The sequence below is a fragment of the Methylobacterium oryzisoli genome (assembly GCF_046557895.1).
Taxonomy (GTDB): domain Bacteria; phylum Pseudomonadota; class Alphaproteobacteria; order Rhizobiales; family Beijerinckiaceae; genus Methylobacterium; species Methylobacterium oryzisoli.
Genome location: NZ_JBKIBX010000001.1, coordinates 58383 through 112251, shown reverse-complemented (window position 1 = coordinate 112251; position 53869 = coordinate 58383). Strand labels below are relative to the sequence as shown.

Genomic DNA, 53869 nt, shown 5'->3' with positions numbered 1-53869 from the left:
CCCTCCCGGGACCCTCACCCCTGCCCCTCTCCCGCACGGGAGAGGGGTTCCCCGCGCCATCGATTTTCCCCGGACAGCCATGCGCGTGCGGGGAGAGGAGACCCCGTGCCCTGCCGGCATACTGGGTGTTTCCGACCGGCTGGGCGGCCCGATCGGCTCAGGGCATCAGCGCGAGCGCGTCCGCGAAGAAGGCGGGACCGCCGAAATTGCCCGACTTGAGGGCGAGCCGCATGTCGCCCGCGACGGTGGCGAGCACCGGCACGCCGGGCGCGATCTCGGGGCCGACCCGGAAGGCCGTGAGGCGAAGCGCGTCCACCACCGCGCCCGAGGTCTCGCCGCCCGCCACGACCAGGCGGCGCACGCCGCGCGCGACCAAGCCCGCCGCGATGCCGGCGAGCGCCGCCTCGACGGCGTGGCCGGCCGCGTCGCGGCCGTGCCGGGCCTGGAGGGCCGCCACCGCCTCGGGACTCTGGCTCGACGCGATCAGCACCGGGCCGGCCCCGATCCGCTCCGCCGCCCAGGCCAGCGCCTCCTCGGCCTCCTGCGGCCCGGCGAGCAGCCGCTCGGGATCGAGGCGGCGCACCGGCATGACGGCCTCGGCCGCCGCCACCTGCCCGAGGGTCGCCTGCGAGCAGCTGCCGGCGAGGCAGGCCGCCGGCCCGCCGACCGGTTCGCCGAGCGCGGTGCCGGCCGATGCCGCCCGGACCCGGCCGCTCGCCACCAGCGCCTGCGCGAGGCCGAGCCCGAGGCCCGAGGCCCCGGTCGAGACCGGATCGCCCAGGATGACTTCTCCCAGCACCGCGAGGTCTGGATCGAACACCGCGTCGGCGATCGCCGCGCCCTTGCCCTCACTCGCCAGCGCGTCGAGGCGCGCCCGCACCGCCCGCGCGCCGCGTGCCACGGTGGCGAGGTCCACGAGCCCGACCCCGGCCCGGCTCTGGCGCGCCAGCACCCGCACGAGGTTCGAATCCCGCATCGGGTTGAGGGGATGGTCCTTGAGCGGGCTCTCGTGCAGCGGCACCGCGCCGACGAAGAGGTGGCCCTGGTAGACGGTACGTCCGGTCTCCGGGAAGGCCGGCGTCACGAGCGCGATCGCCGCACCCGCATCCGCCCGCAGAGCGTCGGTGACCGGGCCGATATTGCCCGCGTCGGTCGAATCGAAGGTCGAGCAGACCTTGAACATCACGTGGCCGGCGCCGCGGGCGCGCAGCCAGTTCTCCGCCTCGCGGGAGCGCGCCACCGCCTGCTCGGCCGGGATCGACCGGCTCTTGAGCGAGACCACCACGGCGTCGATGTCGGGCAGGTCCAGGCCCTCGCCCGGCACGCCGATGGTCTGGACCGTGCGCAGGCCCGCCTTGGTGAGGGTGTTCGCGAGGTCGGAGGCGCCGGTGTAGTCGTCGGCGATGCATCCGAGGGCCAGTCTCGTCGCGAGGGTCATGCGCGGCCTCCCTGCGCGGCCCGGTAGGGGGAGAACCAGCCGAGGCCCGCCGTCGTGCCGGCCCGGGGATTGTACTCGCAGCCGACGAAGCCGTCGTAGCCGAGCCGGTCGAGTTCGGCGAACAGGAAGGCGTCGTTCATCTCGCCGCTGCCGGGCTCGTGGCGCTCGGGCACGCTCGCGGTCTGGACGTGGCCGATGATCGGCATCAGCGCGCGCAGCCGCATGGTCACGTCCCCGTGCAGGATCTGGCAATGGTAGAGGTCGAACTGCAGCTTGAGGTTCGGCAGGGCCAGCTCCCGGATCAGCTCCGCGGCGTACCCGAAGTCGTTGAGGAAGTAGCCCGGCATGTTGCGGCCGTTGATCGGCTCCAGCACCACGTCGAGCCCCTCGCGGGCGAGGCGCTCCGCCGTCCAGGCGACGGCGCGGCGGAAGGCGTCGCGGGCGGCAGGATCGGCCCGGTCGGCCATGCCGGCCATCAGGTGCAGGCGCTTCACGCCGGTCGCGGCCGCGTAGGCGAGCCCCCGCTCGACGCCCGCCTTCAGCTCCTCGAAGCGGTCCGGCAGGGCCGCCATGCCGCGCTCGCCCGCCGCCCAGTCGCCGGGAGGCAGGTTGAACAGGGCCTGCGTCAGGCCGTGGCGGCGCAAGGCTTCGCCGATCGCCTCGGGCGGGTGCTCGTAGGGAAACAGGAACTCCACCGCCGTGAACCCGGCCTCCGCGGCGGCCGCGAAGCGGTCGAGGAAGGGGTGCTCGGTGAACATCAGCGTGAGGTTGGCGGCGAAGCGCGGCATGGTCTCCTCCCGGTGTCTCGTTCGGATGGCGCTCCCTACGGGAGCGGCGTGCCGGTCACCTGCGCGTAGAGGCGGGCCACGGAGGAATCGTCGTCCCGCCCCATCCCGGCCGCGGAGGCCATCAGGAACATCTGCAGCGCCGCGGCGGCCACCGGCACCGGGAAGGTCTGCGCCCGGGCCATGTCCTGCACGATGCCGAGGTCCTTCACGAAGATGTCGACGGCGCTGCGGGCCGCGTAATCGCCCGTGAGCACCCGCGTCATGCGGTTCTCGAACATCCACGAATTGCCGGCCGAGGCGGTGATCACCTCGTAGACGCGCTTGAGGTCGAGGCCCTGGCGGGCCGCGAAGGCCATCGCCTCGCTCGCCGCCGCGATGTGCACGCCCGCCAGCAGCTGGTTGATCATCTTGAAGGCGGCGCCCTGGCCGGGCGCGTCGCCGAGCTCGTAGAGGGTGGCCGCCATCGCGTCGAGGGCCGGCCGCGCCCGCGCGAAGGCCGCCTCGCTCCCGGAGGCCAGGATGGTGAGCGCCCCCTCGGCGGCGCGCTGCGCGCCCCCGCTGATCGGCGCGTCGAGATAATGGCGGCCCGTGCCCTCCAGGCGCGCGGCGAGGCGGCGGGCCACCGCCGGGTCCATGGTGGCGCAGGAGACGAACACCGCGCCCTCGGGCATGGCGGCGGCGACCCCGCCCTCGCCGAAGAGCACCGCCTCGGTCTGGGCGGCGTTCACCACCACGCAGACCACGATCGCGGCGCCGGCCGCGGCCTCGGCGGGGCTTGCCGCCCCCTGCCCGCCCTCGGCCGTGAAGCGCGCCACCCCGGCCGGATCGACGTCGTAGCCGACCACCGGCAGCCCGGCCCGGTGCAGCGACAGGGCCATGCCGCACCCCATCGAACCGAGGCCGATGACGGCGGCCCGAACGGACGTGTCGCTCGCGGCTGTGCTCACGGCTGCGCTCATGGCGGCGTCTCCCTCCCGAATGCCGCGCCGTCGTTGAGCGCGGCGCGGGAGCAATCTGACACGACGGCGGCCGATGACCAGCCATCCGAACCGGCAAGCCGGAACGCACCTGGGTAACAAGGATTGGCAGCGCTGCCAATCGGTTCGTCGGGCCGCGCGTTGAGCCTCGGCGGGAGTCATGACATCGTGCCGCCCGCCGTGGTGCCGGGGCGCTCAAGCCCCGGACGGCCGCCGGGGGGACGCATGGAGGATCACGAGGGGCGGCAGCGCCCCGCCGCGCCGCTGCCGGTTCGCGACGCCGTGCCCCGCCGGCCCGTGACCCTGGCGGACGTGGCCCGCGAGGCGCGGGTGGGCGAGAGCACGGTCTCGCGGGTGCTGCGCAGCCACGGCTCGTTCTCGGCCCGCACCCGCGCGCAGGTGGAGGCGGCGGTGGCGCGCCTCGGCTACGTGCCGAACCGCATCGCCGGCACGCTCGCCTCGACGGGCTCGCGCCTGATCGGCATCGTCATCCCGTCGCTCACGAACATCGTCTTCCCGGACCTGCTGCGCGGCGCCACCGCGGCCCTCGACGCCGAGGGCTTCCAGTCGGTCATCGCGGTCACCGACTACGACCAGGACCGGGAGGAGGCCCTGGTCGCCTCGCTGCTGAGCTGGCGCCCGGCCGGGCTGATCATCACCGGGCTGGAGCACAATCCCGGCACCGTGCGGCGGCTGATGGCGAGCGGCGTGCGCGTGGCCGAACTGCTCGACATCGACGGGCGGGGCCTCGACATCGTGGTCGGCTACTCCAACCGGGCCGCCGGGGAGGCGAGCGCCCGCCACCTGATCGGCCGCGGCTACCAGCGCATCGCCTATCTGGGCCACGACCTCACCCGGGACCGCCGGGCGGCCAAGCGCTACGACGGCTTTCGCGCGGCCCTGGCGGAGGCGGGCCTCGGGCTGGCGGGCGAGGAGCGCATCGCCGCCCCCTCCTCGGTGGAGGCCGGACGCACCGGGCTCGCGTCCCTGCTCGCGCGCACGCCCGAGGTCGACGCGGTCTATTTCTCCAACGACGACATGGCGCTCGGCGGCTACTTCCACTGCCTCGCCGCGGGCCTCGCCGTGCCGGACCGCCTCGCCCTGTTCGGCTACAACGGGCTCGACGTGGGCCGGCTGATGCCCCAGCCGCTTGCCACCATCCGCACCCCGCGCGTCGAGGCCGGCGCCACCGCGGCGCGGCTCCTCAGCGGCGACGCCCCCGCCACCGTGGTCGATCTCGGCTTCGAGCTGATCGCCGGGGCGACGGCGTGACGACCCGCCCTCACCAATGGTGCAGCACCACCGCGTCGGCGAGGCAGGCCGGGCGCTCCTGGCCGTCGATCTCGATCGTCACCGCGTAGGTGACGCGCAGGCCCCGCGGCGGCACCGGGACGGCGGCGGCGAGGCGCACGCGGCCGCGCAGGCGCGCGCCGACGATGACGGGGGCGGGAAACCGCACCCGGTCGAGCCCGTAATTGAGGCTCAGCCGCAGGCCTTCCAGCCGGCGCACCCCGGCGATGAAGCGGGGCACCAGCGAGAGCGTGAGGTAGCCGTGCGCCACCGTGGCGCCGTAGGGCGAGTCCCGCGCCGCCCGCTCGGGATCGACGTGGATCCACTGGTGGTCGCCGGTGGCCTCCGCGAAGCGGTCGATCATCGTCTGGTCGACGGTGATCCACTCGCCGACGCCGATCTCCTGTCCGAGCGCCGCGCCGAGCGCCTCGGGTCCGTCGAATGCCTGCATCCCGCTCCTCCCGGCGGGACCATACCGTCCCGCCCGCCCGAACGCGATGGGCGGCCGGGGCGGATCCGGGCCGTCGCCGGCGCGATCACCCTGGGGGGATGATACTCCGGGAGAGTGTTCTACTTTCCCGGTCGGCGCCGGACGCGAGACCGGCTCCGCCCTGGTCTCCCGGCTCCGGCGCGTCGCCGCCGGGTCGCCTCGCCCGCAAGGAGTTCGTGCGTTGGGACAGAGGAAGCTGCGGGTCGCGATCGCCGGCGTCGGGAACTGTGCCTCATCCTTCGTGCAGGGGCTGCACTACTACCGCGGGGCACTAGCCGGCGAGACGGTACCGGGCCTGATGAACGTGGTGCTCGGCGGCTATCACGTGGCGGATATCGCCGTGGTGGCGGCCTTCGACATCGCCGCTCCCAAGGTCGGGCGCGACCTCGCCGAGGCGATCGGGGCCGCCCCCAACAACACAGCGACCTTCGCCGAGGTGCCGCCGACCGGGGTCACGGTCCGGCGCGGGCCGACCCTCGACGGGCTCGGGCGCTACCTGCGCGACGTGGTGGCGGAATCGTCCGAGCCGGCCGTCGACGTCGCCGCCGCCCTGACGGATGCGCGGGCCGACGTCCTCGTCTCCTACCTGCCGGTGGGGTCGCAGGCGGCCACCGAGCACTATGCCGAGGCGGCGCTCGCGGCGGGCTGCGCCTTCGTGAACTGCATCCCGGTCTTCATCGCCTCCCACCCGGAGTGGCGGGCGCGCTTCGCGGCCCGGGGCCTGCCCTTGATCGGCGACGACATCAAGAGCCAGGTCGGCGCCACCATCGTGCACCGGGCGCTCGCCAACCTCTTCCGCGAGCGCGGGGTGCGGCTCGACCGCACCTACCAGCTCAACTTCGGCGGCAATGCCGACTTCCGCAACATGCTGGAGCGCGAGCGGCTGGAATCGAAAAAAATCTCCAAGACCCAGGCGGTCACCAGCCAGCTCGACGCCGCGCTGGCGCCCGGCGACATCCATGTCGGCCCGAGCGACTACGTGCCGTGGCTGAGCGACCGCAAATGGGCGCATATCCGGCTGGAGGGCACGGCCTTCGGGGGCGTGCCGCTCAACCTGGAGCTGAAGCTGGAGGTCTGGGACTCGCCGAACTCGGCCGGGATCGTCATCGACGCGGTGCGCTGCGCGGGGCTCGCCCGCGACCGCGGCCTCGGCGGCGCGCTGATCGGCCCGTCGAGCTGGTTCATGAAGTCGCCGCCGCAGCAATTCACCGACGAGGAGGCGCGGCTGCGCACGCTGCGCTTCGTCGCCGGGGAGGCGGAGGCGGTCTGACCCTGGACCATCGCGCCGGCCGCAGCCGCTACGCCCGTAGCCGCTACGGCCACCGGCCACGATCGCGTTTGCGCGATCAGTCGAGATCTCCACCTTTCGTGCCCTTGCCATAAGGTCGGCTCGGGGTATTCTGCCGCTCGGACACGACTGGTCGATCCGACCATCGTCCCACCAATCAACAAATGTCAACTTCGTCGGCTTGGCTCTCGATCAATATCGATTTGGGGAGCGGGTCATGTTGTTTCGCAAATGCGTGGCCGAGGCGATCGGCACCTTCTGGCTGACCTTCGCAGGCTGCGGCAGCGCGGTGATCGCGGCAGGCTTCCCGGAGGTGGGGATCGGGCTGCTCGGCGTCTCCTTCGCGTTCGGGCTGACCGTGCTGACGATGGCCTACGCCATCGGGCACGTCTCGGGCTGCCACCTCAACCCGGCGGTGACGGTGGGGCTCGCGGCGGGCGGGCGCTTCCCGTCGCGGGACATCGGCCCCTATATCGGGGCGCAGGTCGTGGGCGCGGTGGTGGCCGCCGCCCTCCTCTACGCCATCGCCAGCGGCTCGCCGTCCTTCGACCTCGCCAAGGGCTTCGCGGCCAACGGCTACGGGGAGCACTCGCCCGGCAAGTACACCCTGGTCTCGGGCTTCCTGGCCGAGATCGTGCTGACCATGATGTTCCTGTTCGTCATCATGGGGGCGACGCACGGGCGTGCTCCGGCGGGGTTCGCGCCGCTGGCCATCGGGCTGTGCCTGACGCTGATCCACCTCGTCGGCATCCCGATCACCAACACCTCGGTCAACCCGGCGCGCAGCACCGGCCCGGCCCTGTTCGTGGGCGGCTGGGCGCTGGCGCAGCTGTGGCTGTTCTGGGTCGCGCCGCTCATCGGCGGCGTGCTCGGCGGCGTGCTCTACCGCTGGCTCAGCGAAGAACCTTCCGCGCAGGTCACCGGCGTCGCCCCGACCGCCCGCGCCACCTAGAGCATTGTCCGACGAAGTGGATCCCGGTTCGTCGCAGACAATGCGGCAAAGCAAAGACTGAGAGCGGCGCCCATCGCAATGCGATCGGGCGCCGCTCTCGCGGGGGTCACTTCAGCCAGTAGACCGACAGGAAGACCAGTGCGGCGAGCCCGATGAAGGCCACGAAGCCCCACAGCGCCTTGTTCTGGCGGTGGTGGGCGTAGCTCGCGCGCCGGTCGCCGGCCGCGAAGCGGTCCTGCCCCTCCGTCTGGCGGGCGAGGTTGATCCGCTCGGGCGAGGGCGGCCGGCCGGCGGCCTCGTCGTCGGTGCCCAGCGGCGAGAGGCCGGGGTCGTAGACCTCGGCCTTGTCGCCCGTGCGCCCGCTGTCGATGTCGGCCTTGAGCTGCGCCGTGGTGGAGGCGCGGGATTGCGGCGGCGGGTCGATCGGCTCGATCGTGCGGGTGGGGGGAAGGTCGGCGTGCGACTCGGCCATGCTCCGCCTCCTGCGGGGTGATGCGAGGCGACAACCGTGCGGGGCCGGCCGCGTTCCGAGAATTGCCCTGCGCCGCGGCGCCCTGCCGGGCCTCCTGGTCCCGGGATCCCGTACCGGGCCATGACGGCCCGCTCCCGCCCCGACCTCGTGGTCGCGGGCCTCCGCGGCGTCGACGCGCTCGGCGACGTGGCGACGGCCCGGGCCGCGGACGGCTCGGCGCTGCCTCGGCAAGACCCTGCGGGCGCGCCGCGTCGCCGGGCAGACGCCCGCCCCGTTCCGCTTCCACGCGCGCGGCAACCTCGCGGGCGGCGCCTGAGCCGGGTCGCCCGGCGGGCCGGGTCTGCTACAAGGGCGGCCGAGGGGATCGGGCAAGGGGATCAGGGCAGAGGATCGCGGATGGACGAGGACGATCTGCGCCGCTGGGCGCACCGGGCGGCCGACTGGTCGGCGGATTACCTCGCGGGCGTCGGCGACCGGCCGGTGCGGGCACAGGTCGCCCCCGGCGAGATTTTTCGGCAGCTGCCGGCCGCGCCGCCCGAGACGGGCGAGCCGATGGAGGCGATCTTCGCCGACCTCGACCGCCTGATCCTGCCGGGCATGACGCATTGGCAGCACCCGCGCTTCTTCGCCTATTTCCCAGCCAATGCGAGCCCGCCCTCGCTGGTGGCCGAGTTCGTCACCGCGGCGATGGCGGCGCAGTGCATGCTCTGGCAGACCTCGCCGGCCGCCACCGAGCTGGAGAGCCGCGTCACCGACTGGCTGCGGGCGATGATCGGCCTGCCCGCGGGTTTCTCGGGGGTGATCCAGGATTCGGCCTCCGGCGCCACGCTCGCGGCGCTGCTCACCGCCCGCGAGCGGGCGCTCGGCCACGCGGGCAACCGCGAGGGCCTCGCCGGACAGGCGCCGGTGCGGGTCTACGCCTCGGCGCAGGTGCATTCCTCGGTCGACAAGGCGGTGCGGATCGCCGGGATCGGCGACGCCAACCTCGTGCGCATCCCCGTCATGGGCCCGCTCTTCGGCATGGATCCCGACGCGCTGGAGGCGGCGATCGTCGCCGACCGGGCGGCGGGCCTCCGGCCGGCCGCCATCGTGGCCTGCCTCGGCGGCACCAGCATCGGCGCCTGCGATCCGATCGACGCCGTGGCGCGGGTGGCCCGCCGCCACGATCTCTTCCTGCACGTGGACGCGGCCTGGGCCGGCAGCGCCATGATCTGCCCGGAGTTCCGCGACCTGATGCGGGGGGCCGAACAGGCGGACAGCCTCGTGTTCAACCCGCACAAGTGGCTGTTCACCCATTTCGACTGCTCGGCGCATTTCGTGCGCGACCCCGCCGCGCTCACCGACACGCTGGGCCTGCGCCCGCCCTTCCTGCGCACCCTCGGGCACGAGGGCGTGACCGATTACAGCGAGTGGTCGGTGCCCCTCGGGCGGCGCTTCCGCGCCCTCAAGCTGTGGTTCGTCATCCGCTCCTACGGCGTCGCGGCCCTGCAGGAGATGATCCGCCGCCACGTCGCCTGGGCGCGGGACCTTTCGGAGCGCGTGGCGGCCCATCCCGACTTCGAGCTCGTCACCGGGCCGATCCTGTCGCTCCTCACCTTCCGGTACGCGCCGGCGGGGGCGGGCGACCTCGACGCCCTCAACGAGCGGCTGCTGACGCGGATCAACGACGACGGCCGCACCTACCTGACCCAGACCCGCCACGACGGCCGCTTCGTCATCCGCTTCCAGATCGGCCAGACCGCGACGACGCGGGAGGACGTGCTGGCGGCGTGGCAGGCGGTGCAGGACATCGCCGCGGCGCTCCCGCGCGAGGCGGCGGGCGACGCCCGCTGAGGGTCATGCACCGAGGCGGGCCTCCGTTCGGTGCATGCTGCGGATGTCACTCGAGGATGTCCGCGGGCCGCCCGGGTCGCATGCCGCGTCAGCGGCATGCGACCCGGGAAGCGGGGTGCCTGTGAGGCGACGCGATCGGCCGGAACCGGATGGTGCTCAGCGATCCAGCACGGAGCGGTCGTTCTTGGCCACCAAGGTGCGGAAATAGGGCGTCAGGTCGTTCTCCGTCAGGCCGAAGGCCTGGGCGAACTGCATGATCAGCTGCTGCTCCTGCGGCTCGGCCTCGCCGTCCGCCATCGCGCTGTCGATCATGTTCAGGATGATGCAGAGGCGCTGCTCCGGCCGCAGGGTGGGCGCCGCGGCGGCCAGGAACTCGGGCGGGCGCGTGGCGCGGGCGTAGCGCAGAACCGCGTCCAGCTGCTGGCGCGTGGTGTTGCGGCCCAGCACCGACATGAGATGCCCGACTTCCTCGGGGTCCACCTCGCCATCGGACGCCATGCAGTAGATCAGCGACACCGCCAGACAGTTGCGCGGCGTCAGATCAAGGGATACTTGCGACTTGAACATGTTGAACATCATCGGGTCTCCCTGCGCGGAGCGTCGCGTGCTGTCCGACGCAGGTCGGCTTATAGGGGCGCGCTGTCGCTCTGTCGATTGACTCGCGGTCAGATCGGCGCGTGCATTTATTTTCATCTTTCGGGATGATTCGCCGACCGAATACGTAAAGGCCGGCCCCGATGGCCGATGCGCGCGTGTCCGCCCTCTCCCGGCGAGCCGGTCCCGTGCTGCCGGGCGCCGCAGAAAAACACCTTTCCGGTTTCTTCAATGCAAGACGCAAGAGCCGCCACGCCTTAACCGATGCCGTAGGAAAAGACTTAGACGTTAGAACGACTTTTCCGATCACGCTCGTCGCGCTACTTGGAGACTCTTCACACCCGTCGAAACAGTCCCAGGTTCCGCACGTATGACCGAGCCCAGCCGTAGCCACACCGAAATTCTCGATCTCACCGTCGGCATCGTCTCGGCCTTCGCCAGCCACAACACCCTGCAACCCGAGGACCTGACCAAGCTGATCAGCGACGTCTTCAGCGCCATGCGCGACGCCGGCCGTGAGAAGACCGCACGCGTACAGCCGGTCACCAAGGCGAGTGCATCCGAAATTCGCCGCTCGATCACCCGCGAGGCCCTCATCAGCTTCGAGGACGGCAAGCCCTGCAAGACCCTGCGCCGGCACCTGACCCAGAAGGGGCTGACGCCCGCCACCTACCGGGCCAAGTGGGGGCTCCCGCCCGACTACCCGATGACCTCGCCGGCCTATTCGGAGCAGCGCTCGCAGCTCGCCCGCAGCCTCGGCCTGGGCCAGCAGCGCCGCCGCCGCAAGCCGGATGGGGCTTCCGACGAGACCTGAGCCGGCGGCGGCGATCCGGGGCGATGCCCGGGATCACGCTCCGGGCGGTCGCGCCGTCGGCGCGTAGGCGGCGGGATCGATCCGGGCCGGGCGCCCCGGCAGGGCGAGGGCGGTCGTGCGGGGCGCCGTGCGGGCGATCACCCGGCCGCGGCGCACCACGTGCAGGCGGGCCGCGCGCAGCCGGATCGCCTCGATCGGGTCGCGCGCCTGCAGCACCACGAGGTCGCCGTGGGCGCCGACCCGCAGGCCGTACCCGGACAGGCCCATCACGGCGGCGGCCTCCGTGGTCACGGCCTCGAAGCAGGCCCGCATACCCGCCCGCCCGGTCATCTGCGCCACGTGCAGGCCCATATGCGCGACGTCGAGCATGTCGGCGGCGCCGAGGCTGTACCATGGGTCCATGCAGCAATCCTGCCCGAAGGCGACCGTGAGTCCGGCCGCCCGCAGCTCCGGCACCCGGGTGAGGCCGCGGCGCTTGGGGTAGGTGTCGTGCCGGCCCTGGAGCACGATGTTGATGAGCGGGTTGGACACCACCTGCAGCCGCGCCTCCGCCATCAGGGCGGTGAGCTTCGAGACGTAGTAATTGTCCATGGAGTGCATGGAGGTGAGGTGCGAGCCCGCCACCCGCCCCTGGAGCCCGAGCCGCACGGTCTCGGCGGCGAGTGTTTCGACGTGGCGCGAGAGCGGGTCATCGGTCTCGTCGCAATGCATGTCGACCCGCAGGCCCCGCGCGGCGGCGATCTCGCACAGGCGGCGCACCGACTCCGCGCCCTCCGGCATGGTGCGCTCGAAATGCGGGATGCCGCCCACTACCTCCACGCCGCGGTCGAGGGCCCGCTCCAGGTTCGCCGCGGCCGTGGGCGCGCGGAGATAGCCGTCCTGCGGGAAGGCGACGAGCTGCAGGTCGAGGTAGGGGGCGACCCGCGCCTTGACGTCGAGGAGCGCGTCCACGGCGAGCAGCCGGTCGTCGCAGACGTCGACGTGGCTGCGCACCGCGAGCAGGCCCTGCGCCACCGCGAGGTCGCAATAGGCGAGCGCCCGCTCGATCACCGCCTCGGCCGTCAGGAGCGGCTTCAGCTCGCCCCAGAGCGCGATGCCCTCCAGCAGCGTGCCGGATTCGTTGAGCCGCGGGCGCCCGAGGGAGAGCGTCGCGTCCATGTGGAAGTGGCAATCGACGAAGGGCGGCGCGACGAGGTGCCCGCCCGCGTCGATCTCCTCGCGCGCGGTCGCCGGGATCCGGGGTTCGAGCCCGACGATGCGCCCGCCCGCCACCGCGATGTCCTGGCCGGTGCGGCCGTCCGGCAGGGTGGCGTCGCGGACGATGAGATCGATGTCCATGGGGAGCGCCCTCGTGATCGCCGCGCGCCTCAGCGCTCGCCGCGGATGTAGGGAACCATCAGGGCCTTGGGCGCCCGGGCGTTGCGGGCGCCGACGAGCAGGGCCGCGATCGACAGGAGGTAGGGCAGCATCAGGAAGACCTGCCCCGGGACCACGCCGCCCGCGACCTGCTGCAGCCGGACCTGAAAGGCGTCGAAGGCGCCGAACAGCACCGCGCCGAGCAGCGCCTTGCCGGGCCGCCAGCCGGCGAAGACGGTGAGCGCGATGCAGATCCAGCCGCGCCCGGCCACCATCTCGAAGAAGAAGGCGTTGAAGGCCGAGAGGGTCAGGAAGGCGCCTCCCACCGCCATCAGGGCGGAGCCGGCCACCACCGCGCCGATCCGCAGGCGGTGCACGTCGATGCCCTGCGCCTCCACGGCGGCCGGGTTCTCGCCCACCGCCCGCACGGCGAGCCCCAGCGGCGTGCGGGCGAGGAACCACGCGAGGAGCGCGATCACGCCGAGCGCCAGCAGGGTGAGGGCGGTCTGGCGAAACAGCACGGGGCCGAGCACCGGCAGGTCCGACAGGAACGGCAGGTCGAGGGGCGCGAAGGGCACGATCCGCGGCGGGTCGGCGGCGGCCGGGAGCGCGAGGCGGTAGCCGAAATAGGACGCGCTGGTCGCCAGCAGCGTGACGGCGAGTCCGCTCACGTGCTGCGACAGGCCGAGCGTCACGGTGAGGCCGGCGACGAGCAGGCCGAGCAGCGCCCCGGTCGCGGCCGCGACCAGCACCCCGCCCCACAGGCCGGCCCCGAGATGCACCGCGAGCCAGCCCGTCATGGCGCCCGCCGTCATGATGCCCTCGATGCCGAGGTTGAGCACGCCCGCGCGCTCGCACAGCACCGCCCCCGCCACCCCGAAGATCAGCGGCGTGGCGATGCGCAGGGCCGCGGCCCAGAACGAGACCGTGAGGAGGATGTCGAGGGCCGTCTGCATGGTCAGGCGCTCCCGGCCCGCGGCGCGAGGCGCACCCGGTAGCGGGTGAGGATCCCCGCCACCAGCACGGCGATCAGCGCCATCGCGACGATCAGGTTGGCGATGTAGCTCGACACGGTGACGGCCCGGCTCATCGAATCCGCACCCACGAACACCGCGGCGACGAAGAACGCCGCCGCGACGGTGCCGAGCGGCGAGAGCCCCGCCAGCATCGCCACCACGATGCCCGCGTAGCCGTAGCCCGGGGAGAGATCGGCGGCGAGAAAACCCTTCACCCCCGCGACCTCGCCCGCCCCCGCGAGCCCGGCGAGCGCCCCCGAGAGCGCGCCCACGCCGACGAGCGTGCCGGCGACCGGCAGCCCCGCGAAGCGCGCCGCGGCCGGCGCCGCCCCCACGGCCCGGATGGCGTAGCCGGCCACCGTGCGCGACAGGAGCACGTGCAGGCCGAGCGCGCAGGCGAGCGCGCCGAGGAGACCGGCATGGAGCCGGGTGCGCTCGACGAGCTTGGGCAGCTGGGCGGCGTCGATCAGCGGCTCGGATTGCGGCCAGCCGAGGCTCATCGGGTCCTTCATCGGCCCCTCGATCATCATCTGCACGAGGAGGAGCACCACGAAGTTGAGGAGGAGCGTGGTGACGACCTCGTCCGCTCCGAGCAGGACCCGCGCCAGGGTCGGCCCGAGCATCAGGGCCGCTCCCGCGAGCGCCCCGACGCCGAGCACCAGCGGGATCATCAGGGCGGGCGGGCCGTCGACGGCCCCCGCGCCCACGGCGATCGCCGCCAGCGCCCCGACGTAGAGCTGCCCCTCCGCCCCGATGTTGTAGAGGCGCGCCCGGAACGCCACGGCGGCGGCAAGGCCGGTGAGGATGAGCGGGGTGGCGCGCGTCAGCACCTCGGCCAGCGCGAAGCGGGAGCCGAACGCGCCCTCCAGCATGGTCGCGTAGGCCCGCCCGATCGGCGCGCCCGCGAGCGCGAGCGGGATCGCCGCCAGCGCCAGCGCGGCGAGCGCCGCCGCGACCGGCACCGCGAGGGCGAGGTGGCGCGGCGTCTCGGTGCGCGGCTGCAGGCGGATCACGATGCGCTCTCTCCCGGCGGCTCAGGTTCCGCGCGAGCATAGCCGCAACACCCGCGATGTCAGACCCCCGATGCGGGGCGCAGGCGCGGTCGGCCACCGGCCCGTCGGGGGTTTCGCGCTCCGACATCGCCTCCGGATGCGGCCCGCGATGGGGCAGGCGCAGCCCACCCACGGTTGACCGATCGTTTACGGCATCGTGCGCAATCTCGGCATCATGCGTCGTGGCTTCGTTGCGTTCTCAGCCTTCACGCTCTTCGGCCTGGGGCTTACCGGATGCGCGCTCAAGACTTTTGAGCAGCGCGAACCCTGGCGCACGCAGGCGGAGCAGACCTGCCTCGCCCGCGGCCTCGTCAAGGCCGGCGAGGACATGGTGCCGATGAAGGAGATCGACGGCCCGGGCGTGTGCGGGATGGTGCAGCCCTTCCGGGTCACGCGGCTCGCGGGCGGCACCGTGGCGCTCAAGCAGCGCATGACGCTCGCCTGCCCGATCATCCCGGAGGTGGAGGCGTGGCTGCACGGCACGGTGCAGCCGGCGGCCAACCTCTATTTCGGGCAGCCCGTGGTCGAGATGAACTCGGGCTCCTACGCCTGCCGCGGCCGCAACAACCAAGTCGGCGCCAAGCTCTCGGAGCATTCCTTCGGCAACGCGGTCGACGTGATGTCCTTCCGCTTCGCGGACGGCACCGTCGTCACAGTGAAGGGCGGCTGGCGCGGCACGGAGGCCGAGCAGGCCTTCCTGCGCGAGGTCTTCCTCGGCGCCTGCAATCACTTCACCACCGTGCTGGCGCCGGGCTCGGACGCCTTCCACTACGACCACCTGCACCTCGATCTGGCGCGTCACGACCCGCGCGGCCTGCGCCGGATCTGCAAGCCGCTGATCAAGTTCCAGCCGCAGTTGCCGTCCCCCGGCACGGCCGCCTCGCCGATCCGCCGCAAGCCGCCCGCGTGGCAGCCCGCGCCCGACCCGGCGCCGATCGACGTGGAGGAGGACGATCCCTACGGCGTGACGCCGATGAGCTCGCGCCACGCGCCGAGCCCGAGCCGCGTCGCCCGCACGCCGGTGCCCGCCGCGCCGCCCGCGGCAGCCTACGCGCCCCGCCCCGCGCCGCCGCGCTACGCGACGGCCCCGGACGAGGGGCCGGAGACGACGGCGCCGCTGCCCCTCACCAGTCCCGCATGGTCGTCCGGACCGATCTACTGACGGCCGTCCCGCCGAGATCCGCCACCACGGCCTTGCGCTCCGCCTCGCCCTCGGCGAGGCGGTGGACGTGCATCTCGGTGGCGCCCTGCGCGCGGGCGCGGCGCAGCCAACCGCCGAGCCTCTCGCGCGGGCTGTCGCCCACCGCCGCCACGTCGAGGAGTTCCGCCGTGCCGCCGCCGTCCCGGCGCACCGCGATCACCACCGCCGTCCCGATCTCGGCCGCATCCGCGTCGAGGTCGTGGATGCCCACCACGTAGCGCCGCCCCGAATGCCCGCGCCACGCGCTCAGCGGCAGCGCCGGGGTGCCCCGCAGGTTCATCGTCGCCCTGAGCCGTTCCTCGCGCACGCCCGACCTCCTCGACCGATCGTTCTCGATGTCCCGCATCGCCGCCGACCAGGACAATGCCCGCTTGTTCGCCATATGTTCTCTTTAGCTGAGCAGGGCGGGATGGGTCAAGGGTGGAGGGAGCCAGACTCACCCTTATCGGTGCGGCCGGTGCGAGACAGCGTAAGTGGAGGGCGGGGAACCCCTCTCCCGCACGGGAGAGGGGTTCCCCGCCCTCCAAATACCTCACCGCCAGCCGGCCCCGCTCACCGCGTCGATGACCGCCAGGGTCTCGGCGAGGGGATCGTGGCGGGCGAAGTCGGCCGCGAGGGTTTGGGCGCGGGCGCGGAAGCGCGGTTCGTCGAGGAGCGCGTCGAGGCTGCGGCGGATGTCGGCGGGCGGCGGGGCGTTGGTCGCGAGGTTGAGCCCCGCCCCCGACCACGCGACCCGGGTGCCGATCTCGGCCTTGTCCTCGGTGAGCCCGGCCGAGAGGATCGGCACGCCCGCCTGCAGCGCGGCCTGCACGGTGCCGTAGCCGCCGTTGGTGACCAGCGCCGAGAGCCGGGGCATCAGGTCGGCGAAGGGCAGGAAGGCCGCCAAGCGGGCATTCGCCGGGATCGGCCCGCGCACCGCGTCGAGGGGGCGTCCCCCCGTCGTGGCCACGACCAGCACGTCCTCGCGGGGGCCGAGCGCCGCCAGGGTCGGCGTGACGAGTTCGTCGAAATCCGCGTTGGCGAGGGTCCCCTGCGTGACGAGGACGATCCGGCGCCCGCCGTCGAGGTCGCCCCACCAGTCGGGACGCGGGCCCGCGTGCGCGGGCGGGGGCAGCGCGCCGACGAAATGGATCGTCGGCGGCAGGGGCGCGAAATCGTACTCGAACGCGGGCGTGGTGAACTGCACCAGGGCGTCCGGCAGGGTGAGGATGGACTGGGGCAGCGAGGCCGGAAGGACCGGCGCCCCGGCCTGCGCCAGCACCGCGTCCGTGTAGGCGCGCACCGGCTGCGTGAAGGCGGCCTCGACCTGGGCGCGGATCGCCGCGTAGCGCGCCCGCTCGTCGGCGTCGTGGGCCGGCGGCAGGCCCGGCCCGACCGGCGCGCCGTCCGGCCGGTCGAGAAACAGGAAGCTCACGTTGCAGGTCACGACCGGGGGCCTTGGATCGGACCCGAGCAGCAGCGGCAAGACACCCAGCACGAGACTGCCCGCCACGAGCACGTCCGGGCGCTCCCGCGCGATCAGCCCGCGCAGCCACGCCGCTTGGCCCGGCAGGCCGTCGATGAAGCGGCGCTCGAACTCGCGCCGGTAGCGCTCGGGGCCGGCCGGCAGCGCCGTCGCGCGGTACTCGGCGGCGTGGTCGTCCTCGTAGGGCAGGCAGCGCAGGCCCTCGGCCTCGACCCGGGCGCGGAAGCCGGAGGCCGTGGTGACGGCCACGTCGTCGCCCCGCGCCTGCGCCGCGCGGGCGACCGCGAGGAGCGGGTTGAGGTGGCCGGTGAGCGGTGTCGCCGCGACGAGGAGCTTCATCATCGTCTCCCGCAAGGCTGGTGGTGGGAACCGTATCCCCTCTGCCACGACTCTTCGCAGGTGCGGTAGCGGCGGTTACCTCACGGGCGGGCGCGGTCGAGGAGGCGCCCGCCCGCCAGCGCGTTGAGGCCGATCACCACCACGACCACCACCGCGTGGATCGCGAGGTCGGTGCCGGTGGCGTCGTGGGGATGGACCGGCACGAGGAGCGTCGCCGCCGCGGCCGCGACCGCGAGCCCGGCGAGGGCCGCCGTCAGGATCGGGCGCAGCGGGCAGGCCCGGCGCAGCATCGCGCCGAGCGCCACCGAGAGCGGCAGCGAAAAGCCGATCAGGATGGCGGCGCAGCCGCGCATGTCGGCCCCCTCCGCCAGCGTGGTGCCGGGAGCGAGCCACGCCCGCAGGCAGCCGACGCCGCTCGCCCCGATCCAGAGGGCGGCGGGGGCGAGCGGCAGCAGCGCCCAGCGGGGAGAGCGCCCCGGCACGCTGGTCTCGAAGGCCGCGACCGCGGCGGCCCAGGCGGTCAGCGCCGAGCCGATGACCGCGAGCCGCAGGTCCGGCACCTCCATCCGGGCGCGCAACGCGGCGAGATCGGCGAAGGGCAGGGCGAGGAATCCGATGGCGAGCACGGCGGCGCACCAGACGAGGCCGCGCAGCGCCGGCGACGGCAGCGGGCGCACCGGCGTGAGGCGCGCGGCGAGCACCTCGACCAGGGCGTCGTGTGAGGCGGCGTCAGACATGACCCTCTTCCCTATCGCCCCTCAGGGCGGCGCGCAGCGTCTTGAGCGCCCGGTGCAGGTTGACCTTGAGCGCGCCCTTGGTGCGGCCGGTCTCGGCCGCGGCCTCCTCCAGGGACTGCTCGCGCAGCGAGAGCAGTTCCACCGCCTGCCGCTGGCCCTCCGGCAGGGACGCCACCGCGCGGGCGAGGCGCGCCGCGCTCTGCCGCCGCTCGACGCTCTCTCCGGGGCGGGGACCGGCATCGATCTCGGCCTCGTAGGCGAGCGGGTCGTGGACCTCCCGCGGCCGGCGCCCGGCGCGGCGCATCAGGTCGATGGCGCGGCGCTGCGCGATGGCGCGCAGCCAGGGCAGGAAGGCGCGGTCCGGGTCGTAGGTGGCGCGCGCCCGGTGGACGGTGAGCAGGGTCTCCTGCACCACGTCGTCCACGGCGTCGCCCCGCACGCCCTGCGCGCGGGCGGTGGCGGCGATGACCGGCACGCAGGCGCCGAGCAGCGCCCGGTAGGCGGTGGCGTCCCCGCCCTGCGCCGCCGTCATGGCGGAGGAGAGTCTGGCTTCGAGGTCCATGCGCGGGTTCCGGCGGCCTCGGACTCAGGATAACCCGCCGCGGCCCGGCGCGGGAGCCGGTTCGAGCGGCTCGCCCGCGCGCGGGGCGACGAGAATTTTTCGACCGCAGAGCGCGCCGCCGCCCGCGATGGCGCCCAGGACCGCCGCGTGCAGGGCGAGGTCGCCGGGGCTCGGCAGGTGGGGATGGAAGAAGGCGAGCAGCGTCTCGGCGCTCGCTGCCGCGCCGAGCCCGACGAGGCCTCCGGTCAGGCGTGGGCGCAGCGGGTGGCCGCGGCGCACCCCCTCGGCGAGGACGAGGGCGACCGGCAGCGCGACGCCCGCCACGAACAGGGCGCAGCCGGCCGCCTCCGCGAGGCTCCCCCCGCTCCCGCCGCCGCGCAGCACCGCCGCGGTGCCGGCCCCCAGCCAGAGACCGAGCGGCGGCAGCGGCAGCCAGCCCCAGTGCGGGCTGCGGTCCGGCAGGCCGGTCAGCACGGCGGCGAGCCCGGCGGCGGCGGCGGTGAGCGCGGCGGCGGCGAGCATCAGGCCGATCTCCGGCATCGCGGCCATGCGGCGGGCGAGCCCGGCGAGATCGGCCACGGCGGCGAGCCCGGTGCCGAGCGCCAGCACGACCGCCCCCCAGACGGCGACGCGCCGCCCCGGCGGTTCGAGCCGGCGCATCGGTTCGAGACGCCGCGCCAGCGCCTCGATGGTCGTGCCGTGCCGGGTCTCGTGCGCCACGGGGGCCGCGCTCCTCGCGAAGGATCCTGACACCCGTTCGTGCGGCGAGGGCCGGCGGTTACGGCGCCGACCTGCCGGGCGGGACGATTGTCGGGCGGGACGATTGTCGGGCGGGACGATTGTCGGGCGGACTTGGCACCCGCATCCGCCCTCACGTTCCCCGGAAGGAGGCCGCCCGCTTCTCCAGGAAGGCCGCGACGCCCTCGCGAAAATCGGCCGTTCGGGTGGAGGCGAGGAAGGCCGCGCGCTCGGCCTCCAGCTGATCGGCGAGGGAGGTGCCCGCGCCCTCGTCGATCAGGCGCTTGTAGCGGCCGTAGGCCAGGGTCGGCCCGGCGGCGATGCGGCGGATGACGGCGTCGCTCCGCGCGTCGAGTTCGTCCGCGGGCACGACCTCGGTCACGAGGCCGGCCTCCCGGGCCGCCGCGGCGTCGAGGTCGCGGCCGAGCAGCATCAGCGCGAAGGCGCGCTCGCGCCCGACCCGGCGGGGCAGGAACCACGTCGCCCCGCAATCGGGCGTGGTGCCGAGCCGGTCGTAGGCGAGGAGGAAGCGGGCGCGGTCGCTCGCCAGCACGAGGTCGGCGCCGAGCACGAGACTCAGGCCCGCGCCGGCCGCCGCGCCCTGCACCACGGCGACCACCGGCGCCGGGCAGGCGCGCAGCGCCAGGATCGCCGGGTGGAGCGCGTCGAGGAGCGCGTTCACGACCCGCTCGGGATCGGGGCCGAAGCTCGCCACGTCCCCGCCCGCCACGAAGGCGCGCCCCGCCCCTCGCAGCACGATGCAGCGCAGGCCCTCCCGCGCCACGAGGCGCTCCACCGCCGCCCGGAAGGCGATTGCGGTGGGCACGTCGAGGGCGTTGAGCACCTCCGGCCGGTTGAAGGTGACGACCGCGATGCCGGTCTCCTCCTCGAAGCTGTCGATGACGGGCTGCATGCCGGCTCCTTCGTCGCTCACGCCGCGTAGAGGCCGCGGATCTCCTCGGCGTACTTGGTCTGGATGGTGGCGCGGCGCACCTTCATGGTCGCCGTCACCTCGTCGTCGTCGTGGTCGAGTTCCTTGGCCAGCAGGTGGAAGCGCCGGACCTGGGACACCGGGGCGAGTTGCCCGTTCGCCGCCGCAACCTCGCCGTCGATCAGCGCGCGCACCCGCGGGTGCTCGGCGAGGCTGCGGAAATGCGTGAAGGTGATGCCCTGCGCCTCCGCCCACTGGCCCACCGTCTCGGCGTCGATCTGGATCAGGGCCGAGACGTACTTGCGGCCCTCGCCGATCACGATGCATTCCTTGACGTAGGGGCTCGCCTTCACGGTGTTCTCGATCTCGGAGGGGCTGAGGTTCTTGCCGCCGGCCGTGATCATGATGTCCTTGAGCCGGTCGACGATGCGCCACTGGCCCTCGACCTGCTCGGCCACGTCGCCGGTGCGCAGGAAGCCGTCCGGCGTGAAGGCGGCCCGGGTCGCCTCCTCGTTGCGGTAGTAGCCGACGAAGACCGTGTCGCCGCGGGCGAGCAGTTCGCCGTCCGGGCCGCGCGCGAGCTCGACCCCGTGGGCGGCCGGCCCGACGCAGAGCGGCACCACCGCGCCGACCCGCTGGCAGGCGGCGATGCCGGAAGTCTCGGTCGCCCCGTAGGCCTCCACGAGCGGCACACCGAGGGTGCGGAAGAAGCGCACGATCCGGGCCGGGATCGGGGCCGCGCCGGTCATCGCGACGTGCACGCGGCGCAGGCCGATGAAGTTCTGCAGCGCCCGGAAGACCAGCGCGTACCACAGCCCGAAGGTGAGGCGCTGGGCGAGCGTGCGGCGCGCCCGCGGCACCTCCGCGAAGGGCTCGCAGGCGCGCAGGGCCCGCTCGAACAGCGCGAGCCGCCAGCCCCCGGCCTCGGCGAGCTTCATGGTGATGGCCGCGTGCAGCTTTTCCCAGATCCGCGGCACGCCGAGGAAGACCGTGGGGGCAACCTCGCGCAGGTCCTCCTGCACGGTGCGCAGCGACTCGCCGAAACTCACCTGCGACCCGCGGTAGATCGGCCCCATCGTGGTCAGCATCTGCTCGGCCACGTGGCAGAGCGGCAGGTAGGAGAGGTGGATGCTGTCGCGGTCGAGCCCGATCCGCTCCGCGATCACGAGCGCCTGCGCCCGGATGTTGCGGTAGCTCAGCATCGCGCCCTTGGGTTTGCCCGTCGAGCCCGAGGTGTAGATCATCAGCCCGATGTCGGAGAGATCTTGGCGGGCCAGCACCTCCTCCACGAGGCGAGGATGCGCCGCGCCGAAGGCCCGCCCGGCCTCCTCCAGGGCCGCGAAGGTGAGGACGAAGTCGGGCGGGTAGGCGCGCGCGCCCTTGGTCTCCATCACCACGACGCGGCGGAGCGCCGGCAGCTCGTGGTGGCGCTCCAGCACCTTGTCGACCTGCTCCTGGTCCTCGCAGACCACGATCTCGGCCTGCGCGTGGCCGAGCACGTAAGCGACCTCGCCCGCCGGGCTCGTCGGGTAGACGCCCACCGTCACCGCGCCGACGAGGCCGGCGCCGAGCTGGGCCAGCACCCACTCGACCCGGTTCTCGGACAGCACCGCCACGTGGCCGCCCGCGGCCAGGCCCAGCGCCCGCAGGCCGAGGCCGGCGGCCTCCGCCCGTGCCGCGTAGGTCGCCCAGGTCACCGGGTGCCAGATGCCGAAATCCTTCTGGCGGATCGCCACGCGGTCGGGCTGGCGGCGCGCCTGCTCGCGCAGCATCTGGGGCAGGGTGAGATCGGGCAGGGTCAGGCCGGGCCGGCCCCCCGCGGGGGACGCGGTCACGAGAGCCACCTCTTCCGCCGCTTGTAGTGCTTCACGTCCCGGAAGCTCCGGCCCTGCCCGGCGGCGCCGAGCCCGAGGTAGAACTCGCGCACGTCGGCGTCGTGCATCAGCCGCTCCACCGGGCCGTCGATGACGATCTTGCCGGTCTCCATGATGTAGGCGTAGTGCGAGACCGCGAAGGCGACCGCTGCGTTCTGCTCCACGAGCAGCATGGCGGTGCCCTGCTCGCGGTTGATGCGGGCGATGATGGAAAAGATCTCTTCGACCAGGATCGGCGAGAGGCCGAGCGAGGGCTCGTCGAGGAGGATCAGCTGCGGCGCGGCGATCAGCGCACGGCCGATCGCCAGCATCTGCTGCTCGCCCCCCGACAGGTAGCCGGCGAGGCTGGAACGGCGCTCGAACAGGCGCGGGAAGTAGGCGTAGACGAGGTCGAAGCCTTCGGCCGGCCGGCGCCCGGGCCGCGCGAAGGTCGCGGCGGTGAGATTGTCCTCGACGCTCAGGTCCTCGAAGATCCGCCGCCCCTCCATGACGTGGAAGAGGCCGCGCCGCACCAGCGCGTGGGGCGCCAGCGCCGCCACGTCCTGTCCGTCGAAGCGGATCGCGCCCCCCGTCACCGCCCCGTCCTCGATCTCGAGCAGGCGCGAGACCGCCTTGAGCGTGGTGGACTTGCCCGCCCCGTTGGAGCCGAGCAGCGCCACCACCTGGCCGCGCGGCACCGCGAGCGAGAGGCCGCGCAGCACCTGCACGGTCTTGTTGTAGATGACCTCGATGTTGGCGACGTCGAGGATCGGGCCGGCCGCGCTCATCCGGCATCCTTGCCGAGGCGGATCCAGTCGCCCTGGCCGATCATGCGCTTCTGGCCAGCGTCGTAGCGGTAGATCCGCCCGACCGGGAAGGTGTTGCCCGCGAGCGTGATCGGCACCCCGATGATCCCGCCGGTGTCGAAGTCCTTGAGGGTGGTGAGCGCGGCCTTCAGGTTGGGGGCGGTCAGCTCCTGGCCCGCCGCGAGCGTGCGCTTGGCGCATTCGCAGAAGAGCATCGCGGTGAGGAAGCCCTGCATGTAGGCGGTGGACTGGTACTCCGGCCGCATCGCCCGGATCTTCTGCAGCATCGGCGCATCGGGCGCCTCGTCGTAGTAGTAGCGGTAGGGCATCACCCCCATGAACCCGTCCGCGGGCTCGCCGACCCGCGTCCAGATCGAGTTGTCCATCGACCAGAAGGTGCCCATGAACTTGGTCTTGAGGCCGAGCTGCTTGGCTTGGCTCATGAACTCGGGCAGCGGCGCCAGGATGTAGCCGTGGAAGAGGGTGAAGTCCGGGTTGGCGCGGCGCAGCTTCAGCACCTCGGTGGACACGTCGACGGAGGTCGGCGGGGTGACGATCTTGGTGGCGATGGGCAGCTTGAGCTTGGCCGCCATCGCCTCCGTGGCGGCGATCGGGTCGCGGCCGAACTCGGTGTCGGAGTTGACCAGCGCGATCCGGGCGCCCGGCTGCGTCTTGGCGATGTATTCGAGCAGGACGCCGATCATCTCGGAATAGTCCGGCCCGGCGATGAACTGGTTCGGGTAGGCCTTCGGGTTGTTCAGCTCGGAGGCGAAGGAGGCACCCGCCATGATCATCGTGTTCTTGCGGTTCAGCTCCGGGTTGATCGCCTTCGCGAAGCCGGTGGAATCGCTGTAGTAGAAGCTGACCGGGTTGGAGCCGGTGATCTTGTTGAAGACCGCGACCGACTGGTCGACCTTGTAGGCCGTGTCCTCCGGGATGTAGCGGACCTTGCGGCCCTGGATGCCGCCGGCCTCGTTGATGATCTTCACGTAGTCGGCGATGCCGTCGTTGATGCCGATGCCCGCGAAGGCGAAGACGCCGGTGATCGGGATCGAGCCGCCGATGACGATCTCGCCCGCCTGGGCGCGGGCCGGCGAGAGGCCGGCGAGCAGGCCCGTCCCGGCCACGCCCGCCGCGAGGGCCTGGCGTCGGGTGATCGCGGTGGTCGTCAGCGTGGTCGACATGGCGTTGCGTCTCCTCCGGTTCGTTGGTCAGGTTCTGAAGGGCCACAGGTGGAAGAAGCGGCGGATGCGGCGCCAGATCTCGGCCAGCCCATGCGGCTCGAAGATCAGGAAGCCGATGATGAGCAGGCCGAACACCACGGTGCGCACCGGCGAGAGGATCGCCACGGCGTTGGGCAGCCAGGGCGAGGCGAGGCCCACCGCGAGCTTGAGCACCTCCGGCACCATCGTCATGAAGGCGGCGCCCAGGATGCCGCCGAGGATCGTGCCCATGCCGCCGACGATCACCGCGGCGAGGAAGAAGATCGAGTAGACGAGCGGGAAGCTCTCGGGCGTGATCGAGCGGAAGAAGTAGGCGAAGAGCCCGCCCGCCAGCCCCGCGTAGAAGGCCGAGAGGCCGAAGCTCATCAGCTTGTAGCGCAGGAGCGGGATGCCGAGGATCTCGGCCGAGATGTCCCGGTCGCGGATCGCGATGAAGGCCCGGCCGATCCGGGTGCGGAAGAGGTTGGCGGCGGCCAGCACCGACAGGCCGGCGAGCGGCAGGATCACCCAGTAGAGCGCGGCCGGCCGCGCCAGTTCGATCCCGAGGATCCGGGCCGGGGGCACGCTGAGCCCGGCGATGCCCCCCGTCACCGCGCTCCAGTTCTGGAAGACGAANCCCCCCCCGCCAGTTCGATCCCGAGGATCCGGGCCGGGGGCACGCTGAGCCCGGCGATGCCCCCCGTCACCGCGCTCCAGTTCTGGAAGACGAAGTGCAGGATGAACGAGGCCGCGATGGTGGCGATGGCGAGGTAGAGCCCCTTCACCCGCAGGCTCGGCAGCCCGACGAGGACGCCGACGCCCGCCGCCATCAGCCCCCCGCCCAGCAGGTTGAGGAGGAAGGGCGCGCCGAGGCGGATCTCCATCAGGGCCGCCGTGTAGGCGCCCACCCCCATGAAGGCCGCGTGCCCGAGGCTCACGAGGCCGGTGAAGCCGGTGAGGATGTTGAGCCCCGTGGTCGCGATGACGTGGATGGCGACGAGGCAGGCGAGGTAGAGCCAGTAGTCGTCGGCGACGAAGGGCAGGGCGACGAGCAGCGCCGCGCCGAGGCCGAGCCACGCGCGCTGCACGGGCGTGTCGAACAGCGCGTGGTCGGCCGCGTAGGAGGTCTTGAGGGCGCCGATCCGCATCAGAGCCGCTCGATCTCGGCGGTGCCGAACAGCCCGTAGGGCCGCACGATGAGGACGGCCAGCAGCAGGCTGAAGGTCGCCACGATCTTGTACTCCCCGCCCAGGAAGGTGCCGGACCACGCTTCGAGCAGGCCGACGACGAGCCCGCCCACAAGGGCGCCCGCCACCGAATCGAGCCCGCCGACGATCACCACCACCAGGGCCGAGAGGCCGAAGACGCCCATCGTCGGCGAGATGCCGCCGATCGCGCCGACGAGGATGCCGGCGGCCGCCGCCGCGACCCCGGCGAGCGCCCAGGCGGCGGAAAACACCTTCGGCACGTCGATGCCGCAGGAATAGGCCGCCGCCTGATCGGCCGCGGTGGCGCGCAGCGCCACGCCCCCGCGCCAGGTGCGGAAGGCGGCGAGGAAGCCCGCGATGACGAGGCAGGCCACCCCGAACCCGACCGCGATCTTGCGCGATACGTACGCCTCACCGAGAAAGACCGGGGCCGAGCCGATGAAGTCGGGCAGCTGCGTCGGGCTGGGCGACCAGATGATCTCGACCAGGCCGACCAGCACCGAGCCGAGCCCGATCGTCACCATGAAGATCGAGATCGGGCTCTCGCCGAGCATCGGCCGGATGATCGCGCGCTCGATGACCGCGCCGAGCAGGCCCCCGCCCGCGAGCGCGAGCAGGATCGCCCCCCAGGCCGGCAGGCCGAACCCAGCCGCGAAGGCGAAGAACAGGTAGGCGCCCACCATCAGCATCTCGCCGATGGCGAGGTTCACCACCCGGGTCGCCTTGTAGATCAGCACGAAGGCGAGCCCGGTGAGCGCGAGCAGCGCCCCGGAGCCCAGGCCCGCCAGCGTCACCTCCGCGAAGAAGAGCGGGTCGAATTCTTCCATCAGGCCGCCTCCCGCCCCTCGATGCGGGCGCGCAGCGCCCCGACATCGCCCGCGCCGAGATAGGCCCGGATCACCTCCTCGTTGCCCGTCACCTCGGCGGGGCGCCCGCGCGCGATCACCTGCCCGAAATTGAGCACCACGACGTGGTCGGAGATGTCCATGACGAGCCCCATGTCGTGCTCGACCATCAGGATCGTGGTGCCCCACTCCTCCTTCACGTCGAGGATGAAGCGGGCCATGTCCTCGGTCTCCTCGCGGTTCATGCCGGCCACGGGCTCGTCCAGCATCAGCAGGCGCGGGCGCATGGCGAGGGCGCGTGCGAGCTCGACCCGCTTGCGCAGGCCGTAGGCGAGCGAGGCGACCGGCTGGTGGCGGATGTGGTTGAGGTCGAGGAAGTCGATCACCCGCTCCTCGATCTCGGACCGGATCTCGATCTCCTCCCGGCGCGCCCGGCCCCAGTAGAGGAGCGCGTCGAGGAGGTTCGTGCGCATGTGGACGTGGCGGCCGAGCTTGATGTTGTCGAGCACGGTCATGCCGCGGAAGAGCGCGATGTTCTGGAAGGTGCGCGCGAGCCCGCGCCGGGCGCGCGCCGGGGGATGCAGCCGGCCGATCTCCTCGCCCTCGAAGGCGATCGATCCGTCCTGCGGCCGGTAGAAGCCCGAGATGCAGTTGAACAGCGAGGTCTTGCCGGCCCCGTTCGGGCCGATCACCGCGGTGATGGAGCCGGGCGCCACGTCGAAGGAGACGCCGGTGAGGACCTTGAGGCCGCCGAAGCGCAGCGACAGCCCCGCCACCGCGAGGCTCGGCGCCGCCTCGGGGGACGGCGCGCCCGCGGGCGTCCTTTCGGGGTGCGGGGCCACCTGTGGTCCCATCTCGGTCCCTCCCTGGGCCGCCCCCGCGCGGTTCCTCCGCGTCTGAGCCTGCGGCCTCGTCGTCTCGCGCCCCGCCTCAAGCGGCGCGCCAGTCCTCAGTACGGCGCCCGCAGGGCGTGGCGGGCGAAGACGCGCTCGACCGGCTCGTCGAGGTCGCGCCCGGCCCGCTCGAAGCCCTTGCGCCAGTCCGCCACGTGGCGCGCCATCCAGAGCGCGGCGCCCGCCGCATCGCGGGCCTTCAGCGCCTCGATGAGGTGGCGGTGGGCCGCGACCATCCGGGCCGCGCCCTCGGGCACGCGCCGGCAGATCATCTCGGTGGTGGGGAAGAACAGCAGCCCGGCGGGCTCGCGCGCGAGGTCGAGCACGCGGTTGCGCGACGCCTTGCTCATGAGCGAGTGGAACTGCGAATCGAGTTCGGCGAGCCGGGCCGGATCGTCGAGCGCCTGCTCGGCCCGGGCCTGGTTCTCTTCGAGGGCGGCGATGGCCGCGGCGTCGGCGTTCTCGGCCGCCTGCTCGGCCGCCGCGATCTCCAGCACCCGGGCGGTGGCCCAGAGTTCGCGGAAGGTGACCTCGTGCAGGATCAGGGCGCGGCTCACCCGCGAGGAGAGGCCGCTGTAGCGCGGCAGGCTGGCGTAGAGGCGGCGGTCGCCCCCGCGCTGCACCAGACCGCCCTGTTCGAGCATCCGGATCGCCTCGCGGACGGTGGAGCGGTTCACCCCGAACTGGCGGCAGAGCGCGGCCTCGGTGCCGACGCCGTCCCCGGGCCGCAGGCGGCCGGACAGGATCTCCCGCTCGATCGCCTCCGCCACGAGGTGGCAGGCGGAGGCGACCTCGACCCTCTCGAAACGGTCCTCTGCGGCAGCCAGCACGGGCCTGCTCCGGTCGTCCTGCCCCAACGGCTAGCGAGTTTGTCGGACAAGCACAAGGGATGGCAGCGGCAGTTGAGTGAATTGTGTCCGACAAAGGTCTGGCGGGATTCGCCCGCTTCTGCTCAACTCGCTCGCGCGAAGGCGCCTGCCGGGTTCGTTCCGGCAAAGCAGTCCGGCCCGATCGCGCGGGGCGCCGGCTCTTGCGTTAAGATCCGGCCCGCGAACACGAGAGGCGGATCCCACCGCCTCCCAGGGGAGACGAGGGCCCGATGCTGACCGACGACCAGATCCTGATCCGCGACACCGCCCGCAGCTTCGCGCAGGAGCGCCTCAAGCCGTTCTCGGCCGAATGGGACCGCACCGGCACCTTCCCGCGCGAGGCGATCCGGGAGATGGGGCAGCTCGGCTTCATGGGCATGCTGGTGCCCGAGGAGCATGGCGGCGCGGCCACCGACCACGTCGCCTATGCGCTCGCCATCGAGGAGGTGGCGGCGGGCGACGGCGCGGTCTCGACCGTCATGAGCGTGCACAACTCGGTCGGGTGCATGCCGATCCTGAAGTTCGGCAGCGACGACCAGAAGCGGCGGTTCCTCGATCCGCTCGCCCGCGGCGAGATGCTCGGCGCCTTCTGCCTCACGGAGCCGGGCGCCGGCTCGGACGCCGCCGCCCTCAAGACCCGCGCCCGCCGCGTCGGCAACCGCTGGGTGCTCTCGGGCACCAAGCAGTTCATCACCTCGGGCAAGAACGCCGACGTGGCGATCGTCTTCGCGGTCACCGACCCGGAGGCGGGCAAGAAGGGTATTTCGGCCTTCATCGTGCCGACGGCGACGCCCGGCTACGGCGTGGCGCGCCTGGAGCACAAGCTCGGCCAGCGCTGCTCGGACACCGCCCAGATCGTGTTCGAGGAGATGGAGCTGACCCCCGACCTGATGCTCGGCCAGGAGGGCGAGGGCCTGCGGATCGCGCTGTCGAACCTGGAGGGCGGGCGCATCGGCATCGCCGCCCAGGCGGTGGGCATGGCGCGGGCGGCCTTCGAGGCCGCACTGGCCTATGCGGGCGAGCGCGAGACCTTCGGGCAGAAACTCACCGCGCATCAGGCGGTCGCCTTCCGGCTCGCCGACATGGCGACCCGGATCGAGGCGGCGCGCCTCCTCGTGCTCAACGCCGCGCGCCTGCGCGATGCCGGCCAGCCCTGCCTCAAGGAGGCGGCGATGGCCAAGCTCTTCGCCTCCGAGATGGCCGAGCAGGTCTGCTCGGACGCCATCCAGGTCCACGGCGGCTACGGCTACCTCGCCGATTACCCGGTCGAGCAGATCTACCGCGACGTGCGCGTCTGCCAGATCTACGAGGGCACGAGCGACGTGCAGCGCATCGTGATCAGCCGCGCGCTCACCACCTGACAGGGGTGATCCGCGGCGGGGGCCGCAGCCGCGCGGCCCGGACTGCACTAGGTTATCCCGGGGCCCCTGCCGCGCGGCGGGGCCGCACGGACCGGGAGGCTTCCATGATCACGCACATCCTCTCACGGCGGCGAGCGCTGGCGGCGCTCGGCCTCGCCGCGCTCCTGCCCGCGGCGGCGGCGGCCCATCACGGCTGGGCCGGCTACGGCAGCGAGGATTTCTCGCTCACGGGCACCGTCGAGGGCGCGACGCTCGGCAACCCGCACGGGGTGGTCAAGGTGCGGGCCGCGGACGGGGTCTGGGACGTGGTGCTCGGGCCGCCGTCGAACCAGCGCCGCGCCGGCCTCACCGAAGACCTCGTCCCGGCGGGCGCCGCGGTGACGGCCTACGGCCACCGCCACCTCGACCCCGGCCGCCGCGAGATGAAGACCGAGCGGCTCGTGGTGGCCGGGCGCACCTTCGACATCTATCCCGACCGGCTGTGATGGGCGAGGCGGCGGCGTGGCTTCAGGCCACCGCCCTGGCGCAGACCCTGCGGGCGAGCGCGTGGATCTACCCGCTCGTCAACCTGGCGCACGTGGTGGGGATCGCGCTCCTGTTCGGCGCGATCACGGCGCTCGACCTGCGCCTCCTCGGGCTGTGGCGCGGCCTGCCGCTGGAGACGGTGGCGCGCCCGCTCGTGCCGGTGGCGGGGGCGGGGCTGGGTCTCGCCCTGGCGACGGGACCGCTGCTCCTCATCGTGCAGGCGGTGGACTACGCCGCCAACCCGCTCCTCTACGTGAAGTTCGCGGCGATCGCCGTGGGGCTCGTCAATATCGGGCTGCTGCACCGGTGGGCGGCGTGGCGCACCGGGGCGGGCGGCACGCGCCTGCGCGCGGCCGGGCTCGTATCCCTGGCGAGCTGGCTCGGGGCGATCGCGGCCGGCCGCCTCATCGCCTATTGGTGATCCTTCCCCCGCCGGCCAAGAAACCCTCAGGCCCATCGACCCCGTGACGACGCCCTCCCCCCTCCCGAGTTCCCCGACGCCCCGCCCTGCCCCGCTCTGGCTCCTCGTCGCCGTCACCATGACCGGCACTGTGGCGCTGCACATCTTCGTGCCCGCCCTCGCGGCGGCCGCCGTCGATCTCGGCACCACGCCGACCGAGATGCAGCTCACCATCACCCTCTACCTCGTCGGGCTGGCGGGCGGGCAGCTCGTCTACGGGCCGCTCTCCGACCGGTTCGGCCGCCGCCCGGTGCTGCTGGCGGGCCTGGGCCTCTACCTGCTCGGGCTCCTCCTGGCGATTCCGGCCCAGCGCATCGACGTGCTGGTGGCGGCGCGCGTCCTGCAGTCGCTCGGCGCCTGCGGCTCCCTGGTGATCGGACGCGCGATGGTGCGCGACGTCTCCACCAGCGCGGATGCGGCGCGCAAGATCGCCATCCTGACCATGGCCATGACCCTGACGCCCGCCCTCGCGCCGGCGATCGGCGGCCTCCTCAACGACGCCTTCGGCTGGCGGGCGGTGTTCGTGGCGCTCGCCGGCCTCGTCGCCGTGCTGACGGGGATCGTGCTCGTCGCGCTGCCCGAGACCAACCGCTACCCCACGGCGCTGCCCGGCCTCGGCGCCATCCTGGCGGCCTATCTGCGGCTGCTGCGCCACCCGGTCTTCCGTGCCTACACGGTGGCGGGCGCCTGCGCGGGCACCAGCCTCTACGCCTTCCTGGCGGTCGCGCCCTTCCTGCTCGTCGGCCGCCTCGGGCGCTCCGCGCAGGAGGTCGGCTTCGACTGCCTGCTCGTCGTCCTCGGCATGGTGGCGGGCGCCTCGCTGGCGACCCGGCTCGCCCGGCGCGTCCCGATCCGGCGCGCGGCGCGGGCCGGCAACCTGATCTGCCTCGCGGGCGCCGCGCTGCTGCTCCTCGTCGACCAAGCCGGCTGGCTCGGCGTGGCGAGCCTGCTCGGGCCGCTCCTCCTCTACGCGGTGGGCGTGGGCCTGCTCGGGCCCAACGCGGTGGCCGGGCTGATGAACGTCGACCCGCACGCCGCCGGCTCCGCGTCGAGCCTCTACGGCTTCCTGCAGATGGCCTTCGGGGCCGTGTTCACCCTGGTGGTCGCCTCCTGGCACGACACCTCGGCGACCCCGCTCGCCGTGACGCTGCTGGCTGCCGCCCTGCTCGCGGCCCTGGCGCTCAGGCGGGCGACGTGAGCCGCCGGCCTCCCGGCCGCACCGCGCCCGATATATAGACAAATCATCTGATATCAGACAATCTGCCCAGCATCGATCCGATCAGGCGCTCACGCGGGAGGCCGAACGATGTCCGAGGCGCGCTACACCGACCCCGTGAGCGGAACACTCTACCCGCTCGATCAGCCCCGCTGGTGCTCGGACGAGCGCCGGCCGCTCCTCGTCACGCCGGGGCGGGGCCTTTCACGCGACGAGATCGAGCGCGGAACCCGGTCGCTCTGGCGCTTCCGCGCGGCGCTGCCCCTCGCCATCCCAGACCCGATCAGCCTGGGCGAGGGCTGCACGCCCGCGGTCGAGCGGCCCTGGGGCGACCTGCGCCCGGTCTTCAAGCTCGAATGGTTCAACCCGACCGGCAGCTTCAAGGACCGCGGCACCTCGGTGATGCTGTCGTATCTCCGGCAGCACGGCATCGACGCGGTGCTGGAGGACAGTTCGGGCAACGGCGGTTCCTCGGTCGCCGGCTACGGCGCGGCGGGCGGCCTGGGCGTCAAGATCCTGGCGCCCGCCTCCACCTCGCCGGCCAAGATCGCCCAGGTGCGCGCCTACGGGGCCGCGGTGCAGCTGGTCGAGGGGCCGCGCGAGGAATCCGAGGCCGAGGCGATCCGGCAGGCGGACCGCACCTTCTACGCGAGCCACAACTGGCAGGCCTTCTTCCTCGAAGGCACCAAGTCCCTCGCCTACGAGATCTGGGAGGATCTCGGCTACGCGGCGCCGGACAACGTCATCATGCCGGTCGGCGCGGGGAGCAGCCTGCTCGGCTGCGCCTTCGGCTTCCGGGAATTGCTGCGGGCGGGCCAGATCGCGCGGCTGCCGCGGCTCTTCGCGGCCCAGCCGCTCGCCTGCTCGCCCATCGACGCGAGCTTCCGGGCCGGCCTCGACACGCCCGTGCCACGGCCGGTCGCGCCGACCATCGCGGAGGGCACGGCCATCCGGCGCCCGCTGCGGCTGCGCGAGATCATCGGGGCGCTGCGCGAGAGCGGCGGCGCCACGGTCGCGCTCACCGAGGACGAGATCGCGAACGCCCTGCGGCGGCTCGCGCGGCAGGGCCTGTTCGCGGAGCCGACCTGCGCCAGCGCGGCGGCGGCCCTCGACAAGCTGGCGGGCGCCGGCGTCATCCGGGCGGGCGAGACCACCGTGGTGATCGTCACCGGGACCGGGCTGAAGGCCGCCACGGCGGTGGCGGACCTCGTGCAGGAGGGACCACGGCCATGAGGAGCCTACCCATGGCGGACCCGCGCGACGCCGCCCGGGCCGCCCTGTTCGAGCAGCTCGGGCAGATCGCCCAGGGGCTCGGCGAGACCTTCGCGCCGTTCTGCGAGGTGGTGCTGCACGACCTCACCGATCCGGCGCAGGCGATCCTGGCGATCCACAACAACCTGTCCGGGCGCGCGGTGGGCGAGCCCGCCACGGAACTCGGCCTCGCCCGCATCGCCGACCCGGACTACCCGCAGGTCGTCGCCAACTACGCGAACGTCTTCGCGGACGGCCGGCAGGCCAAGAGCACCTCGATCGGCATCAAGGACCAGGACGGCGCCTACGTGGCGGCGCTCTGCCTCAACATCGACCTGACCCTTTTTCAGGCGCTCCAGGGCATGGTCGGCCAGTTCGCCCGCACCGCCGCGCCGGGCGGGCGCGAGAGCCTCGCGCCGGTCGGGGCCGACGCGATCCGGACGCGCATCGACGATTTCGCCGCGCGCCGCGCCACCACGCCCCGCGCCCTGAAGGCGGAGGAGCGGCGGGACCTGCTGCGCGACCTCAAGGCGGAGGGCTGCCTGGAGGTGAGGCGCGCGGCCGAGATCATCGCGGCCCATCTCGGGGTGTCGCGGGCGACGGTCTACGCCGATACGAAGTGAAGTCTCGGCCCGCCTCTCACGCCGCCGCGTGGGTCACCGCCTCGATCTTGTTCCCGTCCGGGTCGCGCACGAAGGCGCCGTAATAGTGGGCGTCGTAATGTGGGCGCAGGCCCGGCGCGCCGTCCTCCTGGCCGCCGTGGCGCAGCGCGAGGCGGTGGAACTCCTGCACCATGCCGCGGTCGCGGGCGAGGAAGGCCACGTGGGCGCCGTTCCCGGGCGTGGCGGGGCGGCCGTCCACCGGGGTCACGAGGCTGAACAGGATGTCACTGACGCCGTAATGGGCGCCCGCCGCGTCCTGCTTGATCAGCCGCAGGCCGAGCAGCGCGAGGACCGGATCGTAGAACGCGCGCGAGCGCGCGATGTCGCTGGTGCCGAACGAGACATGGTGGATCACCGCATACCCCCTGGCGCGCGTGGTCCGCGCCAGGATGCGGCATCGCTCCCGGTCAGGCCAGGGTGAGGCTGAGGCCCGGCAGCGGCAGGCCGGAGAGCCGCGTGGTCCAGGTCTCGCCCGGAGCCACGGGCAGCGCGCGGGTCAGCGTGCCGGTCGAGACGATCTCGCCGGCCGCGAGCGGCGGGCCGTCCGGGTCCGCCGCCAGGATCCCGACGAGGTGGCGCAGGGCCGTGAGCGGCCCGCCGCCCAGCACCTCGGCGGCCGACCCCTCGTCCGCCACGACGCCGTCGCGCAGGAGCGTGACCGTGAAGGCCGACAGGCTCTCGCGCCACGCCGCTTCCGTGCCGGGCGTGACCGCGCTCGGCGGCCCGACCAGCAGGGCGCCGTGGAGCCCGAAGGCCGCCACCGTGTCGGCGGCGGTGAAGCGCCAGCCCGGATAGAGCGACTGCACGATCTCGAAGCCGTGCGCGACGAAGGCCACGCAGCCGAGGAGCGCCGCCTCGTCCATGCCGGGCTCCGGCGCCCGCGCGAGGCCGAAGACGATCTCGGGCTCGATGCGCGGCTCGGCCATCGCGCCGAGGTCGAACGGACGCTCGTCCGGCAGGGACTGCGAGGTCGTGTCGTAGACGGTGCTCCAGATCGGTGCGCGCACGCCGTGCTCGTCCCACATCCGCGTGTTCGTGAAGCCGATCTTGCGCCCGACCGGGCGCTCGCCCCGCGCCTCGCGCGCCCGGCGCACGGCCCGCGCGACCCGGTAGGCCGCGGCCAGGGAGGGCAGCGCCCCCGCCCGCTCCAGCGAGGCGATCCGGCGCCGCCCGTCCAGCGCCGCCAGCACCCGGCTGGCGGTCGTCCCGACCGCGCCGGTCGCCTCGACCGCGTCCCGCGCCTCACCCTCCCCCATTTCGTCCTCTCCCCGAAACCCGAAAAACCCGGTCCTCAGGCGTCGGCCATCGCGGGGGTGGCGGTCAAGGCGGCTTCGCGCGCCGCCAGGTGCGCCTCGCCCTTCGCGATGTAGCCGCGCGTGAGGGGCACGGCGTCGTTGCGCCGGGCGAGCTGGACCTGGAACACCACCACGTCCTCGTACCGGAAGGCGGCCTCGCAGCTCGCGAGGTACCAGTCCCACATCCGGCAGAAGCGCTCGCCGTAGAGGCGCCGCGCCGTGTCGGACTGCGCCAGGAACCGCTCCCGCCACGCGGCGAGCGTGCGGGCGTAGTGCAGCCGGAGCACCTCGATGTCGGTGACGATCAGGCCGGAGCGCTCGATCGCCGGCACCATCTCGGACAGGGTCGGCAGGTGGCCGCCCGGGAAGATGTAGCGGGTGATCCAGGGATTGGTCGGGTAGGGCGCGCCCGTGCGCCCGATCGTGTGCAGCAGCATCACGCCCTCCTCCGCGAGCCGCGCCCGGGCGCGATCGAAGAAGGTGGCGTAGTCGGGCCGCCCGACATGCTCGAACATGCCCACCGAGACGATCCGGTCGAAGCTGCCCCGCGTGCTTCGGAAATCCTCCAGGGCGAAGCGCACCCGGCCAGCGAGGCCGCGCGCCTCGGCCTGCGCGCGGGCCCGCGCGAGCTGCCGGCCCGACAGCGTGATGCCGCGCACCTCCTCGCAGCCGGCCACTGTCGCGAGGTAGAGCGCGAGGCCGCCCCAGCCGCAGCCGATGTCGAGGACGCGCTGGCCCGGCCCGGCGAGGAGCTTGGCGGCGATGTGGCGCATCTTGGCGCGCTGCGCCGCCGCGAGGTCGTCGCCCTCCGTCTCGTAATAGGCGCAGGAATACTGCCACGCCTCGTCGAGGAAGAGCGCGTAGAGGCGCTCGTCCGCCTCGTAATGGTGCGCCACGTTGCGCCGGGCGCGCGCGGGCGTGTTGCCGAATCCGACGCGCCGCACCAGCCCGCGCAGGGCCGCCATGACGGGCACGGTGGCGACCGGCGCCACGCCGCGGCTGCGCGCCAAGAGGACCGTGAGCAGGTCGGGCAGCGTGCCGCTGTCGAGGACGATCCGACCCTCCGTGTACAACTCGCCGAGCTTGAGTTCGGGGTCGAGCAGGAGGGCGCAGGCCGCCGCCCCGTCGCGCAGGCGCAGGGTCACCTGCGGGCCGCCGCCGTCGCCGGCCGTGAGGCGTCGTCCGTCGGGCGCCACGATGGTGAGGCGGCCGGCGAGCGGGACGGCGCGCAACTGGCGGTCGACCACCCGCCCGACCAGGGCCGTCAGGGGACGGCTTGGCATGCGAAGGCAGTCCTCGATACGGCTTGCCGCACGACGGGTTCGTGCGTGAAGCTCGCTGCCCCCGGCCCGCATCATACGACGGACGGGATCGTGCCGCTGCGACGTTTGTTCCCCGCGGCGCAGGGCGCGCGGGGCGGGCGGGACGGCATCGAGCGACGGAGACCTCCGGCATGACCGCCTACAAGCCGCGCACGACCCTGGCGACGCACGAGGTCGTCAACCAGCCCGCCCCGCTGGAGGACGTGAACCTCTTCACCGGGGACCGGCTGCTCACCGGTCTGGTGGCGCGGGCCGGGGCCGAGGGGCATGCGGCGCACCTCGCCGCCTTCGGCGCCCGCGTCGGCAGCGCCGAGGCGGCGGCGCTCGGCGCGCAGGCCAACCGCCATCCCCCGGTGCTGGCGGCCTTCGACCGCTACGGCCGGCGCATCGACGAGGTCGAGTTCCATCCCGCCTACCACGCCCTGATGGCGATGGGGCTGGAGGCGGGCGTGTCCGCCCGAGCCTGGACGCACCCGCAGGGCGGCCACGTCGCGCATGCGGCGCTGCTCTTCCTGATGTCGCAGGCCGAGAGCGGCGTGACCTGCCCGATGTCGATGACCTACGCGGCCGTGGCGGCGCTGCGCCACGCGCCCGGGCTGGCCGAACCGTGGCTCTCGGGCGCGCTCGGCGCGGCCTACGATCCCCGGGTGCTGCCGCCCGAGCGCAAGCGCGCCCTCACCCTCGGCATGGCGATGACCGAGAAGCAGGGCGGGTCGGACGTGCGGGCCAACACCACGCGGGCGGCGCCCGCGGGCGACGGGCTCTCCGCGCTCACCGGTCACAAGTGGTTCTGCTCGGCCCCGATGAGCGACGCCTTCCTGACGCTCGCCCACGCGGAGGGCGGCCTGACCTGCTTCCTCGTCCCGCGCTGGCGGCCGGACGGCGAGCGCAACGCCATCGAGATCCAGCGGCTGAAGGACAAGCTCGGCGACCGGGCCAACGCCTCCGCGGAGATCGAGTACCGGGGGGCGCTGGCGTGGCGCCTCGGGGAGGAGGGGCGCGGCGTGCCCACCATCATCGCGATGGTCAACCACACCCGCCTCGACTGCGCGGCCGGCGCCGCGAGCCTGATGCGTCAGAGCCTGTCGCTCGCCATCCGCCACGCGGAGGGCCGCAGCGTCTTTCAGCGCCGCCTCGTCGCGCAGCCCCTGATGGAGCAGGTGCTGGCCGGCCTCGCGGTCGAGGTCGAGGGCCACATGGCGCTGACCTTCCGCGCCGCGCAGGCCCTCGACGGCGCCCTCGCGGGCGATACCGGGGAGGCCGCGCTGGCGCGCCTGCTGATCCCGCTCGCCAAGTACTGGGTGACGAAGCGCTGCCCGGTGGTCGTCGCGGAGGCGATGGAGGTGCAGGGCGGCGCGGGCTTCATCGAGGAGGGGCCGATGGCGCGGCTCTTCCGGGCCTCCCCCCTCAACGCGATCTGGGAGGGGTCGGGCAACGTCATCGCCCTCGACCTGATGCGGGCCTTCGGGCGGGACGCGGACGCCTTCGCGCACTTGCGCGCGCATCTCGCGCCGCTGCGCGACCTCGGCGCGGCGGCGGACGCGCTGCTCGCGCGCGCCGACCCGCGCCGGCTCGCCGACGAGCGCCACGCGCGGGCGCTCGCCGAGACGCTCGGCGTGCTCTCGGCCGCGCGCGCCCTCCAGGCCTGGGACCGGGCCGACACGGCGGCAGCCCTCCTCGCCGGGCGGGAGGCCCTCACCTTCGGGGCCGGCCCCCTGCAGGGCGAGGCCCGGGCCATCATGGAGCACGCGCGCCTCGCGGACGGTGCCGGATGATCCTGCGCGACTGGCCCGCCGAGGAGTAGAACGAGACCCCCTCTGCACCAGAGTCCCGCCATGCTCGATTCCCGACCGCCCGCCCCGCCGCCCGCCGCCCTCGCGGCCTCCCCGCGGATCGAGATCGCCGCGCAGGTGCTGGCCGCCCTGGCGCTCCTCGGCGCGCTGCAGTTCCACCTGCTCTCCGCGCTCTTCGCCGGGCTCCTCGTCTACGAGCTGGTCTGCCTGCTCGCCCCCACCCGCGAGGGCGGCTTCGTCCACCACCACACGGCCAAGATCATCGTCGTCGCGCTGCTGGCGACCCTGGTGATCGCGCTGGTCGGGGCGGCGATCCTGGGCCTCATCGCCCTGCTGTCGGACCGCTCGGACAACCTGTCGGTGCTGCTGCAGAAGATGGCCGAGGTGATCGAGACCGTGCGCAGCCACCTGCCGCCCTGGATCGTCAGCTCGCTCCCCGACGAGCCCACCGAACTGCGGGTAGCGGCCGTGGCGTGGCTGCGCGAGCATGCCGGGCAGCTGCGCTCCGTCGGCCAGGACGTCTGGCGCGCCCTGTTCCACATCGTGTTCGGCATGGTGATCGGCGGCATGATCGCGGTGAGCCGCGAGATCGGGCCGGTGGAGCGCGGCCCGCTGGTGCAGGCGCTGAGCGAGCGCGCCCGCCGGCTCGGGGCGGCATTCCGCGACGTGGTGTTCGCGCAGGTGCGGATCTCGGCCATCAACACCGCGCTCACGGCGATCTACCTGCTGGTGGTCGTGCCCTGGCTCGGCATCGCCCTGCCGCTCACCAAGACCATGGTGGTGATCACCTTCGTGGCCGGGCTCCTGCCGGTGGTCGGCAACCTGATCTCCAACACGGTGATCGTGCTGGTGAGCCTCAGCGTGTCGCCCCTCCTGGCGGCGGGCTCGCTCGCCTTCCTGGTGATCATCCACAAGCTGGAATACTTCATCAACGCCCGGGTGATGGGCGGTCACATCCAGGCGCGGGCCTGGGAGCTGCTCCTCGCCATCCTGGTGATGGAGGCGCTGTTCGGGATCCCCGGCGTGGTGGCGGCGCCGGTCTACTACGCGTACCTGAAGCGGGAACTGGCGGCGCGGCGCCTGATCTGACCCGTGTGATCGGGCCGGGGGTGCATCCGGCAGGCCGGGCGTGTAGGACGAGAGCATCCGGACCGACGAGCCGACCCGATGACCGAACCCTTCGCCCGTCCCCTGCCCCGCCGCCTCGCCGAGGCGGCGCTCCCGGTCGCCCTCGCGACGCTGGCGAGCGGCGTCTTCGCGTGCGCCGCGCCGTTCGCGGCCGTGGCGGCCTACGCGGCCCTGGTGCTGCCCCGCCGCGACGGCCTCGCGGCCGTGCTCCTCGCGTGGCTCGCCAATCAGGCGGTCGGCTTCGGCCTCCTCGGCTACCCGCACGACCCGTCGACGCTGGCCTGGGGCCTCGCCCTCGCGGCGGCCGCCCTCCTCGCCTGGGGTGCGGCCGGAGCCGTGGCGCGGGCCGCGCGGGGCCGCACGGTCGCGGTCGCCGTCGCGGCGCTCGCCGCCGGCTTCGCGGCCTACGAGGCGGCCCTGCTGGCGGCCGGCCTCGTGCTGCCGGGCGGCGGTCTCGCCGCCTTCACGCCGGCGGTGGTGGCCCGCCTTTTTCTCATCGACCTCGCCGCCCTGGCCGCGATGGCGCTGCTGCGCATCGCCGCCGGGGCCGGCGCACGGGCGATCACCCGCAAGGCGCCCGCAGCCTGAGCTTCAGGGGATCGGCGTGGTGAGCACCGTCTCCGCCGTGTCCACGACGAAGACGGCGAGGAGGCGCGCCGGTTCGGTGTCGCTCGCATTGGCGCTGACGGCGTGGCGGTCGCCCGGGTTCTCGGTGAAGTGCTCGCCCGCCCGGTAGGTCCGCACCGGCCCGTCATTGACCTGGCTGCGGATCGCACCCTGCAGCACCGTGGCGGTGATGAAGGCGCTCGGCGCGTGCGTGTGGGCCGGGGAGGAGCCGCCCGGCCCGTAGGCGACCAGCACGCCCCGCAGGCTCTTACCGGGCACGTTCGGAATCGCGTGGTCGAACACCACCGTGATCGTGGCGGTCGCGGCAGCGTCGTGCGCAAGGGCGCTGGCGCCGGAGAGGGCGGCCAGCACGACCGCGCGGGTGAGAATCCTGATCATGACGGTGTCTCGCGGCTAGGGGGATATGGCGCGGATTCAGACCGGGCGTGCCGCGCGGTCGAGCCACGCGTCGAAGCGGGTCGGCGCGAGACGCGCCTGCGGTCCGGGAAGGAGCGAGCGCTCGTCCAGGAGGACGCCGAAATAGGCGGCGTCCGGATCGGTCACGACCGGGCGCGGGTCGCCCCGGACCGAGAGGAGGCGCCGGATGACCTCGTCCATGCGGAAGGGCTCCGGACCGGCGATCTCGACCCGCCCGCCCGCCGGGGCGGCGAGCGCGACCTCGGCCAGGGCCGCCGCGACGTCGTCCGACAGCATCGGCTGCACCTGCGCGGAGGGCAGGTGCACGCGCCCGTCGCGCGTCGCCGCCTGCGCGATGCCATCGAGGAATTCGAAGAACTGCGTCGCGCGCACGATCGTGAAGGGGACCGGACCGGCGGTGATCAGGTCTTCCTGCGCCAGCTTCGCGCGGAAGTAGCCGCTCGCCGTCAGGCGGTCGGTGCCGACCACCGAGAGGGCGACGTGGTGCCTCACGCCCGCCTCGGCCCCGGCCGCCAGGAGGTTGCGGCTGGAGCGCGTGAAAAAATCCATCACGGCCTCGTCCGCGAAGGAGGGGGCGTTCGCCACGTCCACCACGATCTCGGCCCCGGCGAGGGCTGCGGCCAGCCCTTCGCCGGTGACGGCGTTGACGCCCGTGGAGGGGCTGGCCGCGACGACCTCGTGCCCGCCGCCCCACAGCCGCTCCGCGAGCTTGCCACCGATCAGCCCGGTGCCGCCGATCACCACGATCTTCATCCGCCCGCTCCCTGCTCGTCCGTTCGGGGCGCCCGCCGGGGCGCCGTCGACCTCATGACGAGACGGAGCACCGCGGTGTGACACGCGCGCGCCGACTTTTTCGCGGGCGGGCTCACGGCCGGGGTGGCGCGGACGTTCTCCGCGGGACGCCGACAGGCCGCCCCCGCGCGATCGCCGGCCGCCCGAGTGCCCTGCAGGGGAGGCCGCCTACGCCGCCGAGAGCGCCTCGGGCTCGGCCGCCAGCGGCAGGCCCTCGGCGAAGGGGAGGTCGAACACCACCTCGCCGGCCTCGTCGGTCACCACGAGGCTCGCCTCCAGCAGCCAGTCGCGGGTGCGCGGCTCGCTCATCATCGCCGCCACCACCGCACGGGAGGCGTGCCAAGCCTGCTCGGAATCGGGAAAAGCTTCGCCCGCGAGGTCGGTGACGATGTCCTCGCCGACGAGGGCATGGAAGTAGAAGCGGTGCATACGCAATCCTCCGAACCGACCCGGCCGGCCCGTCCTGGCGCGGCCGAAACGCTCGTTTCGTACGCCGGATGGCCGGTCCCTCTGGCCTCCTGGCCGATGACGACGCGGTTTCCCGTCAGCGGGTCGAGAACCACCATGCTCATCGGGTACTCCTGCACAAGAACCCCGTCGCCCGAACCGGATTGATTTGCCAAGTTGTGGCAGAGATAAGGCAGAATCGGCTCAATTAACAAAGGTTACTGTTGAAAGGGCAAATAACTGCGAATTCCTGCTCGCCACTGTGCTGCGGGCGGCCTGGCGATCGGCCGATGAGGGCAGGTGAATCCTTCAGAAGGCGGCGAAGATCCGGGCGACCTCCTGCGGATCGGCGGTGACCGTGAGCGCCAGCGCGAGGAGGATGCGCGCCTTCTGCGGGGTGAGGTTGTCGGCGCTGAGGATGCCGCGCTCGCGCAGCGAGGTCGTCAGGGGCACGACGCCGCTGCCGGCCCGGGTGGATTGCACCACGACGATCCCGGCCGCGACCGCCTGGGTGAGCGCCTCGGCCTCGGCGGGCGGCGTCATGCCGGGGGCGAGGCCGGCCGACACGATCCCGCGGGCGCCCGCCGCCCGGAAGGCCCGCACCGCCGTCCCGTCCGCATCCGCGTGGGCGTAGGACACGTCGACCCGCGGCAGGGCGGAGAGGCCGCGGATGTCGAAGGGCGTGCCGGGGGCGTGGCGGCGCTCGGCCCGGCGGTAGTAGCGGACCGTGCTGCCGTCGACCTGCCCGAGCACGCCGAAATCCGGGGTCCGGAAGGTCTGGAGCCGGGCGACCGAGGTCTTGGTCACCTCGCGGGCCGCCTGGATCTCGTCGTTGAGCACCACGAGGACGCCGCGGCCGCGCGAGGCCGGGTCCGCGGCTGTGCGCAGGGCCGCGACGAGGTTGAGGCCTGCATCACTCGACAGGGCGCTGATCGGGCGCTGCGCGCCCACCAGCACCACCGGCAGGTCCACCGTGAGGGTGAGGCCGAGCGCGTAGGCGGTTTCCTCCAGGGTCGCGGTGCCGTGGCCGATGACGATGCCGGCAAGGTCGGGATGCTCGCCCGCCAGCCGCTCGCACAGGCGCACGAGGTCGCGCCACTCGGCGAATCCGATCGCCGTGCTCGGCACGGCCCGAAAGCCCACCGGGATCAGGTCGGCGACCGCGCGCGCCTCCGGCACGGCGTCGAGGATCGCATCGGCCTCCAGGCGGGTGCCGGTGGCCGTGTAGTCGAGGAGGTCGAGGCTGTCGCGGCCCACCGAGGAGATCGTGCCGCCGGTCCCGATGAAGGCCACCTTCGCCCGCTGGGTCATGGGTCCTGCTCCGCGTCGCCCTCAGGAAGCGGCATTCCCGGTCGCTCCGCAAGGCACGGACCAGTGCCCCCGGTCAGCCGTCGGCTGCGGGTGGCGCGCGATGGCGAAGCTGGAAACGGGCCTGCCGCACCGTGGCCGCGGTGATCGCGGCGGTGCGGCTCTGGAGGGCGCCCGGCGGATGCGGCCGGGCCGGCAGGCCCGACCGCCCTGACGGGCCTGCCTGTACCGAGTCCCGCCTATGCCAATTCGGCGGCGGCCTGGATGACGTGGGGGGCGGGGATCGCCGCGGGGATCGGCAGGGCGGCGAGGTCGGGCAGCGCGTCCTCCTCCTCGGCCGGGCTGGGGGCCGGTTTGGGCGCCTGCACGTAGCAGCGGCGGATGGCGTGCCAGAACGCGGCGCGCTCCTCCGCCAGGAAGCGGCCGAGGCAGAGGTTCAGCGCCTCCTCGCCGGCCCTGGCGAGAGCATCGCGTTCATCGGGCGAGAGGTGGGTGGTGGTGGACATCCGCGTCGGCCTCCATCAGACGTCCAACAACGCCCGAGAGGGCAATAGAGTGCCGCGGCATGTCGAAAAGGTCGCGAGGGCCTGGTCGCAGGGTCGACCACCCGATCAGATCCAGCGCTTGCGGCGCTTGAAGCTCTTCAGGTTCTTGAAGGTCTTGCGCTGGTCGCCGGCGCCCCCGAGGTAGAACTCCTTGACGTCCTCGTTGGAGCGCAACTCCTCGACCGATCCATCGAGCACGACCTTGCCCTGCTCCATGATGTAGCCGCGATCGGCCACGGCGAGCGCCGCGCGGGCATTTTGCTCCACGAGCAGGATGGTGACGCCGAGGTCGCGGTTGATCTGCCGGATGATGCCGAAGACCTCCTTCACGAGGAGCGGCGAGAGCCCCATCGAGGGCTCGTCCATCAGGATCAGGCGCGGCCGGGCCATCAGGGCGCGGCCGATTGCCAGCATCTGCTGCTCGCCGCCCGACAGGTACCCCGCCGCGCCGGTGCGCTCCTTGAGGCGCGGGAAGTAGGTCAGCACCCGCTCGAGATCGTCCGCGATCCCGCGGTCGCGCCGCGAGAAGGCGCCGAGCCGCAGGTTCTCCATCGGGGTCATGTCGGCGATGATGCGGCGCCCCTCCATCACCTGGAAGATGCCCCGGCGCACGATGAGGTCGGGCTCGACGCCGTCGATGCGGCTGCCGTCGAAGTGGATCTCGCCGCGGGTGACCTCGCCGTTCTCCGAGCGCAGCAGCCCCGAGATCGCCTTGAGCGTCGTCGACTTGCCGGCCCCGTTGGCGCCGAGCAGCGCGGTGATCGAGCCCCGGGGCACGTCGAGGCTCAGGCCCCGCAGCACCAGGATGACGTCGTCGTACACGACCTCGACGTTGCGCAGGGCCAGGAGCGCCGCGGCGTCGGCCTTGCCCTCGGCCTCCGCGGCGGGGCGATCCAGGGTCATGGTCTGGGACATGGAAGGCTCCACGACGTTCGCATCCGCGACGGCCACGATGGAAGAGCGCGGGATCCCCTCTCCCGGGTGGGAGAGGGGTAGGGGTGAGGGTGCAGGAGGGTGCAGCAGGAAGGCGGAACGCTGACGCTACCAGCATCACCGGCCGGAGTGAGTTCTGACCCGTTCCGCTCCCCTCACCACGCCCTGTGTCTCACTGCGGCACCGTCACACCCTCACGCGGGATCTCTGATCCCGTGCGGGATCTTCGATCCCCTTCCCCTCTCCCACCCGGGAGAGGGGTTTTCCCGCGCCACGCGGGACCGGCGAGGCCTTACCAGCCGAGCCATTCCGGCTTGCGCGGCAGGTCGACGGTCTTCACCGGCTCCAGCTTCACGGTGCCGCCCTTCATCAGGTCGGCGAGGGGGGCGTCCGTGGGGCCCGAGACCTTGGCCCGGTAGATGGTGACCGCCATCATCCCGCGGTGGTCGGACTCGGTCCAGGTCGAGGGGACGCAGACCCCCTCCGTGCCGGCCGGCACCCAGCCCTTCTTCTGGTAGAAGCCCTTGCGGACGGTGGGACCGGTGACCCCGCCGTTGTCCTTGGCCCAGCCGATCGCCTCGCTCATGTAGAGGGCGGCGCAGACGCCCGCGAGGTAGTGCACCGGCCGGTAGGCCGTGCCGGCGGAATCGGATTCCTTCGAGATCTCCGCGACGGTCTTGAGGCCCGGCGCGTTGCCGCCCGTCACCGAGGCGGTCCGCACCGGGAAGACGACGCCGTTGGCCGCCTCGCCGGCCGCCTTGGCGGCGTTCTCGTCCATGCCCCAGACGTTGCCCATGAACTGGATGTCGGCGCCCACCGCCTTGCAAGCCTTGAGCAGCGAGATGTTCGAGCCGGCGGTGTTGCCGAGATAGGCGTAGTTGGCGCCCGCGTTCTTGGCGGTGAGGCACTGCGCCGTGTAGTCGCCCGGCGCGAGCGCGAACACGATCGCGGGCAGCACCTCGAAGCCGAGATCGCGCGCCATCGCCTCACCCGCCTCCTTGGGGGAGTTCGGGTAGGGGTGGTTGCCGCCCATGTGGACGTATTTCGGCTTGCCGGACTTAGCTTTAGCCTTCCAGTCGTCGGCCGCCCAGATCAGCATGGCGCGCAGGCCGTCCGAGTAGGTCGGTCCGTAGAAGAAGTTGTAGGGGGCGGCCTTGGCCTTGCCGCTGGCGCCGGTCGGGTCGCTCACCTGGGCGGCGTAGGAGCCGGAGATGTAGGGGATCTCGTCCTTGGCGACGAAGCCGGAGAGCGCCTCGGTGTCGGCGGTGCCCCAGCCCTGGATCGCCGCGACCTTGTCGCGCCCGCTGGTCCACTTCTTGTACTGGGCCACCGCGCGCGGGACTTGGTAGCCGTAATCGACCGTCTCGACGGCGAGTTTCTGGCCGCCGACGCCGCCCTTGCGGTTGATCCAGGCCAGCGCGTCGGCGACGCCCTGCGCGTAGGGCACGCCCACGTCCGAGGTGGCGCCGCTCTGGTCGGCGAGGTGGCCGATCGGCACGTCGGCGGCGCGGGCCGGCAGGGCGAGCGCGAGTCCGAGGGCGAGGCTCGAAGCGAGGGTCACGGGGCGTAGCATGGTCGGGTTTCCTCCGGTTCGGGATCGGCGGTTGTTGGCCGTGTTGGTTCTCGGGGGGTCAGTGCGAGAACGGGTAGAGCTTCCAGTACGCCTTGATCTGGCGCCAGCGGTGGGCGAGGCCGTCCGGCTCGAAGATCAGGAAGAGGACGATCACGAGGCCGATCGCCATCTCGCGCAGGAAGGAGAGGTTGTCCTTGAGGGAGAGCGCCCGGTCGACGGGGGAGCCGCGCAGCGCGTCGGTGAGCCAGCCCATCGCCTCCGGCACCATCACCATGAAGGCGGTGCCCATCAGCGTGCCCATGATCGACCCCAAGCCCCCGATGATGATCATGCCGAGGAACTGGATCGAGAGCAGGATGCCGAAGCCCTCCACCGAGACGAACTGCAGGTAGTGGCCGTAGAGCGCGCCGCCGATCCCCGCGAAGAAGGCCGAGAGGCCGAAGGACAGGGTGCGGTAGCGGGTAAGGTTGATCCCCATCATCTCGGCGGAGAGGTAGTGGTCGCGCACCGCCACCAGCGCCCGCCCGTCGCGGGTGCGCATCAGGTTCGTCGCCGCCACGAAGCAGAGGACGAGGGTGGCCAGCACCACGTAGAAGTAGCGCTGGTCGGTGTCGAAGGTGAAGCCGAAGAGCGAGAAGGCCTCCGCGTGCGTGCCCGCCACGCCCCCGGTGAACCAGTTCGCCCGGGCGAAGAAGTCCTGCAGGATGTACTGCGCGGCGAGCGTCGCGATGGCGAGGTAGAGGCCCTTCAGGCGCGCCGCCGGCAGGCCGAAGACGAGGCCCACCGCCGTCGTGACGACGCCCGCCAGCGGGATCGCGAAGATGACGGGAATGTGCAGGTTGTTCGACAGCCACGCCGACGCGAAGGCGCCGAAGCCGAAGAAGGCGGCGTGGCCGATCGAGATCTGGCCGGTGAAGCCGACCAGGATGTTGAGGCCGAGCGCCGCCACCGCGAAGTAGCCGATCTGGATCAGCAGGCTCAGCCAGTAGCGGTCGAGCACGAGCGGCGCGAGGCACAGGAGCGCGAGTCCCGCCCACACCGCGTATCGGCTGCCGGCGGTGGGGAAGATGGTGGTGTCGGCCGCGTAGGTGGTGCGGTAGTCGCCGGCCGGGATGAGGCTCTGGGTCGCCATGCTGTCCTCACACGCGCTCGATGTCGCGGGTGCCGAAGAACCCGTAGGGCTTGATCATCAGGATCACCACCAGGACGTAGAAGGGCACGATCTCGTAGAGGTTGCCCCAGTGCAGGTACTGCCCGTCGACGTACTGGGCGAGGTTTTCCAGGAGCCCGATCACGAGCCCGCCGATCACCGCGCCGGCGACCGAGTCGAGGCCGCCCAGGATCACCGCCGGGAAGACCTTGATGCCGTAGAAGGAGAGGGCCGAGGAGACGCCGTTGACGATGCCGACGACGATGCCGGCGACCGACGAGACCACTGCGGAGATCGCCCAGGCCATCGCGAAGACGTTGCGCACCGGGATGCCGAGCGACTGCGCCACCTGCTGGTCGAAGGCGGTGGCCCGCATGGCGAGGCCGTGCTTGGAGTAGCGGAAGAACCACGCGAAGGCCGCCATCATGGCCACCGAGATGCCGAGACTCATGAGGTAGACGGTCTGGATCTCGAGACCCAGGAACGAGACCTGCTGGGTCGCGAAGATCGGCGGGAAGGGCTGGGCGAAGACGCCGAACAGCCACTTGCACAGGGCCTGGAAGAAGATCGAGAGGCCGATCGTCACCATGATCACCGAGATGATCGGCTCGCCGATCAGGGGCCGCAGCACCACCACCTGCAGGGCGATGCCGAAGACCAGCATGAACGCGAAGGTGATGAGCATGCCGACGAAGAACGGGAGCTGGTAGGTGGTGAGCAGCCACCAGCAGACCCAGGCACCGATCAGCAGGAACTCGCCCTGGGCGAAGTTCACGACCTGGCTCGCCTTGTAGATCAGCACGAAGCTCATGGCGACGACGCCGTAGAGCGCGCCGACGATCAGCCCGTTGAGCACGAGTTGGAGCAGCAGATGGGTGTTCATGGACGGGCCTATTCGGCGGCGGCGAGGGCGGGCGCGGTGGGCAGCAGGTCGATCACCGGGAGCGTGGTGCGGATGCGCTGGGTCGTGCCGTCCTGGAAGCGGATCACCGTGTCGACCCGGTAGACGGGCTGGCCGGCGTAGATCGTGTCGATGAGGTCGGCGTACTTCTCGTTGATGACGCCGCGGCGGACCTTGCGGGTGCGGGTGAGTTCGCCGTCATCCGCGTCGAGTTCCTTGTAGAGGAGCACGACCTTGGCGATGCGCTGTGCCTCGGCGAGCCCCGCATTCACCCGCTCGACCTCGGTACGCAGGAGCGCGATCACCTCGGCCTTGGCGGCGAGGTCGGCGTAGGTGGTGAAGGCGATGCGGTTCTTCTCCGCCCACTTCGCCACCACGGAGTAGCGGATGCAGATCAGGGCGGCGAGGTAGTCGCGCCCGGCCCCCAGGATCACCGCCTCGGCGACGTAGGGCGAGAACTTGAGCTTGTTCTCGAGGTATTGCGGCGAGAAGCGCTCGCCGCGGGCGTTGGTGGCGAGGTCCTTGACCCGGTCGATGACCACGAGTTCGCCCTTGGCGTCGAGGTAGCCGGCATCGCCCGTGTGCATCCAGCCGTCCACGACGTCGCCCGTTCCCTCGGGCGCCTTGTAGTAGCCGAGGAACATGTTGGCGTGGCGGGCCTGGATCTCGCCGATGCCGTTGCGGTCGGGCTCGGATATCCGGATGGTGATGCCGTCGTCGAAGGGCACCCCCACCGTGTCGAAGTCGACGGTCTCGCCCCGGTGGAGCGTGTAGGCGCCCATCGCCTCGGTCTGCCCGTAGAGCTGGCGCAGCGGCACGCCGAGCGCCCGGAAGAACCGGAAGGTGTCGGGGCCGAGCGCGGCGCCCCCGGTGGCCGCCGAGCGCAGGCGCGTGAAGCCGAGCCGGTCGCGCAGGGCCCGAAAGAGGATCGCGTCCGCGAAGGGCGAGCGCCGGCCGGAATCGAGCGCCGCGAGGCCCGCCGCCATGCCGCGCGCGAACAGCCACTGCTTGAGGGGCGAGGCGTCCATCATCCGGGCGCGCACATCCGCCGCCACCGCCTCCCAGACCCGGGGGGCGAAGAGCACGAAGGTCGGGGCGATCTCCCGGAAATCGTGCATCAGGGTGTCGGCCTCCTCGACGAAGTTCACCGTCATCCGGCAGAGGAGGGCTTGGCCGATCGCGTAGATCTGCTCCATGATCCAGGGCAGCGGCAGCACCGAGACGTAATCGTCCTGCGCGCCCTTGGGATCGGCGGCGAGGTAGCTGGCGCAGTGGCGCAGCACGCGGTCGGCGCTCAGCATCGCGAGCTTGGGACGCGCCGTGGTGCCCGAGGTGGTGCACAGGATTGCCACGGCGGCGCCGCTCGTGGCGGCGACCAGCCGGTCGTAGAGGCCGGGCTCGGCCGCCTCTAGCGCCTGGCCGCGCTTGGCCAGCGCCTCGGCCGAGATCAGCCGGCGGTCGTCGTACTTCCGCATGCCGCGGGGGTCGGAATAGACGATGTGGCGCAGGTGCGGCAGGCGGTCGGCGAGGTTCAGGAGCTTGTCGACCTGCTCCTCGTCCTCCGCGAAGACGACGCGCGCCTCGCCGTAATTGAGGAGGTAGTGGACCTCGTCCTCCAGCGCGTCGCGGTAGAGGCCGAGCGAGAGGGCACCGAGCGCATGGGCGGCGATCTCGCCGGCCACCCAGTCGGGCCGGTTGTCGCCGATCAGCCCGACCACGTCGCCCTCGCCGATGCCGAGGTCGCGCAGGCCGAGCGCGAAGTCGCGCACCCGGGCGTTGTACCGCGCCCAGGTCGTCGGGCGCCAGAGCCCGAAATCCTTCTCGCGCAGAGCCACGTCGTGCGGGTGCTCGGCCGCGTTGAGCGCGAGCAGCTTCGGGAAGGTGTCGGCCCGCGCGGCGAGCGCGGCGAAATCGGCCGCCATCACGACACCGCCCGGATCGGGGACGGCGCCCCGGAGCCGGGCATGCTCGGCGGCGCCTCCGGCTCGTCCTCCTCGCCCAGATAGGCGCGGCGCACGTGGGGATCGGCCAGCACGGCCTCCGGGCGCCCGAGCGCGATGCGGCGCCCGAAATCGAGCACCATCACCCGGTGCGAGATGTCCATCACCACGCCCATGTCGTGCTCGATCATCACCACCGTCATGCCGAACTCCTCGTTGAGGTCGACGATGTAGCGGGCCATGTCCTCCTTCTCCTCGAGGTTCATGCCGGCCATCGGCTCGTCGAGGAGGATGAGCTTGGGTTCGAGCGCCATCGCGCGGGCGAGTTCGATGCGCTTGCGCAGGCCGTACGAGAGCGTGCCGGCGGTGGCCTTGCGGTAGGCCTGCAGGTCGAGGAAGTCGATGATCTCCTCGACGCGGCGGCGATGCTCCAGCTCCTCGCTGCGCACGCCGGGCAGCCAGTAGAGCGAGCCGGTCAGGAAGTTGTTGTGCAGGAGGTGATGCCGCCCGACCATGATGTTGTCGAGCACGGTCATGTGGTGGAACAGCGCGAGGTTCTGGAAGGTGCGGCCGATGCCGAGCTTCGGGCGCGCGTTGGTTTTTTCGCGCGTGATGTCGCGGCCGTGAAACAGGATCTGCCCCTCGCTGGGCCGGTAGCGCCCCGAGATGCAGTTGATCATCGAGGTCTTGCCGGCGCCGTTGGGGCCGATGATCGAGAACAGCTCACCCTGCCCGACCGTGAACCCGACGTCCGTCAGGGCCTTCACGCCGCCGAAACGCAGCGAGATCTGGCGAACCTCAAGGGCTTCCGCCACCGGCAACCTCCCTCTGGAGCGGCGGCCGCCCTCGTGCGCGGGGCGGCTCTGCCTCTGGGTCATGCATCCCGCGAAGCGGAGCCCTGCACGCCGACTATACGTTCGACTGTTTTTTTCCGGCCGTCAAGCGTACACTGGCCTCGACGATCGTCGGGGATACCCGGCGGGGCGGGCCCTGGACGCTGCCGTTCGGACCTGCTCCGGTATAAGGTCGACAGGAGAGGACGCGGGACGGACATGGCGCGCATCGCAGGCTCATCCGGGCCGAGAACCGAGGAGGCGATCCGCAGGGCGGGCCTTCAGCTTCTCTACACCCACGGCTACGCGGCGATGAGCCTGCGCCAGCTCGCCGCCGAGGTCGGCATCCAGCAGGGCTCCCTCTACAACTACTTCCGCAACAAGCAGGAATTCCTGTTCGACCTGATCCGCACCCACATGCAGGATCTGCATGCGGCCCTCGATGCGGCCCTGCTGCGGGAGGGCAGCGCGGCGGAGCGCCTGCAGCGGTTCGTGGAGTTCCACGTCGCCTACCACATCGAGCGGCCGCAGCAGGTCTTCATCTGCTACTCGGAGCTGCGCAGCCTCGAACCGGACAACCTTCACGTCATAGTGGAGATGCGGCGCGACTACGAAAGCAAGCTCGGCGCCATCCTCGACCTCGGCCGCGAGACCGGCGAGTTCCAGCTCGCCGACACCCGGATGGCGACGCTCGCCATCCTCGCCATGCTGTCGGGCATCTGCAACTGGTACCGGCCCGGCGGCCGGCTCTCGACGGATGCCGTGCAAGCCATCTTCACCGGCATGGTGCTGGCGCTCGCGCGCAGCGAGGGGGAGGCGGCGGTCCTCGCCCCCCCGGCCCCGCTCACCCGGCTGGCCGCTCGTCTGCGATGACCTTGCCGTCGTTCGGCAGGCTGCCGGGCGGCACGAGCGCGACCGCGCCCTTGAGCTTCGTCACCGCCCGCAGCGTCTCGGCGACGGCCTCCGCGGAGACGTCCTGGTCGGTCTCGGCCCTCAGGGTCATCGCGTCGGTCTCGTCGGCCCGCGTCACCACGAGCCTCAGCCGCTTGAGCTCGGGATGGCGGCGGGCGATCTCGGCCACCTGCTCGGGGCGCACGAACATCCCCTTCACCTTGGCGGCCTGATCGGCCCGGCCCATCCAGCCGCGGATGCGCGGCCCCGTGCGCCCGCAGGGGCTCGCTCCCGGGAGCGCCGCCGTGAGGTCGCCCAGCGCGTAGCGGATCAGCGGCCGGTCGGGATCGAGCACCGTCACGACGATCTCGCCGACCTCGCCCTCGGGCACGGGATCGCCCGTGCCCGGCCGCACGATCTCCAGGATCAGGTCCTCGTTGACGAGCAGCCCCTCGCGGGCCGGCGTCTCGTAGGCGATGAAGCCGACATCCGCCGTGGCGTAGGCCTGATAGGCCTCGATGCCGAGGCCCGCCACCGCCTGCTGCAGCGAGGGCGGGAAGGCCGCCCCCGAGACCAGGGCCTTGCGCAGGGACGACACGTCCCGCGACGCCGCCCGGCCCGCCTCGACCAGGATCTTCAGGAAGTCGGGCGTGCCGCAATAGCCGGCGGGACGGTAGGCCTCGATCAGGTCGAGCTGCTGCTCGGTGTTGCCGGGCCCCGCCGGGATCACCGCGCAGCCGAGCGCGCGGGCCGCCGTGTCGAAGATGAAGCCCCCCGGCGTGAGATGATAGCCGAAGGTGTTGAGCACCACGTCGCCGGGCCGGAAGCCCGCCGCGTGCAGGCAGCGCGCTCCGCCCCACGGATCGTCGCCCCCGCGCTGCGGCTCGAAGATCGGCCCCGGCGAGGTGAAGAGCCGCGCGAAGCGCCCAGGCGCCACCGGCACGAAGCCCCCGAAGGGCAGCCCCTCGCGCTGGCGGGCCGGCATCTCGCCCTTGCGCAGCACCGGCAGGCGGGCGAGCGCCGCCCGGTCGGTGACCGCAGCGGGATCGACCCCGCCGAGATGCGCCGCATAGGCCGGCGTGCCGAGGGCGGCTTCGAGCGCCGCCGGCAGCCGGGCGAACAGGGCGGCGTCGCGGGCGGCGGGATTTTCGGTCTCGCGCGCGTCGTAGTGCTCGGGCATCGGGTCCTCTCCCACATCGGAGCCGTCAGGCGGCCCGGTTCGCTCATGCTTGCGCTGGATCACACGTTGGTCTCGGACAACGGGACTCCTTCCCCGCATCATGCTCCGGGATTCCGCGGGCGCCCGGATCCGGCCGCGCCCGTCTCGGCGCGGTGACGGTTCAGGAGCGCGTCGAACAAGCGCGGCAGCAGATCGATCAGCCCGATCAGCAGCAGGTCGTTCAGCGGCCCGGTATCCGCGACGACCCGCAAACTCATAAGCCGAGGCGTGAGAGGTCGGCCCGATCCTGGTCGATGTCCGCGAGGTCGAGCGGAGCATAGATGCCGCGCGCCTTGAGGAAGGCGTCCAGCGCCGCGCGGGTGCCGAACCCGAGCAGCCGGCGCAACTCCGGCAAGGTCAGGCGTTCGGCCCGATAGGCCTCGACCGCGAAGGCTTCGAGCGCGCGGCGGGCGATGTCCTCGCCATCGGCTCCCAGCCGCTCGGCGAGATCATCCGGGATGGCGACGGTGAGTTCCACGTTCCTGCCACCGGGTTCGAACGTCCGGACAAGGGTCGCACAGGAGATCCGGCGCGAGAAGCCCGCACCGAACCCTCCGCCGCCGAGAGATCATGCCGGCCCCACCCGCGCCAGCAGCCGCTCGGCGCGCCGCAGGTGCGGGCGGTCGAGCATCTGGCCCGCGACGCCGACCACGCCGGTGCCGGGGGCCTGCGCGAAGGCCGCCACCACCGCCCGCGCCCGGGCGATCTCGTCGTCCGAGGGCGTGAAGGCGGCGTTGATCACCGGCACCTGGGCGGGGTGGATCGCCATCTTGCCGACGAAGCCGTCGCGCCGGGCCTCGCGGCATTCGCGGGCGAGGCCGTCGAGGTCGCGGAAGGCGGCGTTGATGGTGTCGATCGGGTCGACCTCGGCGGCGGCGGCGGCGAGCAGCGCGAGGTTGCGGGCGAGCCGAAAGGGCTCGCTCCAGCCGGCCGCGTCGCGGTTCGTCTCCGCCCCGAGATCGGCCGAGAGATCCTCCGCACCCCAGGTCAGGCCGACGAGGCGCGGGCTCGCGCCGGGAATCGTGCCGAGGGCGAAGACCGCCTTCGCGGTCTCGGTGGCGATCGGCAGGATGCGGGTCGCGCCGTCGGGGAGGTCGGCCTGCGCCTCGTGCACGGCGAGCCGGGCGCCGAGCGCCGCGACGTCGGCCCCGCCAACGGTCTTGGGGAGCATGATGCCGTCCGGCCCGGCCGGCATCACCGCCGCGAGGTCGTCGTCGGCCAGGCCCGTGTCGAGGGCGTTGATGCGCACGTAGAGCCGCGGCCGGCCGGCC

57 protein-coding genes are annotated in these 53869 nt (G+C 72.7%); 16 read left to right on the top strand and 41 right to left on the bottom strand.

The genetic code is table 11. The features are described 5' to 3' along the window. Positions 1-157 precede the first annotated feature (157 nt). The 3 genes from otnK to ltnD are packed head-to-tail and all read right to left on the bottom strand — an operon-like array spanning position 158 to position 3185. Entirely contained in the window at positions 158-1438 is a 1281-nt protein-coding gene (otnK, locus tag ACKUB9_RS00550) for a 3-oxo-tetronate kinase (protein WP_407518611.1), read from the bottom strand. Further along, positions 1435-2226 (bottom strand): 2-oxo-tetronate isomerase, encoded by a 792-nt coding sequence (otnI, locus tag ACKUB9_RS00545; protein ID WP_407518610.1) that lies wholly within the window; start codon positions 2224-2226, stop codon positions 1435-1437. Before otnI ends, otnK begins: the two co-directional genes overlap by 4 nt. 35 nt (positions 2227-2261) lie before the next feature. Next, a complete protein-coding gene (gene ltnD, locus ACKUB9_RS00540; protein WP_407518609.1) occupies positions 2262-3185 on the bottom strand; it encodes an L-threonate dehydrogenase in 924 nt (307 codons plus the stop codon). A 243-nt stretch (positions 3186-3428) separates the two neighbouring features. Here ltnD and ACKUB9_RS00535 point away from each other — a divergent pair, with 243 nt between their 5' ends. After that, positions 3429-4475 (top strand): LacI family DNA-binding transcriptional regulator, encoded by a 1047-nt coding sequence (locus ACKUB9_RS00535; RefSeq protein ID WP_407518608.1) that lies wholly within the window; start codon positions 3429-3431, stop codon positions 4473-4475. Positions 4476-4485: 10 nt separating this feature from the next. Here the strand turns inward: ACKUB9_RS00535 and ACKUB9_RS00530 are convergent, their stop codons facing one another. Next, on the bottom strand, positions 4486-4944 hold the full coding sequence (locus tag ACKUB9_RS00530) for a MaoC family dehydratase (RefSeq protein WP_407518607.1): 459 nt from the start codon (positions 4942-4944) through the stop codon (positions 4486-4488). Positions 4945-5164: 220 nt separating this feature from the next. Here ACKUB9_RS00530 and ACKUB9_RS00525 point away from each other — a divergent pair, with 220 nt between their 5' ends. Both ACKUB9_RS00525 and aqpZ read left to right on the top strand, forming a co-directional pair. Continuing rightward, positions 5165-6253, top strand: a complete 1089-nt coding sequence (locus ACKUB9_RS00525; RefSeq protein ID WP_407518606.1) for an inositol-3-phosphate synthase — start codon at positions 5165-5167, stop codon at positions 6251-6253. 235 nt (positions 6254-6488) lie between these two features. After that, positions 6489-7223, top strand: coding sequence for an aquaporin Z (gene aqpZ, locus ACKUB9_RS00520; RefSeq protein WP_407518605.1), 735 nt, complete (start codon positions 6489-6491; stop codon positions 7221-7223). 106 nt (positions 7224-7329) lie between these two features. On the opposite strand, the gene ACKUB9_RS00515 is transcribed toward aqpZ, so the two are convergent. Beyond that, positions 7330-7695, bottom strand: a complete 366-nt coding sequence (locus ACKUB9_RS00515) for a hypothetical protein (RefSeq protein WP_407518604.1) — start codon at positions 7693-7695, stop codon at positions 7330-7332. Between the two features lie 396 nt (positions 7696-8091). On the opposite strand from ACKUB9_RS00515, the gene ACKUB9_RS00510 reads away from it, so the two are divergent. Further along, a complete protein-coding gene (locus tag ACKUB9_RS00510) occupies positions 8092-9528 on the top strand; it encodes a pyridoxal phosphate-dependent decarboxylase family protein (RefSeq protein ID WP_407518603.1) in 1437 nt (478 codons plus the stop codon). 156 nt (positions 9529-9684) lie between these two features. Here ACKUB9_RS00510 and ACKUB9_RS00505 read toward each other — a convergent pair whose 3' ends face one another. Next, positions 9685-10107 carry a tellurite resistance TerB family protein gene (locus tag ACKUB9_RS00505; RefSeq protein ID WP_407518602.1) on the bottom strand — a complete coding sequence of 141 codons (423 nt, stop codon included), beginning with the start codon at positions 10105-10107 and terminating at the stop codon, positions 9685-9687. A 385-nt stretch (positions 10108-10492) separates the two neighbouring features. On the opposite strand from ACKUB9_RS00505, the gene ACKUB9_RS00500 reads away from it, so the two are divergent. Continuing rightward, the gene (locus ACKUB9_RS00500) at positions 10493-10936 is read left to right on the top strand and encodes a Ros/MucR family transcriptional regulator (RefSeq protein ID WP_407518601.1); all 444 of its coding nucleotides are present in this window, start codon (positions 10493-10495) and stop codon (positions 10934-10936) included. A 33-nt stretch (positions 10937-10969) separates the two neighbouring features. Here ACKUB9_RS00500 and ACKUB9_RS00495 read toward each other — a convergent pair whose 3' ends face one another. From ACKUB9_RS00495 to ACKUB9_RS00485, 3 genes are read right to left on the bottom strand one after another with little or no spacing between them, the layout of a single operon-like run. Next, positions 10970-12274 carry an amidohydrolase family protein gene (locus ACKUB9_RS00495; protein WP_407518600.1) on the bottom strand — a complete coding sequence of 435 codons (1305 nt, stop codon included), beginning with the start codon at positions 12272-12274 and terminating at the stop codon, positions 10970-10972. Between the two features lie 29 nt (positions 12275-12303). After that, positions 12304-13248, bottom strand: coding sequence for an ABC transporter permease (locus ACKUB9_RS00490; RefSeq protein WP_407518599.1), 945 nt, complete (start codon positions 13246-13248; stop codon positions 12304-12306). A 2-nt stretch (positions 13249-13250) separates the two neighbouring features. Then, entirely contained in the window at positions 13251-14321 is a 1071-nt protein-coding gene (locus ACKUB9_RS00485; protein ID WP_407518598.1) for an ABC transporter permease, read from the bottom strand. 214 nt (positions 14322-14535) lie between these two features. Between ACKUB9_RS00485 and ACKUB9_RS00480 the strand changes: the two genes are divergently transcribed. Next, entirely contained in the window at positions 14536-15522 is a 987-nt protein-coding gene (locus ACKUB9_RS00480) for an extensin-like domain-containing protein (RefSeq protein WP_407518597.1), read from the top strand. On the opposite strand, the gene ACKUB9_RS00475 is transcribed toward ACKUB9_RS00480, so the two are convergent. From ACKUB9_RS00475 to ACKUB9_RS00410, 14 genes are all read right to left on the bottom strand, one after another. Next, a complete protein-coding gene (locus ACKUB9_RS00475) occupies positions 15485-15943 on the bottom strand; it encodes a hypothetical protein (protein WP_407518596.1) in 459 nt (152 codons plus the stop codon). The two genes, ACKUB9_RS00480 and ACKUB9_RS00475, sit on opposite strands and share 38 nt — an antisense overlap. A gap of 150 nt (positions 15944-16093) precedes the next feature. Beyond that, a complete protein-coding gene (locus ACKUB9_RS00470) occupies positions 16094-17365 on the bottom strand; it encodes a glycosyltransferase (RefSeq protein WP_407518595.1) in 1272 nt (423 codons plus the stop codon). An 80-nt stretch (positions 17366-17445) separates the two neighbouring features. Then, positions 17446-18102 carry an NrsF family protein gene (locus ACKUB9_RS00465; RefSeq protein ID WP_407518594.1) on the bottom strand — a complete coding sequence of 219 codons (657 nt, stop codon included), beginning with the start codon at positions 18100-18102 and terminating at the stop codon, positions 17446-17448. Then, the gene (locus ACKUB9_RS00460) at positions 18095-18664 is read right to left on the bottom strand and encodes an RNA polymerase sigma factor (protein WP_407518593.1); all 570 of its coding nucleotides are present in this window, start codon (positions 18662-18664) and stop codon (positions 18095-18097) included. Before ACKUB9_RS00460 ends, ACKUB9_RS00465 begins: the two co-directional genes overlap by 8 nt. Before the next feature lie 24 nt (positions 18665-18688). Next, positions 18689-19384: an NrsF family protein gene (locus tag ACKUB9_RS00455; RefSeq protein WP_407518592.1), complete on the bottom strand. Its 696-nt coding sequence runs from the start codon at positions 19382-19384 to the stop codon at positions 18689-18691. Positions 19385-19535: 151 nt separating this feature from the next. Beyond that, positions 19536-20315: an enoyl-CoA hydratase/isomerase family protein gene (locus tag ACKUB9_RS00450; protein ID WP_407518591.1), complete on the bottom strand. Its 780-nt coding sequence runs from the start codon at positions 20313-20315 to the stop codon at positions 19536-19538. A gap of 17 nt (positions 20316-20332) precedes the next feature. Beyond that, positions 20333-22168: an AMP-dependent synthetase/ligase gene (locus ACKUB9_RS00445; RefSeq protein WP_407518590.1), complete on the bottom strand. Its 1836-nt coding sequence runs from the start codon at positions 22166-22168 to the stop codon at positions 20333-20335. Next, the gene (locus ACKUB9_RS00440) at positions 22165-22974 is read right to left on the bottom strand and encodes an ABC transporter ATP-binding protein (protein WP_407518589.1); all 810 of its coding nucleotides are present in this window, start codon (positions 22972-22974) and stop codon (positions 22165-22167) included. The genes ACKUB9_RS00445 and ACKUB9_RS00440 overlap by 4 nt, the downstream gene beginning before the upstream one ends. Next, positions 22971-24176, bottom strand: coding sequence for an ABC transporter substrate-binding protein (locus ACKUB9_RS00435; protein ID WP_407518588.1), 1206 nt, complete (start codon positions 24174-24176; stop codon positions 22971-22973). Before ACKUB9_RS00435 ends, ACKUB9_RS00440 begins: the two co-directional genes overlap by 4 nt. A gap of 27 nt (positions 24177-24203) precedes the next feature. Further along, positions 24204-24806, bottom strand: a complete 603-nt coding sequence (locus ACKUB9_RS00430) for a branched-chain amino acid ABC transporter permease (RefSeq protein ID WP_410825730.1) — start codon at positions 24804-24806, stop codon at positions 24204-24206. Continuing rightward, the gene (locus ACKUB9_RS00425) at positions 24803-25342 is read right to left on the bottom strand and encodes a branched-chain amino acid ABC transporter permease (protein WP_410825728.1); all 540 of its coding nucleotides are present in this window, start codon (positions 25340-25342) and stop codon (positions 24803-24805) included. Before ACKUB9_RS00425 ends, ACKUB9_RS00430 begins: the two co-directional genes overlap by 4 nt. Next, positions 25342-26229, bottom strand: coding sequence for a branched-chain amino acid ABC transporter permease (locus ACKUB9_RS00420; RefSeq protein ID WP_407518586.1), 888 nt, complete (start codon positions 26227-26229; stop codon positions 25342-25344). The genes ACKUB9_RS00425 and ACKUB9_RS00420 overlap by 1 nt, the downstream gene beginning before the upstream one ends. Continuing rightward, entirely contained in the window at positions 26229-27101 is an 873-nt protein-coding gene (locus ACKUB9_RS00415) for an ABC transporter ATP-binding protein (protein WP_407518585.1), read from the bottom strand. Before ACKUB9_RS00415 ends, ACKUB9_RS00420 begins: the two co-directional genes overlap by 1 nt. Before the next feature lie 95 nt (positions 27102-27196). After that, positions 27197-27970, bottom strand: a complete 774-nt coding sequence (locus ACKUB9_RS00410; RefSeq protein ID WP_407518584.1) for a FadR/GntR family transcriptional regulator — start codon at positions 27968-27970, stop codon at positions 27197-27199. Between the two features lie 269 nt (positions 27971-28239). On the opposite strand from ACKUB9_RS00410, the gene ACKUB9_RS00405 reads away from it, so the two are divergent. The 6 genes from ACKUB9_RS00405 (at position 28240) to ACKUB9_RS00380 (ending at position 33445) form a co-directional block, all read left to right on the top strand. After that, a complete protein-coding gene (locus ACKUB9_RS00405; RefSeq protein ID WP_407518583.1) occupies positions 28240-29370 on the top strand; it encodes an acyl-CoA dehydrogenase family protein in 1131 nt (376 codons plus the stop codon). Between the two features lie 104 nt (positions 29371-29474). Beyond that, positions 29475-29855 (top strand): DUF6152 family protein, encoded by a 381-nt coding sequence (locus tag ACKUB9_RS00400; RefSeq protein ID WP_407518582.1) that lies wholly within the window; start codon positions 29475-29477, stop codon positions 29853-29855. Continuing rightward, complete coding sequence (locus ACKUB9_RS00395; protein WP_407518581.1) at positions 29855-30316, top strand: DUF2214 domain-containing protein; 462 nt, start codon at positions 29855-29857, stop codon at positions 30314-30316. The genes ACKUB9_RS00400 and ACKUB9_RS00395 overlap by 1 nt, the downstream gene beginning before the upstream one ends. Positions 30317-30359: 43 nt before the next feature. Next, complete coding sequence (locus ACKUB9_RS00390) at positions 30360-31553, top strand: multidrug effflux MFS transporter (protein WP_407518580.1); 1194 nt, start codon at positions 30360-30362, stop codon at positions 31551-31553. 108 nt (positions 31554-31661) lie between these two features. Further along, the gene (locus ACKUB9_RS00385) at positions 31662-32804 is read left to right on the top strand and encodes a threonine synthase (RefSeq protein WP_407518579.1); all 1143 of its coding nucleotides are present in this window, start codon (positions 31662-31664) and stop codon (positions 32802-32804) included. 11 nt (positions 32805-32815) lie between these two features. After that, a complete protein-coding gene (locus tag ACKUB9_RS00380) occupies positions 32816-33445 on the top strand; it encodes a helix-turn-helix transcriptional regulator (RefSeq protein ID WP_407518578.1) in 630 nt (209 codons plus the stop codon). A 16-nt stretch (positions 33446-33461) separates the two neighbouring features. On the opposite strand, the gene ACKUB9_RS00375 is transcribed toward ACKUB9_RS00380, so the two are convergent. Genes ACKUB9_RS00375 through ACKUB9_RS00365 form a run of 3 tightly spaced genes read right to left on the bottom strand, consistent with a single transcriptional unit; the run spans position 33462 to position 36062 of the window. After that, on the bottom strand, positions 33462-33839 hold the full coding sequence (locus ACKUB9_RS00375) for a VOC family protein (protein WP_407518577.1): 378 nt from the start codon (positions 33837-33839) through the stop codon (positions 33462-33464). 52 nt (positions 33840-33891) lie between these two features. Further along, a complete protein-coding gene (locus tag ACKUB9_RS00370) occupies positions 33892-34740 on the bottom strand; it encodes a 2-keto-4-pentenoate hydratase (RefSeq protein WP_407518576.1) in 849 nt (282 codons plus the stop codon). A gap of 35 nt (positions 34741-34775) precedes the next feature. After that, positions 34776-36062, bottom strand: coding sequence for a class I SAM-dependent methyltransferase (locus tag ACKUB9_RS00365; protein WP_407518575.1), 1287 nt, complete (start codon positions 36060-36062; stop codon positions 34776-34778). 170 nt (positions 36063-36232) lie between these two features. On the opposite strand from ACKUB9_RS00365, the gene ACKUB9_RS00360 reads away from it, so the two are divergent. The 3 genes from ACKUB9_RS00360 to ACKUB9_RS00350 all read left to right on the top strand — a co-directional run bounded on the left by ACKUB9_RS00360 (position 36233) and on the right by ACKUB9_RS00350 (position 39610). Further along, positions 36233-37876 (top strand): acyl-CoA dehydrogenase family protein, encoded by a 1644-nt coding sequence (locus ACKUB9_RS00360; RefSeq protein WP_407518574.1) that lies wholly within the window; start codon positions 36233-36235, stop codon positions 37874-37876. 60 nt (positions 37877-37936) lie between these two features. After that, positions 37937-38983: an AI-2E family transporter gene (locus ACKUB9_RS00355; protein ID WP_407518573.1), complete on the top strand. Its 1047-nt coding sequence runs from the start codon at positions 37937-37939 to the stop codon at positions 38981-38983. A 78-nt stretch (positions 38984-39061) separates the two neighbouring features. Further along, complete coding sequence (locus ACKUB9_RS00350; RefSeq protein ID WP_410822670.1) at positions 39062-39610, top strand: hypothetical protein; 549 nt, start codon at positions 39062-39064, stop codon at positions 39608-39610. A 3-nt stretch (positions 39611-39613) separates the two neighbouring features. Here ACKUB9_RS00350 and ACKUB9_RS00345 read toward each other — a convergent pair whose 3' ends face one another. The 11 genes from ACKUB9_RS00345 to ACKUB9_RS00295 all read right to left on the bottom strand — a co-directional run bounded on the left by ACKUB9_RS00345 (position 39614) and on the right by ACKUB9_RS00295 (position 50470). Next, positions 39614-40027: a cupin domain-containing protein gene (locus ACKUB9_RS00345; protein WP_407518571.1), complete on the bottom strand. Its 414-nt coding sequence runs from the start codon at positions 40025-40027 to the stop codon at positions 39614-39616. Between the two features lie 36 nt (positions 40028-40063). Next, on the bottom strand, positions 40064-40819 hold the full coding sequence (locus ACKUB9_RS00340) for an SDR family oxidoreductase (protein WP_407518570.1): 756 nt from the start codon (positions 40817-40819) through the stop codon (positions 40064-40066). Between the two features lie 207 nt (positions 40820-41026). Beyond that, a complete protein-coding gene (locus ACKUB9_RS00335; protein WP_407518569.1) occupies positions 41027-41287 on the bottom strand; it encodes a DUF6894 family protein in 261 nt (86 codons plus the stop codon). Positions 41288-41614: 327 nt separating this feature from the next. After that, positions 41615-42616, bottom strand: coding sequence for an asparaginase (locus ACKUB9_RS00330; RefSeq protein WP_407518568.1), 1002 nt, complete (start codon positions 42614-42616; stop codon positions 41615-41617). A gap of 236 nt (positions 42617-42852) precedes the next feature. Further along, positions 42853-43119 carry a hypothetical protein gene (locus ACKUB9_RS00325; RefSeq protein ID WP_407518567.1) on the bottom strand — a complete coding sequence of 89 codons (267 nt, stop codon included), beginning with the start codon at positions 43117-43119 and terminating at the stop codon, positions 42853-42855. Between the two features lie 105 nt (positions 43120-43224). Further along, complete coding sequence (locus tag ACKUB9_RS00320) at positions 43225-44073, bottom strand: ABC transporter ATP-binding protein (protein WP_407518566.1); 849 nt, start codon at positions 44071-44073, stop codon at positions 43225-43227. 310 nt (positions 44074-44383) lie between these two features. Continuing rightward, positions 44384-45664, bottom strand: a complete 1281-nt coding sequence (locus ACKUB9_RS00315; RefSeq protein WP_407518565.1) for an ABC transporter substrate-binding protein — start codon at positions 45662-45664, stop codon at positions 44384-44386. Positions 45665-45722: 58 nt separating this feature from the next. Further along, positions 45723-46796, bottom strand: coding sequence for a branched-chain amino acid ABC transporter permease (locus ACKUB9_RS00310; protein ID WP_407518564.1), 1074 nt, complete (start codon positions 46794-46796; stop codon positions 45723-45725). Between the two features lie 7 nt (positions 46797-46803). Then, entirely contained in the window at positions 46804-47697 is an 894-nt protein-coding gene (locus ACKUB9_RS00305; protein ID WP_407518563.1) for a branched-chain amino acid ABC transporter permease, read from the bottom strand. Between the two features lie 8 nt (positions 47698-47705). Next, the gene (locus tag ACKUB9_RS00300) at positions 47706-49637 is read right to left on the bottom strand and encodes a long-chain fatty acid--CoA ligase (RefSeq protein WP_407518562.1); all 1932 of its coding nucleotides are present in this window, start codon (positions 49635-49637) and stop codon (positions 47706-47708) included. Continuing rightward, the gene (locus ACKUB9_RS00295; RefSeq protein ID WP_407518561.1) at positions 49637-50470 is read right to left on the bottom strand and encodes an ABC transporter ATP-binding protein; all 834 of its coding nucleotides are present in this window, start codon (positions 50468-50470) and stop codon (positions 49637-49639) included. The genes ACKUB9_RS00300 and ACKUB9_RS00295 overlap by 1 nt, the downstream gene beginning before the upstream one ends. Positions 50471-50707: 237 nt before the next feature. Between ACKUB9_RS00295 and ACKUB9_RS00290 the strand changes: the two genes are divergently transcribed. Further along, entirely contained in the window at positions 50708-51361 is a 654-nt protein-coding gene (locus ACKUB9_RS00290) for a TetR/AcrR family transcriptional regulator (protein ID WP_407518560.1), read from the top strand. Here the strand turns inward: ACKUB9_RS00290 and ACKUB9_RS00285 are convergent. The 4 genes from ACKUB9_RS00285 to ACKUB9_RS00270 form a co-directional block, all read right to left on the bottom strand. After that, positions 51333-52559 carry a phenylacetate--CoA ligase family protein gene (locus tag ACKUB9_RS00285; protein ID WP_407518559.1) on the bottom strand — a complete coding sequence of 409 codons (1227 nt, stop codon included), beginning with the start codon at positions 52557-52559 and terminating at the stop codon, positions 51333-51335. The genes ACKUB9_RS00290 and ACKUB9_RS00285 overlap by 29 nt on opposite strands. A 98-nt stretch (positions 52560-52657) precedes the next feature. Continuing rightward, a complete protein-coding gene (locus ACKUB9_RS00280) occupies positions 52658-52816 on the bottom strand; it encodes a hypothetical protein (RefSeq protein WP_407518558.1) in 159 nt (52 codons plus the stop codon). After that, positions 52813-53076, bottom strand: a complete 264-nt coding sequence (locus ACKUB9_RS00275) for a UPF0175 family protein (RefSeq protein ID WP_407518557.1) — start codon at positions 53074-53076, stop codon at positions 52813-52815. The genes ACKUB9_RS00280 and ACKUB9_RS00275 overlap by 4 nt, the downstream gene beginning before the upstream one ends. A 90-nt stretch (positions 53077-53166) precedes the next feature. Further along, the coding region (locus ACKUB9_RS00270; protein WP_410825726.1) for an HpcH/HpaI aldolase/citrate lyase family protein at positions 53167-53869 on the bottom strand (703 nt) is incomplete at its 5' end.

Coding starts and splice junctions, on each gene's coding strand:
- ACKUB9_RS00420 (WP_407518586.1), bottom strand. CDS start 26,229: ATGGAAGAATTCGACCCGCTCTTCTTCGCGGAGGTGACGCTGGCGGGC.
- ACKUB9_RS00530 (WP_407518607.1), bottom strand. CDS start 4,944: ATGCAGGCATTCGACGGACCCGAGGCGCTCGGCGCGGCGCTCGGACAG.
- ACKUB9_RS00335 (WP_407518569.1), bottom strand. CDS start 41,287: ATGCACCGCTTCTACTTCCATGCCCTCGTCGGCGAGGACATCGTCACC.
- ACKUB9_RS00495 (WP_407518600.1), bottom strand. CDS start 12,274: ATGGACATCGATCTCATCGTCCGCGACGCCACCCTGCCGGACGGCCGC.
- ACKUB9_RS00500 (WP_407518601.1), top strand. CDS start 10,493: ATGACCGAGCCCAGCCGTAGCCACACCGAAATTCTCGATCTCACCGTC.
- ACKUB9_RS00280 (WP_407518558.1), bottom strand. CDS start 52,816: ATGAGTTTGCGGGTCGTCGCGGATACCGGGCCGCTGAACGACCTGCTG.
- ACKUB9_RS00515 (WP_407518604.1), bottom strand. CDS start 7,695: ATGGCCGAGTCGCACGCCGACCTTCCCCCCACCCGCACGATCGAGCCG.
- ltnD (WP_407518609.1), bottom strand. CDS start 3,185: ATGAGCGCAGCCGTGAGCACAGCCGCGAGCGACACGTCCGTTCGGGCC.
- ACKUB9_RS00305 (WP_407518563.1), bottom strand. CDS start 47,697: ATGAACACCCATCTGCTGCTCCAACTCGTGCTCAACGGGCTGATCGTC.
- ACKUB9_RS00365 (WP_407518575.1), bottom strand. CDS start 36,062: ATGCCAAGCCGTCCCCTGACGGCCCTGGTCGGGCGGGTGGTCGACCGC.
- ACKUB9_RS00360 (WP_407518574.1), top strand. CDS start 36,233: ATGACCGCCTACAAGCCGCGCACGACCCTGGCGACGCACGAGGTCGTC.
- ACKUB9_RS00440 (WP_407518589.1), bottom strand. CDS start 22,974: ATGAGCGCGGCCGGCCCGATCCTCGACGTCGCCAACATCGAGGTCATC.
- ACKUB9_RS00330 (WP_407518568.1), bottom strand. CDS start 42,616: ATGACCCAGCGGGCGAAGGTGGCCTTCATCGGGACCGGCGGCACGATC.
- ACKUB9_RS00385 (WP_407518579.1), top strand. CDS start 31,662: ATGTCCGAGGCGCGCTACACCGACCCCGTGAGCGGAACACTCTACCCG.
- ACKUB9_RS00380 (WP_407518578.1), top strand. CDS start 32,816: ATGGCGGACCCGCGCGACGCCGCCCGGGCCGCCCTGTTCGAGCAGCTC.
- ACKUB9_RS00505 (WP_407518602.1), bottom strand. CDS start 10,107: ATGATGTTCAACATGTTCAAGTCGCAAGTATCCCTTGATCTGACGCCG.
- ACKUB9_RS00310 (WP_407518564.1), bottom strand. CDS start 46,796: ATGGCGACCCAGAGCCTCATCCCGGCCGGCGACTACCGCACCACCTAC.
- ACKUB9_RS00470 (WP_407518595.1), bottom strand. CDS start 17,365: ATGAAGCTCCTCGTCGCGGCGACACCGCTCACCGGCCACCTCAACCCG.
- ACKUB9_RS00400 (WP_407518582.1), top strand. CDS start 29,475: ATGATCACGCACATCCTCTCACGGCGGCGAGCGCTGGCGGCGCTCGGC.
- ACKUB9_RS00450 (WP_407518591.1), bottom strand. CDS start 20,315: ATGCAGCCCGTCATCGACAGCTTCGAGGAGGAGACCGGCATCGCGGTC.
- ACKUB9_RS00510 (WP_407518603.1), top strand. CDS start 8,092: ATGGACGAGGACGATCTGCGCCGCTGGGCGCACCGGGCGGCCGACTGG.
- ACKUB9_RS00350 (WP_410822670.1), top strand. CDS start 39,062: ATGACCGAACCCTTCGCCCGTCCCCTGCCCCGCCGCCTCGCCGAGGCG.
- ACKUB9_RS00435 (WP_407518588.1), bottom strand. CDS start 24,176: ATGTCGACCACGCTGACGACCACCGCGATCACCCGACGCCAGGCCCTC.
- aqpZ (WP_407518605.1), top strand. CDS start 6,489: ATGTTGTTTCGCAAATGCGTGGCCGAGGCGATCGGCACCTTCTGGCTG.
- ACKUB9_RS00370 (WP_407518576.1), bottom strand. CDS start 34,740: ATGGGGGAGGGTGAGGCGCGGGACGCGGTCGAGGCGACCGGCGCGGTC.
- ACKUB9_RS00395 (WP_407518581.1), top strand. CDS start 29,855: ATGGGCGAGGCGGCGGCGTGGCTTCAGGCCACCGCCCTGGCGCAGACC.
- ACKUB9_RS00285 (WP_407518559.1), bottom strand. CDS start 52,559: ATGCCCGAGCACTACGACGCGCGCGAGACCGAAAATCCCGCCGCCCGC.
- ACKUB9_RS00405 (WP_407518583.1), top strand. CDS start 28,240: ATGCTGACCGACGACCAGATCCTGATCCGCGACACCGCCCGCAGCTTC.
- ACKUB9_RS00355 (WP_407518573.1), top strand. CDS start 37,937: ATGCTCGATTCCCGACCGCCCGCCCCGCCGCCCGCCGCCCTCGCGGCC.
- ACKUB9_RS00340 (WP_407518570.1), bottom strand. CDS start 40,819: ATGAAGATCGTGGTGATCGGCGGCACCGGGCTGATCGGTGGCAAGCTC.
- ACKUB9_RS00325 (WP_407518567.1), bottom strand. CDS start 43,119: ATGTCCACCACCACCCACCTCTCGCCCGATGAACGCGATGCTCTCGCC.
- ACKUB9_RS00460 (WP_407518593.1), bottom strand. CDS start 18,664: ATGGACCTCGAAGCCAGACTCTCCTCCGCCATGACGGCGGCGCAGGGC.
- ACKUB9_RS00315 (WP_407518565.1), bottom strand. CDS start 45,664: ATGCTACGCCCCGTGACCCTCGCTTCGAGCCTCGCCCTCGGACTCGCG.
- otnK (WP_407518611.1), bottom strand. CDS start 1,438: ATGACCCTCGCGACGAGACTGGCCCTCGGATGCATCGCCGACGACTAC.
- otnI (WP_407518610.1), bottom strand. CDS start 2,226: ATGCCGCGCTTCGCCGCCAACCTCACGCTGATGTTCACCGAGCACCCC.
- ACKUB9_RS00345 (WP_407518571.1), bottom strand. CDS start 40,027: ATGATCAGGATTCTCACCCGCGCGGTCGTGCTGGCCGCCCTCTCCGGC.
- ACKUB9_RS00465 (WP_407518594.1), bottom strand. CDS start 18,102: ATGTCTGACGCCGCCTCACACGACGCCCTGGTCGAGGTGCTCGCCGCG.
- ACKUB9_RS00320 (WP_407518566.1), bottom strand. CDS start 44,073: ATGTCCCAGACCATGACCCTGGATCGCCCCGCCGCGGAGGCCGAGGGC.
- ACKUB9_RS00480 (WP_407518597.1), top strand. CDS start 14,536: ATGCGTCGTGGCTTCGTTGCGTTCTCAGCCTTCACGCTCTTCGGCCTG.
- ACKUB9_RS00475 (WP_407518596.1), bottom strand. CDS start 15,943: ATGGCGAACAAGCGGGCATTGTCCTGGTCGGCGGCGATGCGGGACATC.
- ACKUB9_RS00290 (WP_407518560.1), top strand. CDS start 50,708: ATGGCGCGCATCGCAGGCTCATCCGGGCCGAGAACCGAGGAGGCGATC.
- ACKUB9_RS00300 (WP_407518562.1), bottom strand. CDS start 49,637: ATGGCGGCCGATTTCGCCGCGCTCGCCGCGCGGGCCGACACCTTCCCG.
- ACKUB9_RS00535 (WP_407518608.1), top strand. CDS start 3,429: ATGGAGGATCACGAGGGGCGGCAGCGCCCCGCCGCGCCGCTGCCGGTT.
- ACKUB9_RS00490 (WP_407518599.1), bottom strand. CDS start 13,248: ATGCAGACGGCCCTCGACATCCTCCTCACGGTCTCGTTCTGGGCCGCG.
- ACKUB9_RS00415 (WP_407518585.1), bottom strand. CDS start 27,101: ATGGGACCACAGGTGGCCCCGCACCCCGAAAGGACGCCCGCGGGCGCG.